The 57,671-nt window shown below is 49.2% G+C and carries 45 protein-coding genes and 1 tRNA gene (1 of these 46 running past the window's edge); 25 read left to right on the top strand and 21 right to left on the bottom strand.

Features of this window, described 5'->3' with window-relative positions; translation table 11 throughout:
* The 3 genes from F1593_RS13155 to murJ all read left to right on the top strand — a co-directional run.
* Positions 1 to 760, top strand: the 3' portion of a protein-coding gene (locus F1593_RS13155; RefSeq protein WP_149402029.1) for a bifunctional heptose 7-phosphate kinase/heptose 1-phosphate adenyltransferase. 269 nt of this gene lie to the left of the window's left edge; only the last 760 of its 1,029 coding nucleotides appear in the window; its start codon lies beyond the left edge, outside the window; its stop codon occupies positions 758 to 760.
* On the top strand, positions 753 to 1,274 hold the full coding sequence (locus F1593_RS13150; RefSeq protein ID WP_149402028.1) for an adenylyltransferase/cytidyltransferase family protein: 522 nt from the start codon (positions 753 to 755) through the stop codon (positions 1,272 to 1,274). The genes F1593_RS13155 and F1593_RS13150 overlap by 8 nt, the downstream gene beginning before the upstream one ends.
* A 183-nt stretch (positions 1,275 to 1,457) precedes the next feature.
* Entirely contained in the window at positions 1,458 to 3,335 is a 1,878-nt protein-coding gene (murJ, locus tag F1593_RS13145; RefSeq protein WP_149402027.1) for a murein biosynthesis integral membrane protein MurJ, read from the top strand.
* A 397-nt stretch (positions 3,336 to 3,732) separates the two neighbouring features.
* On the opposite strand, the gene F1593_RS13140 is transcribed toward murJ, so the two are convergent.
* Positions 3,733 to 4,578: a PIG-L family deacetylase gene (locus F1593_RS13140; protein ID WP_149402026.1), complete on the bottom strand. Its 846-nt coding sequence runs from the start codon at positions 4,576 to 4,578 to the stop codon at positions 3,733 to 3,735.
* Between the two features lie 467 nt (positions 4,579 to 5,045).
* On the opposite strand from F1593_RS13140, the gene phoU reads away from it, so the two are divergent.
* Positions 5,046 to 5,798 carry a phosphate signaling complex protein PhoU gene (phoU, locus tag F1593_RS13135; protein ID WP_149402025.1) on the top strand — a complete coding sequence of 251 codons (753 nt, stop codon included), beginning with the start codon at positions 5,046 to 5,048 and terminating at the stop codon, positions 5,796 to 5,798.
* Between the two features lie 66 nt (positions 5,799 to 5,864).
* On the opposite strand, the gene F1593_RS13130 is transcribed toward phoU, so the two are convergent.
* The 8 genes from F1593_RS13130 to F1593_RS13095 all read right to left on the bottom strand — a co-directional run bounded on the left by F1593_RS13130 (position 5,865) and on the right by F1593_RS13095 (position 15,094).
* Positions 5,865 to 6,629, bottom strand: coding sequence for an SGNH/GDSL hydrolase family protein (locus F1593_RS13130; protein WP_149402024.1), 765 nt, complete (start codon positions 6,627 to 6,629; stop codon positions 5,865 to 5,867).
* 353 nt (positions 6,630 to 6,982) lie between these two features.
* Positions 6,983 to 8,428 carry an NADP-dependent isocitrate dehydrogenase gene (locus tag F1593_RS13125; protein ID WP_149402023.1) on the bottom strand — a complete coding sequence of 482 codons (1,446 nt, stop codon included), beginning with the start codon at positions 8,426 to 8,428 and terminating at the stop codon, positions 6,983 to 6,985.
* Between the two features lie 187 nt (positions 8,429 to 8,615).
* Positions 8,616 to 9,194 carry a beta-class carbonic anhydrase gene (locus F1593_RS13120; RefSeq protein WP_172632094.1) on the bottom strand — a complete coding sequence of 193 codons (579 nt, stop codon included), beginning with the start codon at positions 9,192 to 9,194 and terminating at the stop codon, positions 8,616 to 8,618.
* A 233-nt stretch (positions 9,195 to 9,427) separates the two neighbouring features.
* The gene (locus F1593_RS13115; RefSeq protein ID WP_149402021.1) at positions 9,428 to 10,876 is read right to left on the bottom strand and encodes a galactokinase; all 1,449 of its coding nucleotides are present in this window, start codon (positions 10,874 to 10,876) and stop codon (positions 9,428 to 9,430) included.
* A 53-nt stretch (positions 10,877 to 10,929) separates the two neighbouring features.
* Entirely contained in the window at positions 10,930 to 11,955 is a 1,026-nt protein-coding gene (locus F1593_RS13110; protein WP_149402020.1) for an inositol monophosphatase family protein, read from the bottom strand.
* Between the two features lie 4 nt (positions 11,956 to 11,959).
* Positions 11,960 to 13,012 (bottom strand): galactose-1-phosphate uridylyltransferase, encoded by a 1,053-nt coding sequence (gene galT, locus F1593_RS13105; RefSeq protein WP_149402019.1) that lies wholly within the window; start codon positions 13,010 to 13,012, stop codon positions 11,960 to 11,962.
* The gene (galE, locus tag F1593_RS13100) at positions 13,012 to 14,001 is read right to left on the bottom strand and encodes a UDP-glucose 4-epimerase GalE (protein WP_149402018.1); all 990 of its coding nucleotides are present in this window, start codon (positions 13,999 to 14,001) and stop codon (positions 13,012 to 13,014) included. Before galE ends, galT begins: the two co-directional genes overlap by 1 nt.
* Before the next feature lie 307 nt (positions 14,002 to 14,308).
* Complete coding sequence (locus F1593_RS13095; RefSeq protein WP_149402017.1) at positions 14,309 to 15,094, bottom strand: DeoR/GlpR family DNA-binding transcription regulator; 786 nt, start codon at positions 15,092 to 15,094, stop codon at positions 14,309 to 14,311.
* 354 nt (positions 15,095 to 15,448) lie between these two features.
* Between F1593_RS13095 and F1593_RS13090 the strand changes: the two genes are divergently transcribed.
* Positions 15,449 to 16,648: a HEAT repeat domain-containing protein gene (locus F1593_RS13090; RefSeq protein ID WP_149402016.1), complete on the top strand. Its 1,200-nt coding sequence runs from the start codon at positions 15,449 to 15,451 to the stop codon at positions 16,646 to 16,648.
* 25 nt (positions 16,649 to 16,673) lie between these two features.
* Here the strand turns inward: F1593_RS13090 and F1593_RS13085 are convergent, their stop codons facing one another.
* Entirely contained in the window at positions 16,674 to 17,384 is a 711-nt protein-coding gene (locus F1593_RS13085; protein ID WP_149402015.1) for an SRPBCC family protein, read from the bottom strand.
* Between the two features lie 302 nt (positions 17,385 to 17,686).
* Here F1593_RS13085 and rplI point away from each other — a divergent pair, with 302 nt between their 5' ends.
* A complete protein-coding gene (gene rplI / locus F1593_RS13080; protein ID WP_149402014.1) occupies positions 17,687 to 18,154 on the top strand; it encodes a 50S ribosomal protein L9 in 468 nt (155 codons plus the stop codon).
* A gap of 222 nt (positions 18,155 to 18,376) precedes the next feature.
* Here rplI and F1593_RS13075 read toward each other — a convergent pair whose 3' ends face one another.
* Positions 18,377 to 19,933 carry an NAD(P)H-hydrate dehydratase gene (locus F1593_RS13075; RefSeq protein ID WP_149402013.1) on the bottom strand — a complete coding sequence of 519 codons (1,557 nt, stop codon included), beginning with the start codon at positions 19,931 to 19,933 and terminating at the stop codon, positions 18,377 to 18,379.
* Positions 19,934 to 20,093: 160 nt separating this feature from the next.
* On the opposite strand from F1593_RS13075, the gene F1593_RS13070 reads away from it, so the two are divergent.
* Together F1593_RS13070 and pgsA are read left to right on the top strand one after the other, a co-directional pair.
* Positions 20,094 to 21,119: a TRM11 family methyltransferase gene (locus F1593_RS13070; protein WP_149402012.1), complete on the top strand. Its 1,026-nt coding sequence runs from the start codon at positions 20,094 to 20,096 to the stop codon at positions 21,117 to 21,119.
* Positions 21,120 to 21,451: 332 nt separating this feature from the next.
* Positions 21,452 to 22,072, top strand: a complete 621-nt coding sequence (gene pgsA, locus F1593_RS13065) for a CDP-diacylglycerol--glycerol-3-phosphate 3-phosphatidyltransferase (protein WP_149402011.1) — start codon at positions 21,452 to 21,454, stop codon at positions 22,070 to 22,072.
* 41 nt (positions 22,073 to 22,113) lie between these two features.
* Here the strand turns inward: pgsA and plsY are convergent, their stop codons facing one another.
* A complete protein-coding gene (gene plsY, locus F1593_RS13060; RefSeq protein ID WP_172632093.1) occupies positions 22,114 to 22,797 on the bottom strand; it encodes a glycerol-3-phosphate 1-O-acyltransferase PlsY in 684 nt (227 codons plus the stop codon).
* Between the two features lie 515 nt (positions 22,798 to 23,312).
* Here plsY and F1593_RS13055 point away from each other — a divergent pair.
* The 4 genes from F1593_RS13055 (at position 23,313) to F1593_RS13040 (ending at position 26,381) form a co-directional block, all read left to right on the top strand.
* Entirely contained in the window at positions 23,313 to 23,765 is a 453-nt protein-coding gene (locus F1593_RS13055) for a DUF5679 domain-containing protein (RefSeq protein WP_149402009.1), read from the top strand.
* A 566-nt stretch (positions 23,766 to 24,331) separates the two neighbouring features.
* Positions 24,332 to 24,844, top strand: a complete 513-nt coding sequence (locus F1593_RS13050; RefSeq protein ID WP_149402008.1) for a GreA/GreB family elongation factor — start codon at positions 24,332 to 24,334, stop codon at positions 24,842 to 24,844.
* A 192-nt stretch (positions 24,845 to 25,036) separates the two neighbouring features.
* Positions 25,037 to 25,768, top strand: a complete 732-nt coding sequence (locus F1593_RS13045) for a hypothetical protein (protein ID WP_149402007.1) — start codon at positions 25,037 to 25,039, stop codon at positions 25,766 to 25,768.
* Between the two features lie 370 nt (positions 25,769 to 26,138).
* Positions 26,139 to 26,381, top strand: a complete 243-nt coding sequence (locus F1593_RS13040) for a hypothetical protein (RefSeq protein WP_149402006.1) — start codon at positions 26,139 to 26,141, stop codon at positions 26,379 to 26,381.
* Positions 26,382 to 26,400: 19 nt separating this feature from the next.
* Here F1593_RS13040 and F1593_RS13035 read toward each other — a convergent pair whose 3' ends face one another.
* From F1593_RS13035 to F1593_RS13025, 3 genes are all read right to left on the bottom strand, one after another.
* The gene (locus tag F1593_RS13035) at positions 26,401 to 27,723 is read right to left on the bottom strand and encodes a magnesium transporter MgtE N-terminal domain-containing protein (protein WP_149402005.1); all 1,323 of its coding nucleotides are present in this window, start codon (positions 27,721 to 27,723) and stop codon (positions 26,401 to 26,403) included.
* A 22-nt stretch (positions 27,724 to 27,745) separates the two neighbouring features.
* Positions 27,746 to 29,416, bottom strand: a complete 1,671-nt coding sequence (gene pyrG / locus F1593_RS13030) for a CTP synthase (RefSeq protein ID WP_149402004.1) — start codon at positions 29,414 to 29,416, stop codon at positions 27,746 to 27,748.
* Between the two features lie 71 nt (positions 29,417 to 29,487).
* On the bottom strand, positions 29,488 to 30,138 hold the full coding sequence (locus F1593_RS13025) for an MBL fold metallo-hydrolase (RefSeq protein WP_149402003.1): 651 nt from the start codon (positions 30,136 to 30,138) through the stop codon (positions 29,488 to 29,490).
* A 447-nt stretch (positions 30,139 to 30,585) separates the two neighbouring features.
* Between F1593_RS13025 and F1593_RS13020 the strand changes: the two genes are divergently transcribed.
* The 5 genes from F1593_RS13020 to F1593_RS13000 all read left to right on the top strand — a co-directional run bounded on the left by F1593_RS13020 (position 30,586) and on the right by F1593_RS13000 (position 40,850).
* Positions 30,586 to 31,347, top strand: coding sequence for a glycosyltransferase family 2 protein (locus F1593_RS13020; RefSeq protein ID WP_149402002.1), 762 nt, complete (start codon positions 30,586 to 30,588; stop codon positions 31,345 to 31,347).
* Positions 31,348 to 31,530: 183 nt separating this feature from the next.
* Positions 31,531 to 31,779 carry a preprotein translocase subunit SecG gene (gene secG, locus F1593_RS13015; RefSeq protein WP_149402001.1) on the top strand — a complete coding sequence of 83 codons (249 nt, stop codon included), beginning with the start codon at positions 31,531 to 31,533 and terminating at the stop codon, positions 31,777 to 31,779.
* A 300-nt stretch (positions 31,780 to 32,079) separates the two neighbouring features.
* Positions 32,080 to 32,736: an SGNH/GDSL hydrolase family protein gene (locus F1593_RS13010; RefSeq protein ID WP_172632092.1), complete on the top strand. Its 657-nt coding sequence runs from the start codon at positions 32,080 to 32,082 to the stop codon at positions 32,734 to 32,736.
* Entirely contained in the window at positions 32,733 to 35,990 is a 3,258-nt protein-coding gene (locus F1593_RS13005; RefSeq protein ID WP_149401999.1) for an ABC transporter permease, read from the top strand. The genes F1593_RS13010 and F1593_RS13005 overlap by 4 nt, the downstream gene beginning before the upstream one ends.
* Positions 35,991 to 36,608: 618 nt before the next feature.
* Positions 36,609 to 40,850 carry an MBL fold metallo-hydrolase gene (locus tag F1593_RS13000; protein ID WP_149401998.1) on the top strand — a complete coding sequence of 1,414 codons (4,242 nt, stop codon included), beginning with the start codon at positions 36,609 to 36,611 and terminating at the stop codon, positions 40,848 to 40,850.
* Positions 40,851 to 40,957: 107 nt separating this feature from the next.
* Here the strand turns inward: F1593_RS13000 and F1593_RS12995 are convergent, their stop codons facing one another.
* Complete coding sequence (locus tag F1593_RS12995; RefSeq protein WP_149401997.1) at positions 40,958 to 42,124, bottom strand: glycosyltransferase family 4 protein; 1,167 nt, start codon at positions 42,122 to 42,124, stop codon at positions 40,958 to 40,960.
* A gap of 347 nt (positions 42,125 to 42,471) precedes the next feature.
* Here F1593_RS12995 and F1593_RS12990 point away from each other — a divergent pair, with 347 nt between their 5' ends.
* From F1593_RS12990 to F1593_RS12955, 8 genes are all read left to right on the top strand, one after another.
* Positions 42,472 to 43,323, top strand: coding sequence for an LLM class flavin-dependent oxidoreductase (locus F1593_RS12990; protein ID WP_149401996.1), 852 nt, complete (start codon positions 42,472 to 42,474; stop codon positions 43,321 to 43,323).
* A gap of 685 nt (positions 43,324 to 44,008) precedes the next feature.
* A tRNA-Gln gene (locus F1593_RS12985) sits at positions 44,009 to 44,082 on the top strand.
* 429 nt (positions 44,083 to 44,511) lie between these two features.
* Positions 44,512 to 44,982 (top strand): hypothetical protein, encoded by a 471-nt coding sequence (locus tag F1593_RS12980; RefSeq protein ID WP_149401995.1) that lies wholly within the window; start codon positions 44,512 to 44,514, stop codon positions 44,980 to 44,982.
* A gap of 716 nt (positions 44,983 to 45,698) precedes the next feature.
* Positions 45,699 to 46,256: an RNA polymerase sigma factor gene (locus tag F1593_RS12975; protein WP_172632091.1), complete on the top strand. Its 558-nt coding sequence runs from the start codon at positions 45,699 to 45,701 to the stop codon at positions 46,254 to 46,256.
* A 4-nt stretch (positions 46,257 to 46,260) separates the two neighbouring features.
* Positions 46,261 to 47,214 (top strand): anti-sigma factor family protein, encoded by a 954-nt coding sequence (locus F1593_RS12970; protein ID WP_149401993.1) that lies wholly within the window; start codon positions 46,261 to 46,263, stop codon positions 47,212 to 47,214.
* Between the two features lie 94 nt (positions 47,215 to 47,308).
* On the top strand, positions 47,309 to 48,190 hold the full coding sequence (locus F1593_RS12965) for an ABC transporter permease (RefSeq protein WP_149401992.1): 882 nt from the start codon (positions 47,309 to 47,311) through the stop codon (positions 48,188 to 48,190).
* Positions 48,191 to 48,503: 313 nt separating this feature from the next.
* Positions 48,504 to 48,962 carry a hypothetical protein gene (locus F1593_RS12960; protein ID WP_172632090.1) on the top strand — a complete coding sequence of 153 codons (459 nt, stop codon included), beginning with the start codon at positions 48,504 to 48,506 and terminating at the stop codon, positions 48,960 to 48,962.
* A gap of 27 nt (positions 48,963 to 48,989) precedes the next feature.
* On the top strand, positions 48,990 to 49,871 hold the full coding sequence (locus tag F1593_RS12955) for an ABC transporter ATP-binding protein (RefSeq protein WP_149401990.1): 882 nt from the start codon (positions 48,990 to 48,992) through the stop codon (positions 49,869 to 49,871).
* A gap of 163 nt (positions 49,872 to 50,034) precedes the next feature.
* Here F1593_RS12955 and F1593_RS12950 read toward each other — a convergent pair whose 3' ends face one another.
* From F1593_RS12950 to F1593_RS12930, 5 genes are all read right to left on the bottom strand, one after another.
* Positions 50,035 to 51,099, bottom strand: coding sequence for a M42 family metallopeptidase (locus F1593_RS12950; protein ID WP_172632089.1), 1,065 nt, complete (start codon positions 51,097 to 51,099; stop codon positions 50,035 to 50,037).
* Between the two features lie 302 nt (positions 51,100 to 51,401).
* A complete protein-coding gene (locus F1593_RS12945; protein WP_149401988.1) occupies positions 51,402 to 52,757 on the bottom strand; it encodes an NYN domain-containing protein in 1,356 nt (451 codons plus the stop codon).
* 636 nt (positions 52,758 to 53,393) lie between these two features.
* Positions 53,394 to 53,684, bottom strand: a complete 291-nt coding sequence (locus F1593_RS12940) for a hypothetical protein (RefSeq protein WP_149401987.1) — start codon at positions 53,682 to 53,684, stop codon at positions 53,394 to 53,396.
* Positions 53,685 to 54,049: 365 nt separating this feature from the next.
* Complete coding sequence (locus tag F1593_RS12935; protein WP_149401986.1) at positions 54,050 to 55,486, bottom strand: glycosyltransferase family protein; 1,437 nt, start codon at positions 55,484 to 55,486, stop codon at positions 54,050 to 54,052.
* A 38-nt stretch (positions 55,487 to 55,524) separates the two neighbouring features.
* The gene (locus F1593_RS12930; protein WP_216368861.1) at positions 55,525 to 56,598 is read right to left on the bottom strand and encodes a mannosyltransferase family protein; all 1,074 of its coding nucleotides are present in this window, start codon (positions 56,596 to 56,598) and stop codon (positions 55,525 to 55,527) included.
* Between the last annotated feature and the right edge of the window lie 1,073 nt (positions 56,599 to 57,671).

Raw genomic sequence — 57,671 nt, 5'->3', positions numbered from 1 at the left:
TATTCCTGGTCATAAATTGCGCCAGGCCATTCAGGCACTGCATATGAACCAGGATGGGGTGATCTCTGATGCGCAACGCTCAACCTCTACCAAGACACGCGTTCTGGCTGGCAGTTCACAGATTGTGCAGCAGCACATTGTGCGCCTGGATCGTGTGAATACTTCGGATATTGAGGAACCCTGCAAGGGTCAGATCATTCGTTATATAGAGCAAGCCTTGCCACAGATTGATGCGGTTGTGCTTTCCGATTATGAAAGTGGTATGATCAGTCCTGAGATTATCGAGATTTGTGTGCCAGCGGCGCGTGCGCTCAATAAAGTGGTTGTCGTGGATGCCCATGGTTCCCTTTTTCGCTTCCAGGGTGTGACGGCCCTGACCCCCAATCAACCCGAGGCTGAGCTAACGCTGGGCATGACAATTGTGACTGAACAGGATTTAAATCAGGCTGGTGAACGTTTGTTAGAGGGAAGCCAGGCGCAGGGCGTGTTGATTACCCGTGGTAGTGAGGGGATGAGCTTATTTGAGGTGAACAAGCCGCCGCTCCATTTGCCGCTGCATCCCTGGCCCTTTACCAGTGAGATTGTTGATACCAATGGGGCGGGTGATACCGTCGCCGCTACCTTTACCCTTGCCTTGACGGCGGGAGCCAGTATGTCTGAAGCGGCATATCTTGCGAACGCGGCGGCGGCCATGGTTGTACGCCGTATGGGCTGCGCGAGCAATACACCGGCAGAATTGATGGGAATTTTACATGAATAATGTGTCACCTGGAACACGCCAGAAAATCTTGCAACGTGCTGAACTGACATCTGAAGTGCGTCGCCGCCAGCAAGCTGGCGAACGCTGTGTTTTTACCAACGGCTGTTTTGACCTGATACATCTTGGCCATGTACGCTATCTCCAGGCCGCCCGAGCATTGGGGAATTTTCTGATACTGGGCCTGAATAATGATGAGAGCGTCACACGCTTAAAAGGTCCAACTCGTCCATTGGTACCTGAGAACGAGCGAGCTGAAATTATGGCTGCCCTGCAATGTATTGATTATGTCACCATCTTCCCGGAGGCAACCGCATCCCCTTTAGTGGATCTGCTCCAGCCAGCGATCTATGTCAAAGGCGCGGATTATATGGGGGCTCACGGCGATCAACCAGATCTGACACGCCTGCCCGAGGCACAACATGTCTTTGCCTATGGCGGCGCTGTCCGTTTAATTGCCTATGAGCCTCATCACTCCACAACCGAATTAATCACAAAGATCAAACATTTACCCTAGGAGCAGGGAGGGCAGGGGACGGCAGTCCCACTGCCGGGGAATGGGGTGTCCCCATCCCATCCCTCTTATTCTCCCGCCGAAGGCGGCAAAAAGAGAACTGGCAACCTCTGAGAAAAAAACCAAATAAAGTGGAGTCAAAAGGCATCTGGTGTATGTCCTGATCCATAGAGGAGCGGATTGTTCATGGCAAAAGATTCTATCGAAGAAGAGGAAGTAAAAGAAACACTATCATCTCAATCTGAGCACAAAGAAACATCAATTGAAGCACTTCCTACCACCCTGGGTGGTCAAAACACAGGTGGAGAAGTTCTTATGGAAGTTATAGAAGTCGAGAGTGATACGCCCGCTACGCCTGACATCCCATCTACATCAGATGAAGCGTCAGCCGAGCTGCCCGCAACTGATGAAGAAATATCCCAGATTGAAGCACCTGCGCAGGCGCAGGCAGTGACAAGTGAACCGAGAGAACTGGTAAAATCGGCACTCCTGGTAGCGATGGGGAATCTAGGCAGTAGCCTGTTAGGTATGGTACGGCAGAGCTTTGTCGCTTCAACCGGTGCCAGTATGGCAGGTTCATTTCAGGCCGCACTCTCGCCAGCACAGAAGTTCAATGATTTTCTGGTCAATGGTTCGGTCCAGGCCGCCTTAATTCCCACCTTCAATGATTATGCTGAACGGCGTGAAGACTTGCGGCGGTTGGTCTTTACCCTGGTCAATCTTATCTTTTTGATTATGATATGTGCTTCTATTGGTTATTTCTTTATTGCTCCCTGGTTTACCAATAGTGTGCTAGCGCCAGGTTTTTCTGCCGATGATAAGCTACTCACCCTCAAATATACGCGTATCGTCTTCTTCTCATTGCTGGCGCTTGGACCCTTTGCGGTTCTGCAAGGAGCTTTGTATGCGCAAAAAGAATTTGGTTGGACCACTTTTGCGGCGGCAGCCTATCATGCAGGTATTATTCTAGGAGCGGTTTTTACTGGTTTAGCTGGCAAGCAATTCTTCGGCCTTGGTCAATATGGCCTGGCGCTTGGTGTGGTTGTTGGTACCTTTGGCGAGGTTGCCATGCTCATTCCAGGGATGCGCAACCAGCATTTGCGCTATATGTTTGTCCTTGATTTGAAGCATCCCGCGCTACGCCGTATTTTGAAATTGTATGCACCAGTGGCGTTTAGTTTCTTCCTGACCTCAGTGATTGCTTTTTTGGATCAGAATCTTGCCACACGTACACCCTGTGCAGCGGTCATGCAGCATACTAGCAATTGTGGTGAAGTCAACTTCTCAGCTATGGGTTTTGCGACTTTACTCATTCAATTTCCGGGCGGCCTGGTGGCGTCAGCGTTATCTTTCGCCGTCTTACCCACCCTGACAACCCACATCCGAGAAAACGATCTGGAGCGTTTCAAGGCTACCTTATTATTAGGTTTTCGCCTGGGTTTACTGCTCATGATTCCCGCGGCGGCTGGCTTGATCATCTTAAAGATGCCGATCATTGCACTCGTCTTCCTGCATGGAAAATTTTCGCCTGCTCAGGTCGTAGTGACTGCGAGCGCCCTACAAAATTACAGTTATCAATTGCCCTTTGTTGCCATTGATCAGCTCCTCATCGCAGCCTTTTATGCCCGAAAAAATACTATCATTCCAGTGGCAGTACTGCTCGTAAGTGTGCTGGGCTATCTCGCCGTTGCTCTGCCTTTGTGGCAAACCATGGGCATGCCAGCCCTGCCCCTGGCGAATAGCGTCCAGAATATCTTACATCCGCTGGTGCTCATCCTTATCTTATGGAAGACGATTGGTTCGCTTCATCTGCGTGGAATAGTCCCTGCGCTGCTTAAAATTCTCCTGGCGACTGCTGTTATGGTAGTGATTGCGTGGTTGTTACAGCTCGCCCTGGCACACTTCTCCTTCTTCTCGCTCTCAAGCATTATTGGCAGTGCCGCGACGGTTATCATCGCCGGCGGTATTGCTACCGCCGCCTATTTTGCGCTGGTTATCTTCTTAAAAGTAGAAGAAGTTTCGATGTTGAAAGGGGCTTTTCTCGCCAAATTAGGCAAGCGATAGTAGAATATCATTTCACTACAAATAGAAATGATCGCACATACTTCTTTTTAGTGTTAGTACTCAGAGAGTGTCAGCCTCCCGTGGTCTCCACGGTCTCTGTGCATGAGTTTTCGCACCTGCGGTGCTCAAACATCTTTTTATTGTGTGATGTCAGAAAAGTTCGAAGAACTTTTCTGACATCACACAATAAAAAGGGCGTAGGCGCGCAAGCGCCTGCCAGCAAGTCAAGCAGTAAGATCCTGATGGGGATGGGAGTCTGACATTTTTTCAGCCAAACTTCCTTTGATGATTGCCCGCTATTGGGTGGAGGGAGGAAGTTAGGGTACAGTCCCTAAAACCCCGTCAGGGAATTGCATCCTCCGCACGTTGGCACCACAAAATGAAGGCTAACATAATGCTATGGGACATGGGCAAATAAGTCATTTTCGCCAACTACATCATTGCCTACGCGTGAGGTTGCCAGTTGGAAATATTCGGTGCTACGCCATTTCCGTTGGAGTTCGCGTGGAAGCCGCAGAATAGGGAGGACTGCGTCTACCTTGCTCTGGTGCATTTCCCAGGAGTGCTTTTTCTCATCTTGCCAGTGTTCTACATCCAATAAGACATTAATTTGATTATCATCAAAACCAGTATGTTCTAAGTCCAAATTTTTGAAAACATTATCAAAAGCCTGATCTTGAATCCATTCAGACATCATCATCACCTGGCGACGCGAATAAGAGGCATAATAAAGCTTGGCAGCGGAATATGCCAGACCCATTTCTGGATAAAGGTCTGCATCCGCAGCAGCGTGAAAGGCTCCTATTGTATACTTATAAATAGTGATATGATCGGGATGACCATAGCCACCTGATTCGTCGAAACTGATAATGACCTGTGGCTGGAATGCGCGAATAATACCGACCAATTTACCGATTGCCTCGGCCGCTGAGGCGTTCATAAACGCATCTGTATGTTCATTCGCTGGCGTGCCTGACATACCAGAGTCGCGATATCCGAGGAACCACAGGTGTGGTACATGCAGTACCTCAGCGGCTGCACGCATCTCTTCTTCGCGTATCTCGCCAAGGTTATTTGGCGTCGCCAGCACGGAGTCGGGATCGGATGTTTCACCAACTTCCCCGCGTGTTGCGTAAACCAGGCCTGTTTCGACACCGAGTGCCTGATATTTCAGCAAAGCGCCGCTGATAAGTCCCTCGTCATCGGGATGGGCAAAGATGCCAAGTAGTCTTTTCGTTGACATGGTTCTTGTTCCTTTTTCTTCTGCCTGCCTGCCTGCCTGTTGGATGGAACCTCTATGCTACTGTAGCATGTGCTAAGAATAGCTGTCAATTTTTGCTGTCAGCTGTATTCTTTCGACAAACAAAGGCATCTCTATATTGGTTGCATTTTTGCCGGGCATGCATTGGGATGCCTGGCATCAGATATATAGAGCAAAAGTTAGAGCAGACCGCTTGTAATCTATTTGATCAACCAATCCTTAAGGAATAGAACGTGCAATTAGACTATGACTCTATCTTTCCTGTGTCCAATATGTTACACTTTGTTTGGTGTGGAAAGGCAGGCTTACGTTTTTAAATATTTCTTATACTTGTTTTACTGTATAGCGATGCTTATAGATTCGCGAATAAGAGATAGCCTGAATACACTGTGGAAACGCTGGGCGGAATAGCGACCAACGAAAACTGAAAAGGTGAAGAGGTGTGTTGAATGACAAGGTCAACATTAGATAAAGAATTGCATGAGTTAGACTCTCAGATTCAGCAGCTGGGTTCCCTCGTCGATGAGGCCCTGGAAAAAGCTTTGGAGGCTCTTTCCACTGGGGATTTGGCGCAGGCAGGTGTTGTTATCGAAGCTGACTCAACGATAGATATGTTACGTAAAACAGTTGAAGAACATGCTATCCGTCTGTTGACATTGCAACAGCCGCTGGGTGGCCGTGATCTGCGCTATCTCACTTCTGCCCTGGCGATTGCTGGCGATCTTGAGCGAACTGGTGATGGTGCTGCGGGTATTGCGCAGTTGCTCTTGCGCATGGTTCCTTTACGCAGCAATGCTGGTGATACCAGTTTAACTGCCGGTGCGGGTGATGCACAAATTACTGAAGCCTCGGTCATGCGTGGCTTGCTCGATCTGGGTTATGAAGCTCGTCGCGTCTTAAAGGGCACGATGAAGGCTTTTGCAGAGCGCGATATCAAGGCGGCCCATTATATCTGGGAAGAAGATGATGTCGTGGATGTACGGTATCATCTGGTGCGGCACGATCTGATGGCCATGATGGCGGGAGCCCATGCGATTCCCGCCTTACAGAATGATTCTAAAGCATTGCAGCGTGCGACGTATCTATTGTGGATTGCTCATAAGCTGGAGCGTGTGGCGGATCATTGTACCAACGTCTGTGAGCGCCTGGTATTTACTATTGAGGGTGAGAACGATATTCAGGCTTCTATCGACAAGCAATAGCTTTTGATGCCTGGGATGGCTCGCGCAATCGACGTGAGCCATCTTTTTTTGTGTCTTCTGGCAAGCTTAACTTTTTATCGCGGACCAGAAAAAATTCGCCAGTTGAACATAGCCAGCGGCACTGGGATGAAAACCATCCCCACTGATATATTCAGGATGGGCTGTAATCTGGCTGTTGTGCGCGCTGAGATCAACCAGCGTGACATGATATTGGTGGGCCAGAATCGCAATCTGGGCATTCCAACGTTGCACCTCATGCTGGAGCGCGGCCTTTTTCGTGGCGTCCAGATGGGCTAGCAATGGAAGACGTGTAACATCGGGCAAGTTTGCCATCACAATACGCGCCTGCGTACTTGTACGAAGCTGGTTGAGGAGAGTATTGAGATCCTGCATATAGCTGGCATAAGGAACACCGCCGATAAAGTCATTCGTAACCAACCAGATGGTGATTAATTGTGGATTGGTACTGAGTGCCAGCGGAAGCTCCTGTTGTAATGCGGCATGAATTTTAATACCACTGATGCCGAGATTGAGCGTATGTGAGTCGTGGCTGAGGTGGTCGGTGATCAATGGAACATAGCCCTGTGAGCCAGGTTGATTGCTTCCGACGCCCACCGCATCCGAAGCTCCAATTGCCACATAGACAATAGATCGAGACTGAATCTGTGTACTTGAGACCGGTTGCGTACCAATCGGAGTTGTTGTTGATACATGGCTGGAGCTTCCTGTCCCACCACAGGCAGTACAGAGTAGCAGTAATATAGATAAGCACAAGGTAGCCAATCCCCTGTCGTGCTTGCCGCCAGTAGTTGTATGAAAAGAATAGATCATAGTCCCATTTTCTTTAGAACATCATAGAAAACGACGCATTCTCTTATACTACTATTGTAGCATACTATGCTATTCTGTCTCATCAAGAATGCCAGTCTCCCAGGCTTTCCAATTCTCATACGTAGAGGAGGAATTGAAAACCCACGTAGCAGCCACCGTTCTGCGGTGGAGTCAAACGAGCAACATGCACCATAGTGAGATGCAACCCCGTGACCCGTGCCTTCAGCGCTCTCAGGCGCGTCTTCGGGACGAGGTGTGTGTCCGATTCCACTCTCTCTGGAAGGGTGGCTGCTACATGGGTTCTCAGGCTCCAGTGCTTCTTCACTCTGATATGCTCTTGCCAGTTCAGGCGCTTATGAGCCGGAAACGGCTGAATAGCCAGGCTTGCCATCAAAATTGTAGAGATTCTCAATTTTGATGAAGTCAAAGCCATTTTCGCTGAAACGCTGCAATAATGCGGTGATCTGATTATGGGTAATGGGTTCCTCGCTGAGGAAGCGGGAGCGCCAGTGATCCGTCGTAAAGGTCTCAGGCATCCCATTCGGCCATACGCGGGCACCACGGTTACTGATCAGGCGCAAGGTTAAGCCATCGCCATTGAGGCGCTGTAAAGCCTCACCCAGCGCATCAGCTGTGCCAGCCTTCCAATCCAGGAAGACATCGACGCCTACCAGTTCTTTTTTCTCTGTGGCACGCGCTAAATCAGCTTTTTTCTGTTTGGCCTGTTTTGGTGCGGAACTGTAGTGGACTGCTTTAAGCGTCTGTGGCTCCTGTCCCAGGCGAGCGATAACCGCTTCGGCGAACTCTTTTGTGCCCACTTTTTGCTTGCTTACGCCTTCGACATAGATATCATAGGTATGAACCCCATCTTCAATCGTGCGTAGCCAGGCATTGTGGACTTTAGTGGCAACATCAGGCTGATCGATATGTACCAGCATCAGTATAGCACCGAGCAGGAGGCCGGAGGGATTGGCTACATTTTGTCCAGCGCGACGGGGAGCGGAACCATGGATAGCTTCGAACATCGCGAAGTTTTCTCCGATGTTGGCTGAGCCTGCCAGGCCCACAGAGCCAGCGATCTGGGCCGCAACGTCTGAGAGGATATCGCCATAGAGATTGGGCATCACAATGACATCAAAGGCTTCAGGGGTATCAGCCATCTTAGCGGCACCGATATCCACGATCCAGCTTTCATTCTCGATGTCTGGATATTCTTTGGCAACCTCATCAAAGACTTTGTGGAAGAGACCATCGGTAATCTTCATGATATTGTCTTTCATGAAGCAGGTCACTTTTTTGCGATTGTTGGTGCGTGCATATTCAAAGGCGTAACGAATGATTCTTTCGGAGCCTGGATGACTGATCAGTTTCAGGGTCTCCATCATGTCGGTCGTCTGGCGATACTCGATACCGGTATAGGTATCCTCTTCGTTCTCACGAATAATAACGACATCCATATTGGGATGTTTGGTATCGACAAAAGGATAATAGGCGACGGAGGGGCGTACATTGGCATAGAGGCCAAAGGTAACACGTGTGGTAACGTTTAAACTCTTATAGCCACCACCTTGAGGTGTAGTAATGGGGGCCTTGAGGAAAACTCTGGTTCGGCGCAATGATTCCCATGCGCTCGGCTCCATGCCAGCGCTGATGCCACGTAGATATACCTTTTCGCCGACTTCAATCGTCTCGGGCTCAATTTGTGCGCCGGCAGCTTCAATAATATGGAGCGTTGCATCCATAATCTCTGGTCCGATACCATCGCCGTGGGCTACTGTAATTGGTGTTTTAGTCGCCATTCGTAATAGAGGTCCTTTCTCCGCGTGACATGCTCCTGGGACTGGAGCCGATCAGTATGGCATAGACATAACAAAGAGCACGTACGAACACAGATTGCAGCAATCTGGGGTACGGGCTCCTGGAAATAAGCCTGGGTACTCATGACATAGGTGTCAACGATTACCCGCATTGTATCACATCCTAATTTTATTCTGCCCGCCCTGGCTTGCCATCATCAACCACGGTAAGTTTGCCGGTATTGATGTCTATCACCAGGCCATAGACAGGGAGTGTGGGCAGAAATGGACTGGTGCGAATCACATGAACAACCTCCTGTACATTCAAATGCACATCAGAGAAAGCTCCAATCCACTCAACCAATCCCTCGATGCCGGACAAGTGTTCCTGCTCGATCAACTGCTGGGGGTCAACCCCTAATGCCTGCATGGTAGCGGTCAGGGCCGTAGGATTAACCTTGGAGAGGCCGCATTCGGTATGACCTACGACTATGATTTCGCGTACACCAAGCAAATAGACGCCACCGGCCAGCGACCTGATCAGATCATTGGCGGCTCCCGCTCGTTCGGGAGTAGAGATAGTCGCACCGGCGGTCCGTAATTCGAGCACGTCGCCGCGTTCCAGCCCAAGTGCTGGCTCAAACATATTTACCAGCCGACAATCCATACAGGTTACGATGGCTGTTTGTTTACGGGGAGCATGTCCTACATGGGGAAGCGTAGTATTCTGGAGAAACTGTTGGTTATGCGCTAAAATCTCGTTCAGCATCAGGTCACCTTCTATTCTCTGTTTTGAGATGATTGCCGTATAACAGGTAGGCGGGCTCAGTGTACCATGTGAGTAATGAATATTCAAGATCGCAGAGGTACTCATCAAAACTCTGATGGCGCAAACCCCCTCGTCGTAGTAGCTACCCTTCACGGGCAATACCGCTTCAATAAGAGGAATGATAAAGAAAAACGTCGGGCCGCACCTACAAATCCCTTCGTGGTTCTCCGTATTTAGGTGAGTTGGATCGTGCCCCAGGTATAGGCACCGTGTGATGAGCCGCGTAGTAGCGTGGTATGTAAGCCTGTTTCGCGCTCATACTGCTCTGCCAGTGCATGGATACGCTCGTCTGCATGCTTGCGCGCCAGGATCGCAACCGTACCGCCGCTACCTCCTCCTGTGATTTTCGCCCCATAGAGATGCGCGGCTGGATCTGCCTGACGAACCAGTTCAACGAGACGATTTGTACCCGCTGAGCCCAGCCCACAGGCGCTATAGCTGACATGCGATTGATACATCAACTCGCCGAGCAAACGGAGCTGATCGTCACTGGTTGGATTTTGTTGCAGGAGTGCACGGAAGAGTTGCACTCGATGATGCTCATAAATGGGATGAGCCGTTGGTTGGCGCACCGCATAGACGGTATGTGGATGGATGGTCGTGACGGTATCGGTCGTGCCACCGTAGCGCTCTAAGAAGGCTGCTCCATCCAGCGTTAGAGGTATCTGATCACGATAGGTCGTTTCCCAGATAGATGGGGGGATATTTGCCAGATAGCCCTGCCAGTAGGGATCGGAGATGTTGAGATAGGCTTGACTTTGTTCTTGCGTCACCTGTAATTCCAATAGATCGGCGATAATCCGATAGCCCATGAACGCGCCCACGCGGACAGAGCCATAATCCGCCCCGGCTACTGTATGACGTACGCCCGAATCAATACCCCAGATTTCTACGTCATCCGGCAGGGGAACAGTTCCCTGGAGTTCGGCTGGTTGGCACAGCAGGGCCAGTAAACTATCACTTTCACCGCAGGCCGAGGTCATCTGATCCATGACACCGCAGGGCGCGCCGACAATCAAATTTTCTACTTTTTGGCACAGGATGGCGCTCTCTCGTCCGCTTAAATGAAGCTGGTAGAGATCATTAAGTGCCTGCATGACCGCAACTTCGAGGGCTGCTGAAGAACTGACACCTTTACCGATGGGCACTTCGCAATGTACCATGATGCGCAATCCTTGTTGCAGCTTCAACTGGTGCTCGCGTTGTAGGACCACAAGGACACCGATCACATAAGCCGCCCAGGCGTTAGCGGGCTGCTCTGTCAGTAATCTCTGGGCTGCTGGATAGCTCAGCGCAGTTCCATTTGGAGCAAGTGCGGATAGAGGCACGCTCACAGTCGCATTGCCAACAATCTCGCTGGCAGCGGTGCTACAGACTGTAATTGTGGGATCGCTAACGAACTGTACCGCGGCAATTGTCGCGACCGCAAGAGGCATTTCCAGGACCAGTGATCCAGAGTAATCGGCAATCCCTCCCATGAGATCCAGGCGTCCTGGTGCGCGCGCGACCAGTAGGGGGGTATCCGCGTGAAAGAAGGTAGTGTTTTGCGTATTGAGATGCGTTAGAAAACGCTCGATATCTGCTTCGGTCTGGCCCTGCGTCGGGTGATGATAGTGCCACATTGGGAGCTGACTCCTTTTCCTGTCCACCTGGGGATATTGGATGATTGAGATAGTTAGAGTGCCGGTTTGAGTAAGCCATGTTGTTCCAATAATGCTGTCAGGGTGGGCGCTATTTGTTCTTGAATAGCATGATTTGCATAACCAATCCAGGAGATACCGGTCGTGACATCTAACGGTGCCGCCAGTTGTTGACCATATTCGTCTGTCACAATGATACCCAGTTGGCGTGCAATCAGCTCGGTACAGAGATCATAGGGATGGCAGTAGAGGCCCGATGCACGTCCACGTTTATTCAAGTATGTTTCCATCAACGGACGGATATCGGCGATCCAGCGATCATGTCCCATCATCAATTCATAGAGTTGACCGCCGCTACAGATATATTGGTCCTCGAAAGCTTGCGTCTGCCCTTCCTTGATCGGTCCCAGGGTGCGCTCAATCAATTCATCATCAATCGTCGCCAGCTCGGCTCGTGTGCCAGGGAAGAAGCGGGAAATATTGCCGTAGCCCTGCGCGATGGTATGTGCCTGCGATGGCTGAGGGACAAGGACTGTACGCTCGCCTGTAATGCGATTATAGCGTTCTCCCTGCGCATCCTGACCGGCAATCGCCCACAGGCTATCGCATAAATGTTGCTTGACCAATGGAATCTCAGTCTGGACTGCCAGTTCGATATGCGAGAGATTGGTGGCATCTCCATGATTGACCGCCACGCCGGTAAGAATCCATGCTGCCCGTTTCTGATACATCAGACCACGAGTCCCATCAATGGGATCAATGATAATAATCAGTTCAGCCTGTGTGGGATCGATGGTAGGTGGAAAGACCTGTATTCCATCTTCTCCTACTCCCTCAGCCACCAGGATAAATGACCAGCGCTTGCTTAATTGCGCAAAATGCTGCAGCAGAACCTCTTCCGAAACGCGATCGATCGCAAAGATTGTATCGCCTGCCTGTTCCGCGACGACTTCACTTAACGAACTGAGCGAGTTCTGTTCAGTCGTGGCGACAACTTCTGTACGGATCGCTTCGTGAATCTGACGAATAGCCAGTAAAAGATCATTGACAGCGCGAATCATAATCTCACCTTTGTTCTCGATAATGGATGGTCGATTGTTGAAGTAGTTCGGCAGCCTTTTCTTCAGGTAATGTATCGCTAATAAAGTTGCCACCACCAATTTCTGGTCCTGCCAGATATTTCAATCTGCTGGGCTGGCGTAATGGGGGATGGAACGCAATATAGAAGTGATAGGGATGATATTCTCCATCGATTGGAGCTTGATGAAGTACCATAACATAGGGGAAAGACATTTTCCAGAGATTGTCGAAGCGTACAGTCACATTTTTGAGGGCTTGAGCCAGCGAGGCGACTTCATGGGCCTCTAAATCCGACACATGGGCAACGCGACGTTTCGGGGCTATATAGACCTCATAGGCATAGCGTGCGAAGTAGGGAACAAAGGCAATACTATAGTCATCCTCATAGAGAATGCGTTGTTCCGCCTCCTGCTCGGCGACGATAATCGAATAGAAGAGCGGGCGTCCTGTCTCATTGAGGTAGCGCTGGCTGGCCGCTAATTCAACCTCAATAGTCTTAAAGACAAAGTTAGTAGCATAGATTTGCCCATGCGGATGGGGATTGGATACGCCGACTACTTCACCTTTATTCTCAAAGAAGAGCAGGTGTTTGACACCGTCTACCTGGCTCAAGTCTTTGGTCTGAGCTTGCCAGACACCAATTACCTCTTCAATGTTGCGCGTTGGCATTTCCGCCAGCGTCAAATTATGATAGGGACTGTAGCAGATCACGCGGGCGATACCCTGGGCCGATCGTGTGCGATAGGGAGAATCGGGCACTGGTGGATGGGCTGGCGCGTCCGGGCCAACACAGGGGTGATCATTATCAAAGACATAAATACTTTTATAGTTGGGATTATGCGTTCCAGAGACGCGATCATTGCCGGGACAGAGGTAACAATCAGCCTGATAAGCAGGAATCTTGTCTTCCTTAAATGATACAGTCTCACCAATCCAGGGACGATTTTGCCGATGGGCTGCGATGACCACCCACTCCTCGCGGAGTGGGTGCCAGCGCTCTTCCCATTTTGTGTTTTGGGGAAGAGATGTTTCGCTCATTATTGCTCCTCTGTATAACTATTGGGATGTGTGCTATGCCATTGCCAGGCGGTGCGGACAATATCTTCGAGCTGATATTGTGGCTTCCAGTCCAATTCCTTTTGTGCTTTGCTGCTATCTGCCCAGATCGCAACTGGATCTCCAGCACGTCGTGGCTCAAGATCGACCCGGAAATCTACGCCGCTGATGCGTTTGGCGGTATCAACTACCTCTTTCACGCTACTACCAACGCCCGTACCCAGATTGTAGGCCGTGCTGACATTGGTGCGCGCCAGGGATTCCAGGGCTTTAACATGGGCAATAGCCAGATCTACGACATGGATATAATCCCGGATCGCAGTGCCATCGGGTGTCGGGTAATCAGTACCGAAGACTTTGACGGCTGCGGTTTTGCCTAAAGCTGCTTTCATCACCAATGGGATCAGATTAGCGGTGATCTTCCAATCTTCGCCAATCTGATTGTCCAGCGAAGCGCCGGAAGCATTGAAATAACGCAGGCTGGTTGAGCGCAGATTGGTAGTTTTATCAAACCAGCGCAAGATGGTCTCTACCATCAGCTTTGTCTCTCCATAGACGCTTTCAGGTCCAAAGAGAGCATCTTCTGTTACTGGCAGTGATTTGGGGGTGCCAAAGACCGAACAGCTTGAGGAGAAAATGATGTAGCGGCAATCGTGACGTTGCATGGCTTCTAATAAAGTCAGCGTACCAGCTACATTGTTATGGAAATATTTTGCTGGCTGGCTCATTGACTCCCCAGGAGCCTTATAGGCAGCAAAATGGATGACCGCGTCAGGTTTCTCTGTGCTAAAAATTTGATCCAGCAATGCGGCATCATTAATATTGCCTTGAATCAGTGGCACACCAAGCAAGGAAGCCTGATTGCCATTTTCGAGTGAGTCCAGCACTACGACTTCGTGTTTACGAGCAATGAGTTCACGAACTGTATGTGAACCAATATAACCAGCCCCACCGGGCACCAGTACTTTCACGTTCCTAATCCTCCAGCGATTTTTTTCATCTTTAATGATCGCCTGATACAAGTATACTGCGCAAAACGTGTAAAGTCAATGCGCATTCGTGCAAAAATTTACGCTAAAAAATGCGCAAAAGAGTAGATATGCGGCGTTGTATCTGCTCCAGCCTGATTTGAAACACTTTCAGATCAGTTTAGATTATCTGGATAATATCACAAATTTGTAAACAAAATTGGCGCAGGTAACGAGAGATGAGGAGGGGTCCGGGCTGACTGGATAGCGTTTTTTCTCTGCTTATGGTGAGCAAAAGGTAGCGGAAGAATCAGACTTTTGTGACACGAACTGAGGCTTCTTCAAACGCTGCCAGTATCTCAGGAGAGGCGTCACTATCGGTAATCAAGCTATAGATAGCTGTGATCGGTGCGATGGTATGCAGTGCTACATTGCCCAATTTTGTATGATCAGCCAGCACGATAGTCTGTTGCGACCGTTGGATTGTGACACGGTGAGTTAACGCTTCAAGCTGATTAGGGCCTGTCAGACCATATTTAGGACTGATTCCCGTGACACCGATAAATGCTTTGGCGACAAACATCTGGCTTAAGCTTTGTTCCGCCATCGGGCCAACCAGCGCGAAAAAGTCGGGGAGCAGGAAGCCACCGGTCAGCGTGAGCGTCAGACCTGGAACCTGGGCCAGTTCCATGGCGATATTGACCGCATTGGTCACCACTGTTAGATTAGGAATCTGGGCGCGGCGAATATGACGTGCCAGATGCGTTGTGGTCGTACCTGGGGATAGCGCAAGCGTATCGCCGGGCTGAATCAGGCGCAACGCTTCTTGCGCTATCCGATTCTTCTCATCGGTCAGCTTACTCATATTCTTTTGAAAGGTTAAATCTTCTGCATAGGTACTGTATGACAAACTATCCATGGGTATAGCGCCTCCATGGACACGGCGGAGCAAGTTCTGTCGCTCTAGTTTTTCCAGGTCGCGTCGTATCGTGGAGGAATTAACCTGCAGGCTTTGACTTAAGTCTTCGGCCAGGACTCTCCCATTGGTCATAAGTTCTTGCAGGATAAAGTCGGTTCTTTTTGTCGCGTCTGACATATTTCTTTCCAAATGTGGCAATGTGCCGCAATTATATATGTTTGTCCTTACGCGTGTCAAGCCACCCGCCGATATATTTTAGTGTTTCGCAAAAATCCTTGCCAATCAGGCGGTTTGCTGACGAGTTTTGAGGATCAGAAGGAAATTTCGTCATACTATTTGGGAAGAGATTTCAGCTCTTCTGGCTCGGATAAGTCTATACTAGCTATAGTATCATTTTTGCGTCATTTGTACATATTTTGTATTATATCTGCTTTGTTATGGTGTTGTAACTGGACTAACAGTGCAAATTATGGTATAGTGTAGAGTACACACCATGTCTAAGATGGTTTTAAAAGTCAGAATGGCAATTCATTGAGTGATAATGCACCATTAACAGATTTAGAGAACCTGGAAAATGTACGTGATTACCTGGGCCCTACACCTCCATTAGGCAAGCTTCCTCTACGGGGGGAGCGTTTTTGGGTTGATCGTCCGGCACAGCTTTTGAATGCTGTCAATTTGCTCAAGCAGTCTGGGGTTGTTGCCGTTGATGCAGAGTTTACCCAGGTGCGCGCCCGTACACAGAACGATAGCGTTTCTAATATTCCTCGTCTCGCTCTCTTACAAATCGCAATTGAAAATCATTGTTTTATTGTGGATGCCTTACGTTTGCAGGATCTCTCACCTTTGATGGAGGTTTTTGGCAATCCAGATATCGCTGTGTTACTGCATGGGGCGGGAGCGGATATGCGTGTGATGGCAGAACGCGGTTTACAGGTAGCGCACTACTATGATTTAGAGGCTACCTGCCGTTCGATTTTTGGTCAGCATGAGTCGTCGTTGGCGGCTATGTTACAAAGAGCGTTTGGTTACCATCTGGATAAAAGTTTGCAGCGTACAGATTGGACACGCCGTCCTTTGCCGCCTGCCATGATAGCGTACGCGGCACGTGATGCTGAAGTTACCCTGGAACTCTACTATTGGTTGGACACCCACTACCATATAATCCTACAATTGCATGAGGCAAATGGGCAGACTGATGCGGTTGCGCGTTGGATCGAACCCTTCTTGCGTGGCAATTCAACCCTCTCACCCGAAATGGCGGTGATAGAGGCCAGGAACCAGGGGCAAATTCATAATCGAGCACAGGTCGCTGCTGATTGTCGGGCTGCGTTAGTCTCTGTGCAGCATCCTATGCGGCGTAATCGATTATTACGTCTGATTGCTGATCTGGCCCTGACACAATTATCCAGTGACTTGCTGTTGCTGCTTCAGGCACCGACCTCTGATGAGCGTGCCGCCGCGGTGCGTGCCCTGGGGCGTCTGGGTATCAAGTCAGCATTGGAACCTATCACTGCACTTCTCAGTGATCCTGTGTTGGATGTACGGAAGGCTGCGCAGACCGCAGTGCATAACTTGACTACAAAAGAACTGCGCCAACCTCGTCCAGCACCGACGCGTGCCGCTGATGGTACTCGTAGCTGGGTGGTCGAGAATGCGCAGTCGCAGTCGTCATCTGATGATGATGATAACGGTTGGAAATCGCGCTTACGCTCAATCATTGATGCATAAGCTGTGGCTACACTCTGGGGGTACTTTATCCGCGCCGTCTGGGCAGCTTTGTGCCGATCCAGACAAGTACCAGCAGGCCTGTGATCGTACTGGTGCGACGTAGCCGACGTTCCCAGCGTACTTGTTCCTCTGTATTCGCAGCCCCGAGGTGGAGCAGGTGTACAACTTTTGCTGAGACTGTATCTGGTAGCAACTCTTCTTCATTATTGTCTGCATGTGCATGTGGGACAATAGTGATCTCCCCTGCTGGTTGCGATACCGTCGAGCTGGTCGTCTGGGTATCAGGGACTGATTGCGCGCCTGGTAGCATCCGTAAATGATCTGCCAGGGCGTGAAAGTACTGCTGAATGAAAAGTTTGGCGGCTCCTTTGACCAAAGCAGGCGACCAGAGTGCGGTTGTTTTAGCGGTCAGTGCTCCTTTATAGGCAATAATTGTTTTACCATCCCGCTCGTGCAGATGGATGCTGCCTACTCCCTGTAAATTCAATGCGCCCTCGCTTGAGAGCGACAGACGATAATGATAAGGATATTGCAACTCTGAAAGCGTTATCTGGCCTTGATGGGAACCTTTAAACGGAGCGTTATCTATAAAAATGGTAATTGTATGTGTATGTTCGTCGACCGATGAAACGCTTGTAATGCCAGGTGCGGTCTGGTTGAGTAACTCTGGGTCTGTCAGATAGCGCCAGACTTCATGCGATCTCGCCTGTACTGTATAGGTGCCTTCGATATTCATGATAATCCCTTTGCAAAAGATACGTTCTCGTGTCAAATAATACCAGTGCTGATACCTGTCATTATAGGTGAGATGCGTAGTGGCTGCAACACATCGCTTATTTTGCGTTATTTTTTCCTAGTACTCTGACTATCTTTATGCGAAGATATTGCAATACCTTTGAGCTAAAAAGGGGGGGATAGGAAATAGCAGGTCTGGTCCTTTAGAGACTTGCGATAGTTTAACTCAAGGTGTATACTTCCATGCGTATAATTGCGTGAGGAGGAAGTCGGGTTTTCGCCCCCCTCTATGAGGAGCTAATAATGAAAGTTATTCTTTTACAAGACGTTGATGGTTTGGGAAAAGCTGGTGATCTTAAAGAGGTTGCCAATGGTTATGCCCGTAACTACCTCTTGCCGCGCCATCTGGCTGCAGGAGCAACCCCAGGCTTGATCGCCAACCGTACACAGCGTATTGCTGCTGAACAGCGTAAATTGGACAAGCAAGCAGAAGTGAACCATCAACTTGCCGAGCGTCTGGCTCAGGTCGCATTAACCTTTAAGGCTAAAGTCGGTACCCAGGGTCGTCTCTATGGTTCAATTACGAGCCAGGATATTGCCTCGGCGCTGCGCGATGCTGAAAATGTTACTGTTGATCGCCGCGTTATTGATCTTCCTGAACCAATCCGTTCATTGGGGACATTTTCTGTTTCCGTAAAGATTGCGTCTCAGTTAGAGCCAAAGATCACTGTCAATGTGGTCGATGTAGCGGCAACCGCTGTCGCTCAATAATCCGCTATAAGGTTCGTATTGGGGATACAGCAGGCTTCTGACGTCTGTATGTGCAGTACGAGCTTCTCCTATCAATCAGGCACATTGACCGTCATTGCTACCTCTTATCCTTATGGTAAGAGGTTCGCAAGTTGTGACGGTCTTTTTTTATGCCCGTTGACCTCGAAGGAGAGTTGGCATGCCAGTAGATTTGAATGCCATGGGCCCCTCCTTCTCTTTCCCTTATAATTCGGCATCTCCGGTATTGACCAGCGCGTTGGGGATGGATGGTAAAAGATCTGAGGCCAGTAGTCCAGCGCGGCCGATATGACGTTCCTCGGTAACAAGGTCGGCGGTTGCGGTATGCAGGTAGATGGCTACACTGGCGGCATCAAAGGGATCCATCTTTTGGGCCAGGAAGCCTGTAATCATGCCTGCCAGTACATCGCCAGTTCCAGCTGTTGCCAGCGCTGGATTGCCCCACCAGTTGATACGGGTACGCCCCTGCGGATCTGCCAGAATCGTGCAGGCGCCCTTTAGAACAAGATTGACTTGCCATTCTTTGGCCTTCTGGCGTGCCAGTTCCAGGCGCTCAAAGTTCCCCCCGGAGACCTTGATGCCTCCACTGAGGCGTCCCATTTCGCCTGGATGGGGGGTAATGATCGTGCCTTTCGGGAGTAAGGTCCACCAGCGTTCGAGGGCGGATAGATTATTGAGTCCATCGGCATCTACCACCAGATGGGGACGTTTCTCTTGCGGCAGGGAGCGTACATATTCAAGCACCTGGAGGATAACTTCGCGGGTGTTGGGCGATTGCCCCAGTCCAGGACCGATCAACAGTGCTTTATAGCCCTCTAATTTCTCGATCAGCGCATTGGAGCGCTCAAAGCTTTCCCTATCATTTTCTGGAAGGATGACAAAGGTGGCTTCGTGGAAGGAACTGGCATAAAACGAGAGCATCTTCTCTGTGACTGCCAGCGTGACTAATCCCCCACCTACCCGTCCCGCGGCACTGCCTGCCAGATAGGCTGAACCTGGATAGGGGAGTGAGCCACATAGGAGCATCGCTTTGCCAAAGGTCCCCTTATTGCTATTGAGAGGGCGTTCAGGGAGTAATGTGTGAACAAGCTTCCCACTGAGCATTTCTGTTCGAAGAGGGCTTTCTAGTTCGGCTGGTAGGCCAATAGAGCCTACTGAGAGCTCACCAATATAATCGCGTCCCGGGAAAAAGAAAAAGCCCTGTTTGGGACAGGCCAATGTAATGGTCCTATTGGCCTCAATACTTCCAGGATCGACCTCGCCGGTATCTGCGTTGAGCCCACTGGGAAGATCAATGGCGATGATACGCAGGTGTGGACGTTGCGTCCGCTCTTGTTTGACGCGGGCCAGTAAGCTACGCATATCGTCAGCCATAGAACGTGAACGACCTGTACCCAGTAAGGCATCAATAATGTAATCGGCGTGTTGGATCTGCGTTTCCAGGATCGAGGCAGTATCTGCCTCAATGCATTCTTTGCCCTGAATGTTCAGTGTATGCTCTTTCCAGTGGTAACAACTGATGATTACTCCCGCTTTTTGGAGATGATCAGCCATCACCAGCCCATCACCACCATTGTTGCCGGGGCCAATCAGGAAGAGTATGCGTAATCCTGTAAGTTTTTGATGGGGAAGGAGTTTGCTTTTAAAAATTTCGGCTGCACTCTGACCGGCATTATTCATAAGGATTGGCGAGGTCAGGCCATATTTTTGGCCTGCCTGGTCTTCAAGTTCTTTCATCTCTGAAACAGTGACGATATGCATACAACATCCTCCAGGCTCTTCATTCTATGTATGGTGTATCTCTCTGGTTGTCTCTCTGTATTGTACTAACTTGTCCCTGAATAGGGAAGGGACAATCCCTCTGTTCAGGTGTACGATTCAGTGCTAGGAACTGCCTCAGGGCTATGTTATACTGCAAGGTATGAAAATAGCGCTCAAGATTACACCACAACGCAGTACACAGTACGCGCATATGACTGCTATCCTGGCGACGCCTGAAGTGTTGGCGAGTCCGCTGGGGGCGATGATACAAACGCTTCAGCCGGTAACACTGGCTGGACAGGCCTATTTGTTGGCAACGGTTGAGGATGCCAACGACGAATGTTTGCCGCTCTTGCAGCATCTGATTCCTCGGCTGGGAGCGATTAGCGAGGCACATGAGTATTTTGAACAGGTTGGTGATATCGCTGGACCACTCTTGCGTCCGCTTGAACCTCAATTTACTCCCTTTGTGCCCTTTGAGATGGCTGAGGCACGGCGTTATAAAGGGAAGACGAATGAAACCTTTACACGTGTCCTCTTGAATGCGGCCCTCTTCGCAGGTCACTATCGGTCACAAGATCCCACACAGACCAGTCAGCGGCTACGTATCTTAGATCCCCTAAGCGGCGGTGGTACGACGCTGTTTCTAGCTCTGGCACTGGGCTACGATGCCTTTGGCATCGATCTGGGACGGCAAGATGTGGATTCAACGGCGGTCTTTATCCGTCAGTATTTAGCCAGCGAGCATATCCATCTCAAAGAGACTGATGAGCGTGGGCGCCATAGTGGACGACGCTATCAATTTGAGATTGGGCGCAAAGGCCAGGCGCATCATCTGGTGCTGGCGCATGGCAACGCGGCAGAATCTGCTTTCCATATGCGTGAAGTCGTCGGTGGACCACATATGCATGCGATTGTAGGGGATTTGCCCTATGGCATCCAGCACCTTGGTGAGGTCTCATCTTTGTTGAGTAAAGCCCTGCCCGTCTGGGAAGAGATGCTGTTTCCTGGTGGGACAGTTGCTCTGGCCTGGAATGCCACGCGAATTGAGCGTGAGGCGCTGGTGGCTTTATTCCAGAAACACACGCAGTTGCAGGTACGTAATGACGCGCCTTACACACAGTTCAGTCATCCTGTAGATCGTGTGATCAAAAAACGGGATATTCTTGTCGCGGTCAAAGCATAACGGGCTTTTGCTTGTCTGTACACCCTGGTTGGCTTCGCATATAATACGCATTATTGCCGTAGCACGAAGAAAAGGTAGGATGAGCTAGCGGGCACTGCTTGTGACTGTTGCTTAATCTACCATACTGCTGTGTCTATGAGAGACGGTAGGGCGTAAGAGAGTAGTGTCTCGTCAAGCATATCATCAGCGCCTGTCTGAAAGATGGGGAGTAAGCGGCAGAGATAGCTATGCGAGGCTTCGCATCAGAAAAGCCAGAGCTGTGATGATATACATACTATCGGAACAAAGAAGTTGCCCGCTACAGGCGGGTGGTTTCACGATGAGGAGTATATATGCGTAATCTCCCGAATATATTGAGTATAAGCCGATTAATTGCCACTGTCGTGGTTTTTATATTGGTATTGGTCAACCAACCATGGGCCTTCCTGCTCGCCACGGTCCTCTTTTTCCTGGCGTCGGTCACTGATTATCTGGATGGCTATCTGGCGCGGCGCTTTAAAGTGGTCTCTTCGCTGGGCGTATTCCTTGACTTGACGGCGGATAAAGTATTTGTATCTGCTGTGATGATTGCGCTGGTGCCGATGGGTCTGGTTCCTCCCTGGATTGTCTTTATTGTTGTGGCACGTGAGTTTATGGTTTCTGGCCTGCGCTCAATCGCGGCAGCGAAAGGGAAGGTCATTCCGGCTGGCATGTGGGGCAAGCAGAAGACCTTTATCACACTGCTAGCTCTGGGTGCCCTGTTGCTAGCTAAAGGTCTGGGCGCACATATGTTGTCCATTTTTCCGTACATGCTTACCTTCAATAGCCACACTGTGAACGCAGCGGAACTCTTGTTACTCCTTGCCGATGTCTTATTGATACTGGCTACGATTTGGACGATCTTTTCGGGCCTTGAATATCTGCGTGGAGGCTGGCCGCTCCTGCGTAGCAGTGATGAGTCAACCGCTCATTAAGCGGATGGTAGCAGGAAAGCGAGAAGAGAAATCTCTTCTCGCTATTTTGTTGCGCTGGCCGGGACATTCTCTGCTTTTTGTCCGAGCTTGCGTTCTTTGCCCGCTAGCAGACGCCCGATGTTATCGCGATGAAAAAGAATAATTAAGGCTGGTCCGATAAGCATATAAAGCATTTGTGGCAGACTCACGGCAGCAAAGAAACCGGGATGAAGCAATCCAACAAGATAGAAGACGATGCCCAGCACAATGCCTGTCACACAACCAACAATCGAGCCAAGAGAGACATATCTCCAAATACTAATAGTGCCGATAGTTGTAATGGCAGTGATCAGGAATGAAAGAGGTGAGCAAACGAGAATGACGCCCGCTCCTGTCAGCACACCGCGTCCCCCCTTAAAGCCGATAAATATTGGGAAGCAATGCCCTAGTAGAGCCGCCAATCCGGCAACGAGAATACCCCAGCCCGAACCATAAAAGAAGGGTACAAACGTCGCCAGCAGAGCAGGACCAATCCCTTTTGAGAGATCAATAAAGAGCACGATGATTGCGGGCCCGGTCCCTAAAGTGCGTTGTACATTGGTTGCCCCAATCTTTTTACTCCCATGATCACGAATATCATAGTCCTTGCCTTTGATGATCTGTCCCATCCAATAGCCAGCAGGGATAGAACCCCATAAATAAGCGATAATTGCCGTAGTGACAAGCGAACCGATGATGTTGAACATCGAATTCTCCTTTGTTTGATAAACATGCGGTGCCAGCCACATTATAATCTTGTTCTTATGAATTGGCTAGAGTATCAGCAAGCAAGCAGGGTCTTCCAAATCTCTTTTGTGTAGCCTTCAGCGACAACCCGAAACCAAAGAGTTGCCACCGTTCGTGATTTTTTACCAATGAAAATGGTAGAAAAATGAAAAGGAAAAAATCGGGTGGCCGCTACGTTGATTTTCCGTTTCTCTCGAATACGTTGGATCTGGCATCCTACTCCCACTCATGAGTATTGGAATGCCCTGTCGAGCAAGCAAGTGTTGAGACAACAATCGGCCTTTCCAGTGTCCTGTTTTTCGTAGCGCTTCCCTGGAATGCTCATTTTGTGGTATGGCAGATGAAATGGCGAGAGTGATAGTTCTATTCTGCTATTCGTGTGAAAAAAAGCCTGGATAATGAGTATTTCAGCTATACTTTCCACTGGCAGTATCATTTTTGCTGTGGTTGGTTGTAGTAGATATGGAGGTAGTATATGGGTAAATCTATAAATTTGAAATTTGGTCGTCCGTTTGTCTGGTTATTTGCACTGATCGCATTAGGTATTTTCTGTCTACAACTGTGGTATACCCGCAAGGCTACGCCATCCCTGGAAAAGACAATTCCGGGAGAGGAAGCTCTGCCACCGGTAGTGAATATCCCGGAGACAGACGCTGTGGTCAATGTTGTTGACGTGGGATTACCGGCAGAAGAGCCAGTTGAAAGGCTTGTAGAGGAAGAGGTAGAGCCAGCTGTTGTGGAACCTGAGTCTCTGGAGCAGGCAACAGAGGAGTCCCTTGTGGCACCTGAAGCCTACTGTGTCAAATGTCGGATCAAACGTGGAATGCAAAATCCTAAACAAATTGTTACAAAGAATGGGCGCAATGCAATGGAAGGTGTTTGTCCAGTGTGTAACACACGACTCTTCCGCTTTGTGGCTGCTAAATAGTGTTATGATAAATTAAGCGCGTAGAGGGTTATCTTGAGCATGGTTCTACTGAGATAGGATGTAGAATAATCGGTAGCGGATGCACCTTGCAGTCGAATTTGTCGCGGGATGCGAGTTGAAACAAGTTCTTTCATACTCGTGAAAAAGCGAGGCAAATCACTTGACGTTCCGTAATTCTCAACGTATAATCTCCCTCATGTGTGTTGAGCATCTGCGTTTCGCGTTGCACCGAGGCGTGGAGTTATGCCGCCTCGATTAACAGGAAAGAGACAGCATCAAGTAGCAAGACGCGTAAGCATTCTCTATGCTGTCGCATATTTCATCCTCTTTTTGTCAAAAGCTTGCAAGCAAAAGCATTGTAGTATGATGTGCTTCTCATTGTCTGAAGGCCTGACAGCCTGAAGTTTGGATGGGATGATCATGAATGGATAGGTCCAAAAGCAGCACAAACAAGCGAAAAAAAGAAGAGTGATGAATCCTGTACGAACATTTATAAGTAATCAGAGGCAGAGATCGGGAATGGACCCGTTTGGGTCGAGAGCCTCACTACCAGGAGGAGTTTTACTATGAGTATTGGTGGACAGAGTGATGCATCTGATCGCAAAATCTATCGTTTAACGCCTGAGGGCTTTGCGAAAATGAAAGAGCGGCTAGATTATCTGCGCAATGTGAAACGCCGCGAGATCGCCGATTATATTCATGAAGCAAAGGAAGCGGGCGATATAAGCGAAAGCAGTGCATATGAAGACGCGAAAAATGACCAGGCTAAATTAGAAGGTGAGATCATTGAGCTTGAGCAGCGCCTTGCCTTGTCTGAAGTTATGACACCGGATATGCACGGGAACAAAGATGGGATTGTAGGTGTAGGTATGCAGGTTGAGGTGGAGACAGATCGTGGCACCAAGCGCATCTTTAATATTGTAGAGACTTTTGAGGCCGATCCTAAAGCAGGTTTGATTTCCGATCAGTCTCCTGTGGGCAAAGCTCTTATGGGACATCGTGAAGGCGATGAGGTAAGTGTTTCAACTCCTGGCGGCGTGACGACCTACTCTATCCTCTCTATTCGTCCAATGCTTTAATCGGTAAGTACAGCAGCGTTGCAGGACATCCTACAACATGGATGTCCTGTTTTTTTGTGGAAGGGTTCTGGTCCCCGGATCAAACTATTTATTGACACGTGCGATTTCCCCCGGTAATATAAATGAACATAGACATTGTTGAGTTGCTATGTGGTCACTACAGTGCCTGCTACAGGCACGAGGGAGCTTAAATTGGTAACATATGAAGAAATGACCGAATTGTTTATCAAAGCGGCTCGTGATCTTGGTCTTGCTACCCACCCGGAATTCTGGTTAAATACGCGTTCAATGGAACGTGAGTTTTCGTGTGTCTGCCATACAGGTTCCTGTGAGGAGGAGGAGACGCGGAGTTCTTGCCTGGCCTCCTTCTCTTGGGGTGTGCTGGATACCGCTCTTTCCAATGACGGCGCCACTGGCACCTGTGAGTTTTTCCATGATGCAGATCAAGATTGTGCGCATTTGCATACGAGTTCGCTTCCTCCTCTGATTGTTGATCTATCGTATTCACTGGCATTGAATGGGACCGCTATACCGGATGATGCGTTAGTATCCCTCTCGCAACTGGTAAAATTGCAGGCGAGTGAGCATAGCCGTCGTACAACCGAGACACGTCCTGCTGTAAGTATGGTCTTGCGCGAGAATCGTTTGTATCCAGAAGTATTAAATTTGCAGCAGCGCGTCGAACTTCCGATCTGGCATCCTGCCGGTATGAGTGGTCTGCACGATAACTCTGATACAGAAGAAGAGAGTATACAGATTCAAATCGGGGATAACGAGCTTGAGCATCTGCTGCTTGTTGATGAGCCACACCCGGAAGATTGGTTGCCCGAAACCATGATCGAGGTATGTGAGGATATCATGCAGGTATTAGCTGCGCTCGAGACTACGGTACCCGCCAACTCTTCCGACTGCCCCCAATCCTGATCCTGAGTTCATTCTAACTATTCTCATGAAATTGCTCCCAATTTCATGGTTCAGGGTGTCTCCCAATACAGTTCAAACACCTGCAATGATGAGGGAGAAGTGTAGGTGCGTGCCGAGGTCGCAACCGAGGTGCGCTTTCCCGTTCACGTACGACCATCTCGCCCGTAGGCCATTCTGGAGCTTTGGGGTGAGAGCGTCGTACGAGCAAGGGTGCATCGACCTACGCTGACGCTTCGTGCGATGCCTACGTTCTTGTTCATACATCCTCTTATTTCTCTGAAATTGGGAGCAATTTCATGGTTCAGGGTGCTCCGTTAGGAGCATGGCTTATTTGATGGAATTATAGAAAAGGCAGGAAGTCTTACAATGCTTGAGTTACGCCCCATATGAACGCACCGGCTTTGTTGAGGAGGATACTGTGGGACACTGGCGTTCTACCAGCCGTCCGAGACTGCAAATCTCCAGCCCTTCATCTTCTCCCAGCCGAGTTGAGTTGCTACGACGCTCTGGATTTGAGTTGGTACGTACCTTGAAGCATATGCGCCATGGCAAGACAATATCTTCTTGCCAGCGTACTAAAATGTATGGACTGGCCAGTTTCTCTTTAGGCTGAGCAATGGTTGCGTTTCTGGCTAATACATGCGTATCGGTTTGCGGCGACGCTCAACTGGCAACAGCACATCCAGGGCATCGTCTACGGTTATAACGCCTTCTATGATGCCTGTTTCACCCACTACAGGAACTGCAAGGAGATTATATTTAGCCAGTGTCTCAGCCACCGTACGTGGATCAGTGTCTGGCTGTACTGAGATCAGATTGGTCTCCATGATCTCTTGTAGTAATTGAGTGGGTTGAGCCACAATCAGATCCCAGATCGAAACAACTCCCAATGGCTGACACTCATCCTGTGTCTCATCCTCAACACAATAGAGATAGGCGATACGGACATCATTTTTGATGATATTTAAGCGTACCGCTTCCAGTGCTTGCTGGATAGTGCGTGTCTGATTGAGAACAATATAATCGGTTGTCATCAAGCCACCAGCCGTATCAGAAGCATATTCCAAAAGATCCTGTACATCTTCCGATTCTTCCGGCTTTAACTGTCGTAACAATTCTTGCTGCCGATCTTCGGGCAATTGTCCTAGCAGATCTGCTAACTCATCGGGACTCATATCGTGCAGAATAGCAACGGCTCGCTCTGGAGCAAGGTTTTCCAGGATTTGTGCCTGGCGTTCGGTGGCAATTTCTTCCATGGTCGCGGCGGCAGTTTCATTATCAAGACGCTCGATCAAGCGCGTCCCCTGCTCAACGGTGATCTGGTGGACAATCGTGGCGATATCTGCGGGATGAAGTTCTGAGAGGTGTCCAGTAAACGAGCCAGGTGCAGGTGGTACTGCCTGTTGTTGGATGATTTGTGACTCGCTTGTAGGATGTTCTGGATCATCTCTATGTCGTGTGGAGGAGTGAATTAACTCGATATCTTCCCAGGGAACCAGGGTTGTCGTGGTGGGCTGGTTAATCGCATGAGATAACCAGGCCGGGGCCAGGCGGCGTACCAGCCCTAAAGGACTTTTATCGACACCCAGAATCTGCCAGCTATCGCTGAAACACAGATCATTCACCCGCACCGTTTTCTTGTGCTCAAGATCAATGATCTGTTTATCCAGCACCTCCTGGGCCAGGCGAATCTCTTCCTCCTGGGAAGGGGGCAATGATTGAGCGAACTGCTTATGGGAAGCGCGCAACTGCCACTGACCATCCTTACGCTCCAGTGCAACAGGCGCTATCCGTTCAGGTTGCTTGTCTTCGACATCCACCAGCAGCGCGCTGGGGTAGACCGCGTCACTCTGGCCTACCTGCGCTGCCAACACGAATATATCAATGATTCTGCCCACACGTACCTGCTGTTGATCGACAACAGGCTCACCGAGCAGTTGGCTCAAGTACATCATAGTTTTTTACAACTCTTCAGTTTTATAGCTCTACCCGTGAGTCGGGTAATACTTTGCTGGGTTCCAACGCCAAAGTATCCTGCTGTCCCTTATGATACTTCACGCTGGCCCCGATAAAATCGCGGAACAGTGGATGTGGATGCGTCGGGCGACTCTTGAATTCTGGATGGAACTGCGAGGCGACAAACCAGGGATGGTCTTTCAGTTCAATAACCTCTACCAGACTATTATCAGCGGAGCGACCACTGACAACCAATCCATGAGTTTCCATGCGTTTCCGATAGTCGTTATTGAATTCATAGCGATGGCGATGTCGCTCAAACACAATCGGCTCGCCATAAGCTTCGTGAGCCTTTGTACCAGCCATCAGACAACAGACCCAGTTACCCAGACGCATCGTGCCACCTTTATCGGACACATTGCGCTGTGTATTCATGAGATCAATGACAGGATTGCTATTCTGGGGATCAAATTCAGAGCTATTGGCATCTTTCATGCCAAGCACATTACGCGCGAATTCGATAACCGCAACCTGCATACCCAGGCAAAGTCCTAAATAAGGAATGTTGTTGCGGCGTGCATAGTTAGCCGCCTTGATTTTACCCTCGATACCGCGATGCCCAAAGCCACCAGGTACGACAATGCCTGAGACATCTTCTAATGCCTCTTCGTAGTTATCACCCATCTGTTCCAGGGCTTCTGAGTTAATCCATTTGATATGGATATCCATATCATGGAACCAGCCAGCATGATGGAGAGATTCGGCGACTGAGAGGTAGGCATCATGTAATTCAACATATTTGCCGACCAGACCGATGGTTACTTCAGGACGTGGGCTCTTGATGCGCGACACCAGATTGCTCCACTCTTCCATATGTGGTTCATGCTTGGGCAGGTTGAGTTCCTGTACCAGATACTCACCCAGACCGGCCTGTTCCAGCAACAGAGGAACCTCATAGATCGTATCGGCATTTGTCATCCCGATGACCGCTTTTTCCTCAATATTACAGAACAGCGCAATCTTCTCGCGTAACTCATCGGGCACAGCATAGTCGGAACGACATAAAATAACATCGGGCTGAATACCAACGCGTAGTAGCTCTTTTACGCTATGTTGTGTTGGCTTGGTTTTCAGTTCTTTGGCTGCGCCCAGATAGGGCAGTAAGGTCACGTGGATATAGAGCACCTCGCGCCGTCCCACGTCTTTACGCATCTGGCGAATGGCCTCTAAGAAGGGCTCACCCTCGATATCGCCAACGGTACCGCCAACCTCAACCACTACCACATCCGCATCTGAATGGCGAGCCACCGCACGTATGCGATCTTTAATCTCATTGGTGATATGTGGAATAACTTGAATCGTACCGCCGAGATATTCTCCGCGTCGTTCCTTCCCAATCACCGAGGCATAGACCTGGCCTGTGGTCACGTTATTGGTTTGATACGATGGCTCATCGGTAAACCGCTCATAGTGACCGAGGTCCAGGTCTGTTTCCGCGCCATCTTCTGTCACGAAAACTTCACCGTGCTGATAGGGGGACATTGTACCGGGATCGACATTGATGTAGGGGTCCAATTTCATGAGCGAGACGGAGACTCCGCGATTTTTGAGGAGACGCCCGAGTGAGGCTACACTGATACCTTTTCCTACTGATGACGCCACACCGCCTGTGACAAAGATGAATTTTGACATAGCTTCGCTTTCTCCTTATATCGGGAGCCTTGCCTTGAGCAATTGAAACAGTGATACTCTCTTCACGGTACTTACCGTGGTGTTAGTAACACAACCTGCATCGTGGCTGGCAGTGAATTCTTGGTAACGGTAAATTTGGGTTGTGGTTCAATTGCTTCAACGCCCATTTCGCGGAAAAACTTATCTAATTGAGCCGGTCGCTGCTCATCGGGTGTTGGATGATAGTGCATTGGAATAACCACATGCGGCTCAACCTGACTGATAATTTCCGCAGCCTGAGTTGCTGTGACCGATTTCCCGCCACTAATGGGTACTAACAACACATCGGCATCTGCAACGGCTTCTAACTGCTCTTCTTTTAATGCGTGACCCAGATCGCCTAAATGACAGATCACAAGATCGTCCATATGTATGACATAAATAGTGTTCCGCCCATGACTTTTCCCATGTTCATCATCATGGTAGGAGGCAACACCAGTGATTAGCACTTCGTTAATTTCATATTCACCCGGTCCACGTACAACGCGTGGATTCCCACCCACACCCTGTACATAGTTATGGCCTGGATGATTGTGACTGATGGTAATAATAGAGGCGTTAATCTTACTCAGCGTTGCGGGTGGTTCCGCGCTTTCTTGCTGAGGAGTGAAAGGATCAGTAATTAAATTGACGTTTTTGCCACGTAACTGAAAGCAAGAGTGGCCAAGCCAGGAAATTTCCATAACTGTAATACTCTCTCACATAAGTTCGGGCGGGGACCAAATGTCCTCGCCCGGATTCTATTGTATCATACGGATAAGTGTTCTACAAGAGACGGCTTTTGTGGGTCAACAGGTTTTTCTCTTGCATGGTGGAGGGGTATTTTTGGTCCTACTTTTTTTCATTACGCTCTATTTAAGATATAATCAGCGATGGACAATAAACGAGCAGGCCGGAAAAATACTTGTCTATAGAGAACTTGTATGAGATTTTATCTGGTTATTTGCTTCATCTGTTTCTTGTCTTGTTGCATGTAAAAGAATAACCTCAAGCGGTCTATAACTATTTTATACTATAGATAGTGAGTGTTGTTTCTATATCCATACTCGTTCGTCTAGTCAATATGGATTTACTTTTTTGTAGTTATTTTTAATGAGAATACTTTATCCTTTGGAAGGTTGGTCTATTAAATGCTTATTTCTGTTGTTGTTCCTGTCTATAATGAAGAAAAGACAGTTGCTCTTATTCTAGAAAAACTTTCTCAAGTACCATTGACGCTTGAAGTAATTGTAGTGGATGACGCTTCAACAGACCGAACCTGGGAGATTTTGCAGGAAATTCGGCAAAAGGCTCCCTTTGATACCTATCGTTATGTACGCCATGAGCATAATCAAGGAAAGGGTGCAGGCTTACGCACCGGTTTCCGTCTGGCAACCGGCGATTTAGTGACTGTGCAAGATGCGGATATGGAATATGATCCATTGGATATTCCTCCTCTGGTGCGTAAATGGGAAGATGCTACCCGCGCGGGACATAAGAAGGTGGCGGTCTATGGTTATCGCAATCTGAGCGAGCAGAAGTTTACCACTCGTTGGGGCAATCGTTTCTTGACTGTACTCACTAACATCTTGTTTGGGAGTCGTATCCATGATATGGAGACCTGCTATAAACTGATGCCAGGAGCCGTCGCTCATGCTTTACCTATGACCGGTCGACGTTTTGAGATTGAGCCAGAAATTACAACGTGCATCCTTAAATCCGGTTATCGTATTTTTGAGGTGCCGATCAGTTATTATCCACGCGAGGATAAAAAGTTGTCTCCCTGGAAAGATGGCTGGCCCGCACTGGCTATGCTGTTAAAGCAACGTGTGGGTAATACCACTCCCTCATCGGCTACTGATGCGCCACAGGTGAGTTTTGTCGAAGCAGAGCATGTGCCAGTTGAAAAATAGGGACAAAAAAATCTCTGGACTCTGGAATGTGCATTCTCTCATGCGCATTCTCTCTCTCTAGTATCAGGGATCTTTTTGGGTTGGTGCAAGTTATCTCGACGGCTGAAAGGGATTATGATATAATCTCTCAGAAATTGTTTCATTTCTGGTTGATATGGGTTAGCACGAAAGAGAGGAACGCTCTTGCTGCAACAGTGGATTCCGGCTATTCGCATTATTCAGATGGTTCTGAGCGTAGCCGTGGTTGTGTTTATTTTGTTACAGGTACGTGGAGCTGGCCTGGGCAGTGCCTTTGGTGGCAGTAGCGCCGGTTCTATTTTTAAGACACGTCGCGGTGTTGAGCGCCTCGTTTTTAACGCGACAATTGTTTTCATTGCCCTTTTTGCGGTGGTCTCTATTGTGAGTGCTATGATTACCGCTCGCGGCTGGTAAATCCTTTTGGCCCGATCTTGAAAAAGATCCACTGACAAGTTGTGGATCTTTGCTTCTTTAACCCGGTAGAATGCCTGAATACGTTACTGTACGAAACTTAAAGACATCTGGCGTGTGGTGATTTGTAGAGCGTACATTTTATATGGATGGCTTCATACTGAATGGGTTATGCAGAAGGTATAGAGCATGCATATAGCGGGTCCAATATTGTACCAGAGACTGTTGAATAGGTTACGTTCATCCTTTGCGATGAAGTGCTCTTTATTCAACAGTTTTTTTTGTTTATGTAGCGCTATTCTCTTGCTAACGGCTTGCGCCCCCATCACTGCTCCTTTGCTGTCAATCCCTCTGCAAACTGCTCCTCATACACATATCACGTATGTAGCCATTGGTGCCTCGGATACCTTTGGGACCGGGGCCGATGATCCCGCGACACAGTGCTGGCCTGCGGATCTGCTCCATAAATTGGGGTCAGACGCACGTTTGATTAATCTGGGGGTCCCCGGTATCACCACCCATGATGTGCTGACTATCGAGTTACCTGTGGCATTGGATACCCATGCGAATCTGATTACGGTCTGGTTAGCCGTTAATGATCTGGTCGATCAGGTGCCCGTGACGAGTTATCGTCAGGATTTGACATCGTTGCTGCAACGTTTGCGTGTGGCTGATCCACAGGCGCAGATCGCCGTAGCGAATGTACCAGATCTTACCTTGTTGCCACGCTATCAACAGAGTGATGTGCAGGCGCTACGCTCTACAATTCTAGCTTATAATGCGGCTATCGCCAGCGCAGTCCAGCAGAAGCATATCAGACTGGTGGATCTCTATCAGCAATGGCAGAGCCTGGCGGGTCATCCAGAGTATATTAGCGATGATGGTTTTCATCCCAATGAGCGTGGATATGCCCAGGTAGCTGCTATCTTTTATCATAGCTTGCAGATAGATAAAGCATGACACAATTTTTTGGTATTCCAATTGAACTTCTGACTTCTGTGCTCCTGGTGATGACAGGTGTCATCGTCGTCAGTATGTTCTTGCTAATAGCAGGCAATCTCATCTTTTTTCGTATTGGCGTGCGCAATGTGACACGCCGGCGAGCACAGATGAGTTTGATTGTGTTCGCATTGATGCTTTCCACGACGCTCTTATCCAGCGTGTCTGCGGCGGGCGATGTCATGACATCCACTGTCCAGAGCGTCGCAGTCTATAATTGGGGAAATATTGATGAACTGATCGAGGGAGGACATGGAGCGCTGGGCACCTATCCAGAAGCTGTTTATCATGATGTGCAGCAGCGCGCTCAACATGTCACAGCAATCGCGGCGGTTGGAGCGGATCTGAAAGAGAGCAATTTGTTGATTGCTGATCAGACATCGCGTCAGGTGCGCTCAAATGTTGGGGTGCTGGCTGTCTTACCTGGCAGTGAAAGAGGTTTTGGTGGCCTGACTGATCTCTCTACTCAGCGGCAACGTCCCATTTCTGCCCTGGCGGATAATAGCGTCTATCTCAATCAAACCTGTGCCACCTTATTAAATGCTCACGTTAGAGATCGTTTATATCTCTATGCGGCAAGTTGGCCGGGACGGCGCTACACGATGACGGTGCGGGCCATTGTTAGCAATACCAATATTGTGGGTGATCAGCCCACCTTGATCAGTAATCTGCATTCTTTTCAGACGATTGAGCATGACGCCGGGCGTATCAATCAAATTATGATTGCTAATCGTGGCGGTGGTGGCGTGAATGGTATATCTCTGTCCCGTCAGGTAGAGGATCAATTGAATGCCTGGCTTCCTGCTGATGTTCATGTTATTCAGGTAAAGCAGCAGGGCGTGCAAAATTCCCAGCAAGCGCAAGAGATTTTTTCGAGGATCTTCTCGCTCTTTGCCTTGTTTGCATTGGCAATTGGTTTGTTGTTGATCTTTTTGATCTTTGTCCTGTTAGCGGCGGAACGGCGCACTGAGATGGGCATTGCGCGTGCTATCGGGGTACAGCGGCACCATTTGATAATAACGTATCTTTTTGAAGGTTGTGTTTATGATCTGCTTGCATCCTTCATCGGGTTATTGACAGGATTTGGCCTGGGGGCTGTCTTAATCTATTTCCTTGGTCCTGTACTCGCTCGTTTTAATTTTCCACTCAAGTTTAACTGGCAAATCCATAGCCTCGCACTGGCCGACTGCCTGGGATTGATTTTTACTTTTGGATCAATTGCGCTTTCAGCCTGGTTGGTGAGTCGCATGACGGTAATTGAGGCGATCAGGGATTTGCCAGAGCCGACCCCGGTTCGGTTTTCGTTGCGTGAACAGGGCCAGCGTATCAGTCAATTGCTGCAACAATTATGGCTGTGTTTGCGTCCTGGACGACCAAACTGGCGGTGTGGACGCAGAATCCTTTTTGAGCATTTGCCAGCCGTGCTATTCAGTATTCTGGTTACTTTGATGACCGCAGGTATTATCCCCTGTCTGATCGGTATGCTTCTGCTCCGTCTGGGTTTGCTCACTTTTCAGATCATCCCCTTTTCATTGGGATTGTCCCTCTGTGTATTCGGTGGAGCATTACTGCTAAAAGCGATCTTGTTGCGGGGCCTGACATTACGGTGGCTCCATACTCATGCCGAACCGCAAGCTGATAACTTCTATCGCTGGTCGAGCCTTATTGATGGTCTTTTTGCTGCTGTGGTTGGTCTGGCGTTGATGGCGTACTGGGCTTTACCATTTGATATTCTGAGATCGTTGGGTTTACCTCGTTTTCAGAGTGGCATTGAAGTCTTTTTTGTCGCTGGATTTATGATGATCCTGGGAACTGTCTGGGCGTGTATGGCTAATGCTCGTGTATTGATGGCCCCATTGCTGTCCCTTTGTGCACGCATGGCTGGTATCTATGTCGTGTTGCATCTGGCTCTGGCCTATCCCTTACAACGCCGCTTTCGTACTGGATTAAGCGTGGTGATGTTTGGACTGGTGGTATTTGCCATGACGACCATGGCAATTATCACAAACGCGATGCAAAATTCTTATGTCAATATTGCTACCCAGACGGGAGGCTATGACATTCAGGCCACCGCTTATTTTAAAACTGTGCCTGATTTACAGAATTCCTTGTCTGAGCATGGGATTAATCCTCATGACTTTACTGCAATTGGTGTACGTCAGACCACCGCAGTCGGGGTCCTACAACCGGAAGCTCCCTCCCCGCGCTGGTCAGTGTATCCGGCTCAGATTGTCAGCGGTGGTTTCCTTGAGGGATATGGCACACATCTTACGGCACGTGCAGATGGCTTTGCCAGCGATGCGGATGTCTATCGTGCCCTGCAAAAGCATCCCAACTATGCTTTGATTGATAGCAGTGCCTTGCCATCTGATGCCAATAGTTCAGCAGTCTATGATCCCACCACTTCAACAACCCGGGCACCCGCGCTGCCTCCCAATATTGATCCACAGTATCTCTTTTCGATGGACGGCATTACGCAGCACAACACATCATTTCCCGCTGTTCCCCTGTGGGTGATCGGTATTCAGGGACGTTCCGCTACGAAATTAACCGTAATAGGGGTTGTTGATAACAGTGATGCAGCCCACTTTGGTTTGTATATTTCACGGGCCGCCTATAGCGCCTCAAGCGTGGGGGTACTTCCGAGTAATCCTCCATCCACTCAGTCGGAGAGTTATTATTTTAAAGTCGCTCGTGGTCAGGATGCACGGCAACTCTCACTGGCATTGGGTTCAGCCTATTTGGACAATGGACTGGAGACGACGGTACTGGAAGATGTGATCTGGCAGGTTCGTGGACCCCGTATTCTCCTCAGTGATGTCCTGTTAGCCGTGGTTGGTTTAACATTACTCCTGGGTGTGGCTGCCTTAACGCTGACGGGCACGCGAGCGGTGATTGAGCGCCGACAGCAGATAGGAATGCTCAGGGCTATGGGCAGTTCGCGCACATTGATTCAATTATCATTTCTGCTTGAATCATTTCTCGTCGGGGCTTCAGGGAGCATCCTGGGAGTGCTGCTGGGCATGATTCTGGCGCGGAATATTTTCGCGGCTAACTTTTTTGAGCAATACCAGACTGGACTCGCCTTTAGCATTCCCTGGTCACAATTGGCATTAATTGTCGCCATCTCTTTGCTCGCCTCCTTTCTTGGAGCCCTCCTTCCGGCATGGCAAGCAGGTCGCGTCGCCCCGGCCGAAGCACTCCGCTATAGTTAAACTCAAGTAGCCGTAGCCGCCACCCCTTTATGGGTGGAGACGAGCGAAAACCGTGCCTCGTGGCGAGATCGCGCCCGTCACGCTTTGTAGCCATATCATAACAGCGGTAGAGCGAGGTGTGCATAGGGATTCACTCGTAAAGGGTGGCTGCTACGTATCCTTCGAGTATTTATGTGTCGGGTATGGGGTGGATTGCAAATATTAGCAGTATGAGGTTTATAGTAACTTCCTATGATTAAAAAGATTGTAAAAGTATCAATCTATGAGTTAGAATAATAACAGAGAAATTGTTTTCTGTCCCATTTTATTTCACCCCAATTCTAGTGAATAAGAGGTTGTCTATTGTAGAGAAATCGATTTTGCAAAGTTGCTTCGCCATTCTTTCCTGTGACAGTGCCGCGAGAAAGTCGCCACAGCGGTGTAGAGACCTTAGTTTTACTGGTGCATTGTCTTTATCTACAGAGAATGAAGGGTGTTATATCCATGAAATACTCGCATATGTGTTTGCAAGAGTGCCTCTCTAGCAAGCAGTGTATGTAAAAGTTGTACATAGAAAGATTGCTTAGGTTGGTGGTGTACTTATCTGTTACATCATCATTGTATGACGAAGGACTGTCTATGCACGTATTATTTGTTGGTGGCACCAGTGAAGTTGGCGCCAGTTGTCTTGCAGTTCAAATCGCCAATCAATGGATCGTGATTGATGCTGGTGTGCGTGTTGATCGGAGTGCCGATCCTTTGCCTGATTTTGCCTTGCTTGAGGGTAAAGATGTGCGCGCGATTTTTGTAACACATGCACATGCCGATCATATCGGTTCTCTTCCCCTGTTGCATCAGGCGTATCCCACGGCACCGATCTTTGCCTCTCGTGCTACGGGATTATTGATGGAAGTGATGCTGGCTGATGCCCAGCGCATCATGCAGCGTCGTGCTGTGGAAGAGATGGAACTTCCCCTTTATCCAAATGATCTGGTTGAGCGAATGTTAAACCAGGTGCGCCCTTTGCCCATTGGCGAAGCAGTCCTCATTCCTGAGTTACCAGATCTCACGGTAATTGCCAGTCTGGCAGGACATATCGCTGGTGCAGTCAGTTTTGGCTTTGTCGCGCCTGATGGCTCACTGGTCGTGTCCGGGGATATCAGTGTGACGGATCAGCGTACCGTGGCCGGTGCACAACCACCACCGCTCGAGAAGCCCGATTTATTAGTATTAGAGGCGACCTATGGTTCGCGTTTGCATGCCAATCGACAGGCGGAAGAGCAACGTCTGGCGCAGGCGGTAGCTGAAGGAATTGAGCGTGGTGGGCCAGTCTTAATTCCTTGTTTTGGCCTGGGCCGTGGACAAGAAGTCTTACTGCTACTGGTTGATGCCCAGCAGCGCGGCTTAATTCCAGAGTTCCCTATCTATGTTGATGGTCTGGTGCGCCGTGTTTGTTCCACGTATCATCTCTTGCCAGAGGCCCTGACACCTCGTTTGATGCGCCAGATTCGCAAGGGCTATTATCCTTTTGCTGGTCGACGCATTACCTATGTTAAGGATGAGCATGACCGTGAGCGTATTCTGGCAGGCGAGCCAGCATGTATCATTTCTAGTTCCGGTATGCTGACGGGTGGTCCGAGTGTCTGGTATGCAGCGCGTCTGGTCGCGAATCCACTGGCCTCAATCCTGATTACCAGCTATCAAGATGAAGAGTCACCGGGTAAGCGCTTACTCGATATAGCTGAACATCGTCAGGAGAGCCTTGAATTGGATGGTGTGACCGTCCCTATTCATTGTCAGGTAGGAAAATATAGCCTGTCCGCTCACGCGGATGCTGGAGAATTGGCAAGTTATGCTGCCGCGCTTCAGCCCCAGCACGTTGCCCTGGTGCATGGGGATGATGAGTCTCGTGGAGCTTTGCGTGCTCGCCTGACAGATACACAGGTATTGTTGCCGGATAATGCCTCTGCGTTTACAATTACTGGCGGCCACGTGATCCATTCTGCGGTAACACAACAGAAGGTCATTCCTCTCTCTGAATTGACGAGTGGCGTGGGAAAGGGCACCATATTTGCACCTGAACATGTCGAAAAACTCTGGCAGGCGGTCTCTCAGGTTCCGACATTGCGCATTGTCACAGCACGTGAACTGGCCTTTATCTGGGAGGGCCATGCTGATGAGGGGACGATTGCTCGTATTCTGGATGTGTTAAAACAAGATCCACGTTCGCGCTATTTCATGCCGCATCGAGCGCTGGAAGAAGCGTTTTATGTACGTGGAAAAAGCATCTCTTCTGAGCTCTTCAGTGATCTTATTGGACAGGTGCTCTTTGTACAGGTCGCTTTTGGTGGGAGCCCGATGCCCGCATTATGCCGTGGATTATTGCCAACAGCCTCTGTGCGTGTGCAATTTGCACCCGGTGTTTCGGATCGTATTCGTTATGCCTATTCAGCAATCCTGGATGTGTTGGGACCACTCCCTGAGCATTTAGAGGAACGCCAGGTCTCTTCTTATCTTCTGGAACTCAATCGTCAGGCGAGGATATTGCGCCGTTCGTTGTCTGTGCATAAACTCGCCAACCTTTGCCAGGAGAATGCGACCTATAGCTTAAGTGATCTCTGTGAACTGGCAGGTGTCTCTGCGAACGCGTTGGCTGATCGTTTAGCTGTAGCGGATCTGGTACAACGTTCTTCCTCCCTCTTTTATGTTCAGCAAATGCCATTATATGAAGAGGGACAGACGTTGTATACGCTGGCCCCGAACTGGCAAGAGGTAGTAAAACGCAACGAGAATGAGTCATCAGGCGTGCAGATTGATCGTCGAGCCATTTTACAGATCATTGAGCAGCATATTGGTAATCCTCCAGATCTCTATCGGCGGCGTTTTGATGCGGAGAGTGGAGATGTTATTCTCTCGTTCCATTTCCCTGATATCGCCAGAAAAAAATATCAGCAGGCTTTAAGCGAGGCGGCTGAGGAGGCCGACGTCACCATTGCTATCTCTCCATACGCACATCAGGATGCGCTTGCGGAGGTGGCGTGTCAGGTTTTACCTGAGGGTTCAACCATCCAGAGCCATCCTTCGGTCTACCAGGAAACGAAATATATTCATTTTGAGGCGACCGGACAAACAACTCCTCAGGCGCTGAAAGAAGCACAGGCTCGTTTCCGCGAATTAACCGGCTGGCATTTAACCTTTACTGGTATCACTATCGGGGCCATGGCTGTTCCACAGGCACAGCCCGAAACGGTTGCGGAACCTGTACTCCCTAAACTGTCCGGTGTTGAGGATGCGGTAAGTGTAGCTGAGCAGCGCTTGAATAATTTGCCTGGCTTTATGCAGGTCGAGTCCAATGAAGATGAGCATAGCTTGATCCTCTCATTTCTCTTTCCAGATATTGCGCGTGGGCGGTATGCAGCGCTCTGGCAGGAAATTGCAGATACCACAGGTTGGTCTGTCAAACTGGTGCCAGTGGCTTCACGTGATGCCTTGATCGAGGTTGCCAAAAGATCTTTGCCTGATGGTTTGGTCTGTGTGGGTATTCCAGAGGTACTTTCTCAGCAAAAGGTGGTCCGCCTCATTTATGATGGTCATGATTCGCAAGAGGATATCAATGATGCTCGTACTGAGTTCCAGGTTACAACTGGTTGGATGCTCTCTTTGATTTATGGCTCGACGACAGTGTCGATCCCGGCCAATAATTATCCCGGCAATTATCAATATCCTCGTGCAGGCGGCGCTCACACGTCCGAGAAACCCTATCGGATGGAAGATGCATTACATTATGCACAAGATCTCTTGAAGCTATTGCCTGGCTATCTACGGGTGAAGGTGGAGGCTGATACACGAACGCTGGTGCCCCGTTTTACTTTTCCCGATATTGCTAAAGAGCGCTACGCAGCCCAGCTGGCATCGATTACTGAGGTCACTGGTTGGAATGTCCGTTTGCATTTAATCATTTATCCACCTGCGCTGAAGGAGGTTTTGGAGTATATCTTGCCTGAAGGGATATCTTGTATTGACACTCCTTCTATCTATCAAGATAAACGCAAGGTTGGGATTGTATGTGTCGGGAGCATATCCCCGGATGCTGTTGTGGAGGTACAGCAGAAATTCCTGGAGGAAACGGGTTGGAGTTTGGAATTGCGTGGATCTTCCGTTGAGCCAACGCTAGAAGAAGTTCTACAGGTGAAAGCTCCGGCAGTATCTAGGATGCAGGCCATGCTTCGTGTTGTAGAAGCGTTTGGATCAGCTCCTGATTTCTATCAGATTGGAGTCGATGATCGGCGTCTGGTCCTCTGGTTGCATTTCTATTTTCCTGAACTGGCACGCATCCGCTATGGTGCGGAAATTGAGCACCTGTCTCAGGAGATAGGTTGGAATATTGATATCGATAAAGATGTGCATCAAAAGGCATTGGTTGAAGCGGTATTGCATTTACTCCCCCCGCATGTCACCATTATCGGGAAAAAGGCCGTCTTACATGAGCAGCTTACTTTGCGGCTAACTTGTACTGGTAGCCTGGATGCAGATGAGCTCCAAACAATCCAGCGGTGTTTTACCAGAGAGACTGGTTGGAACTTGTTGCTGGATTTTTCCGGCCAACATGCCTTTTATATCGCATCGCAGGCTCAGGAAGGTGTACAAGAAAGGCATAATGAAAACGTGCGCGCAGAGCGAGAGCCTATGCTGGAGCATGATGCGCAGGCGTTTGTCCAGGCCCGACTGGCTCAGCATGGTGTGGTGCAACGCCAATTGGTCGATGTGATGCGCCATATTTTATTGGTGCATTTCAAGCAGTCCAATGGGCAAAATAATATTGATATGCATCTATTGACTGAGTTGGAAAAGGAGACAGGGTGGCAAATCAAACTGGCCTGATAGTGTGTGCCATGCGGTAGCAGGTTTGTCTATCTGGAACAGCCTCACTGAATACTCTTTGGTGAAGCTGTTCCGGGTCGCTATAATGTTGACCGCCAGTGCCATTGTTAAACAGAGAGCATATTGTGAGTATTGATGGGATGCAATGGTTGGGTTGAGATATGTGAAGCTTCACGTGCAGAAAAATTCCGTGCTGCAATCTCATTGGTATAGATGTGCAGATACTTTTCTGCCATGATGCGGGATGAAAAATACTGTTCAGCATGGTCTCGTACATCTTCACGTTGGATTTCATCGATGTGTTTGATATACGCGATCATTTCATGGAGATTGTGCGCGAGGAATCCACTATGTCCATGATCAATCAGCTCTGGCGCAGCTCCACGTGCCAGGGAGATGACTGGACAACCAGTTGCCATCGCTTCAATCAAAGCCATTCCAAATGGCTCATCCCACTGTATGGGATGCAATAATCCGCGTGCCTGACGGAGCAGGTTGATCCTATCCCGCGTCGAAGCTAGTCTTACCGTGCGAATTTGCACACCGTCAATAGATGGTTTAACGAGATGGCGATAATATTCCATTGCGTCTCGGTTATATTGCTCTTTCACGCCCGCGAGGAGGAGTGGTACCCCGGCACACTTCGCTGCCTCAATCGCCAGATGAGCCCCGTTTTCATACGTAAAATGTCCCAACCAGACAAAGTAATCCCCTGCGGAAGGAGCCGTTGGCGTGTACTGATCGAGGCGTAGACCATTGTGCACAGTACCGACAAAACCTGTTGTATGAGAGACGCGTCGACGAGCATTTTCACTGATTGCAACCAATGAGACATGGTTCGCCCATTCCATGAAATAGTGATCCGCATCGCCAATCCAGTTATCCGTCGTACGATCAAATGGGAAATAGGCATGCAGCGTTGTCACATGGGGCGTCGTCAACATGGTTGCCAGTGGGAAGATGTACATATCGCTACTCGAAGAGAGATGAGTATGAACGACATCAAAATCATGTTCAGCAACATATTCTAATGACTTATGTAAATGGTAATAGGCTTTTAAATTCGCCTGCCAGGGAACGCCCTCAGTGAGCAATGATTTTGGAATAAAGGAGACCTGTTTCGCCGCAGTATGGGCATCGGCGGGGGCAAATACTGTTACCTCATGTCCAAGCTCGACTAACTCTTCAACAAGTTGATAAATAACATTCTCGGTTCCTCCATGGGCTTGTGGAGGAAGTGAAACCCAGGGGGGAGCGATCTGCGCAATTTTCATACCGTCTTGACTCCTTCACTATCTTCTGGCCGAACATCTATTCTATCGTTACGCGTAGAGCGGAATCTTGACGCTTTATTTCATATTCTCAATGATCGAAGTATCCAGCAAGCTTTCATTCCCGATGCCATAAATACTTACATCATCTGTGTGCATATATATAGACTACACTTTGCTAAAACTATTAAAGTAGTCATGGTTGGCTTCCGTCTTGATGAGATAGTGTTTTCAGAATGGCTATCCGTGTGTTGTGATGAAGCTGTGAATGTGTCGGTGGGTGATCGTGGCTGAAAGTAGCTTAAAACTGTCGTATAATAGAGACCAAAATAGAAGCACGGAGACAATGAATGAAATTTGGTATTGCAATTCCTAATTGCCATGGCGATTATGCTGATATACATCTGGTAACACAGGTTGCGCATGAGGCTGAAGAGGCAGGTTGGGATGGTTTCTTTTTATGGGATCATATTGGCGATAAATGGGGGGATGAAGTAGGCGATCCCTGGGTTATGCTGGCGGCAATGGCGATGCGGACACAGCAGATCAAATTAGGGACGATGGTAACTCCGGTCACCCGTCGGCGGCCCTGGAAACTGGCGCGTGAGGTGGCGACGCTGGATCATCTTTCAAATGGGCGCATTATTCTGGGAGTGGGTTCTGGTGGTGGTATTGAATATGTCAATTATCATGAGGCCGCCGATAGCAAAACCTATGGTGAGCGCCTGGATGAAGCACTGGAGATCCTGACATTGCTTTGGAGCGGTGAGCATATTTCATACGAGGGCCAGTATTATCAATTGGATAATGTGCGCCATTTGCCACGTCCGGTACAACTACCACATGTCCCTATCTGGGTTGGAGGGGTCTGGCCGAATAAGAAGCCGATGCGTCGCGCTGCCCGCTGGGATGGCGTAGTTCCAATTGGCAAAGCTTTGAGCTTTACGCAGCAAATGACTCCCGAGCAAGTTGGAGAATGTTTCCGCTATGTACGCTCCCAGCAAAGTGAGGAGCGTCAGGCACAGCCATATGCGACTGTGCAATGGGGACAACTAGAGGGCAAGGATCGCGGCTATGATGCCGCTCTGGTCTCCGCATATGAAGAGGTTGGAACAAACTGGTGGATTGAAAACATCACCTGGGAGCGCGGTTCCTTGCAAGAAATACGTGCCTTCATTCAGCAAGGCCCTCCCATTCGCTAATATATTTAGTGGGCTGTCATCGACCAGTTAAAAAGCAAGGGGACAGCGTTCTCAAGCAGGAGAAACCGCAATCCTCCTGCCGCCGATGGCGGTTTTAATCTTTTTGCATAAAAGCAGTGTCAGGATTTTTAGCAATCTTACAGGACAATTTTGTGTTACAGACATGATTTCATTTTAAGGTGTTCATAGGAATTCAATGGAATATATGCTTCGGCAATAGATAGCATTCAATTGGATATATTAATGTTGTGTTATAATCGACCACATTAAAAAAAGATAAAGAAATTCTGACAATGACTACAAAACTATATTCTTGTGCACTTGCTTGTGTTATAAATGATAGTAAGAAAAGTAAACGTTGGGGTTTTCCCTGATGTGTAAACCATTAAGCTTAGCTCGCTCATATGGTGTCATCTCTGGTTATTGAGATGATGGGGAGAAAAGGGTCCGCGCCCTATTCTCTCCCTTTTTTATGTTGTTTCCCATGCTTCCCTTTCGCTGCCTGGGGCGGGCAAAAGAAGAGGAAGCTTTTGGGGACACTTCAAACTCCGGCAATAGGCTGGCCTCCCTTTGCAATCCCACTTCCGCTCACCCCATAGGGAATTTTTGAAGCTCGTAAAATTTGCTGAGTAAGTGTATTGACAACCAGCAAAGAAAGAGCTATTATAAGGGAAGTAAAGCATATTGGAGTGTCGTCCAATGGTAGGACATCTGACTTTGAATCAGGTAATCGGGGTTCGAATCCCTGCACTCCAGCCATCACCTGAGAAACCAACAAACCCCTCCAATCAGACTCATTCTTCTTGCAGAGATATAATCCAGCACAAAAACCTTCATTCTTACTCCTTCAAACTCTCTTCGTGATCTTACATACCTGTATTTTATTTAGCGTACTAAAAGGGTCGGTGCGCATTTTATTTTGTTGGCCTTGCTGCGTTTACAAGGGTAGTATTTAAGTTACTATTTATTCAGCGCGATCAGGCGTCGTTGCTATTCTTATTGGCTTTCTTCAGTACTTATAGCGCTTTTTTTTGTTATTGCTTGAATAAATCAAAAAGTCCTCTTAAATAGTTTCTCTTGACATAGAAAATATTAAATGTTATATTGTATATAGTGGATATAGCGATTAGTAATAAGTAGCATAGACATAAGCATTGCGTCGGACAAACTGACACGAGGAGGATTACCATGTTTTGGTTTAATGATCGGCCAAGACATCGTCGATATCATAGAGGATTTTACGGATTTCCGTGGATACTGTTTGCTTTCTTCTGGGTGTTTCCTACCCAATTCTGGGGCCATGTCATTTTTATTGGACTCATTGCATTAGCGGTAATCTGGTTTGCGCGTCGTCTCTACTCGCAGTCCTGGGTTGGTAATCAGCAAGCGCCATTCTCTCCGTACCAGCCTACCGGGCAAGCTTCATATCAGCAGCCTCGTGAAGGACAGAGGGATATGCAGCAGCCGTACTATCAACCCATGCCAACGCCTGAGCGAGCGCCATATCAATCGTACCAGGAAGGATATCAGGTATCATCTTTTGGTGCCGCACCTGAGAATGCCGATCCGTATCGCGTTCCGCAAGAGCAGGAACCGCAAGAGCCATCGCAATATAACCAGCCCAGGGCCGAGTATCCACAACAGATGCCACCTATGTAGGCTTCTGGGTCCGAGTGAACATATCTCATGCGAAACGAGAAATGTCTCTCACAAAGTGTTTGATTCCCACTCTCATCGGGATCTTGCTGCTCACTTGCTGGCAGGCGCCTGCGCGCCTGCGCCCTTTTTAGTGTGTGGTGCAGAAAAGGTGCTATGCACCTTTTCTGCACCACACACTAAAAACAGTTTTGAGCACCGCAGGTGCGAAAACTCATGCACCAGGATGGCGAAGAGCATGGGAATCAAACACTGTCTCAGTAAAAAGAGGCCGCGATCCTGAATTTCAGGGTCGCGAGCCTCTTTTTACTTTGCTCTATCTAGAGCGCTGGTCAGAAAATACAGAACCTGAATTTGTGAGCATGGGAGCAAGCAATCATAGGTGTCACTGCATCCACGCTCTCACTTCTCACAGATAGCTCAAACAGAAGAAAGCCATTCCTCCAGAGATCTCGATCAGGAACCGTTTGCGGCTTCTTCTGTTTCTGGCTCAGTTCTCCGCTTATCCTCTCGTTGAGAACGCTTGCGACGCGGTAGCCGCACACCTCTTCGCGCGCCTCTTCCCAGGCCGTTTCCTATGCTCCCCAGACTTTTGGCCCTCTGATTTCTCTTCAGTTTGAACCATTTCTCTCTTTTCGGGTACATACTGTATGAGGAGGCCAAGTGCGTTGATTCAGAGCGGATTTGCCAAATATATATGTGAGAGGGTCAGCAGAGACGTGTATCAAGAATCCTCCGACTATCTCTTACTGCTGCGAGTAGCAAACAGAGATCGTGAAGCTCTGGCTGAGATGTATGCGCGTTTTCAGCGTCCGCTCTTTCGCTATCTCTTTCACCTGGTCGGACACAAAGAGTTGGCGGAAGATCTCTTGCAAGAGGTGATGGTGATTATCTGGCAGAAAGCCCACACCTTTCGAGGAACTGCCCGGGCTTCGGGCTGGATTTTCGGCATCGCGCATCATCAGGCGTTCAAGGCGCTGCGCCGGGATGGGAGCGCCACCTGTCTTGAACTGGAGGTGGTCATGGATCTGGTGGACGAGCAGGCCACACCTGAAGCCGATCTGTTACGCCGGACAACCCACGAGGAGGTGAGCCTCGCTCTGGCCTGTTTGACCCCCGAACATCGTGAGGTGCTGGAACTGGCCTTCTTCCAGGATTTTGCGTGCAAAGAGATTGCCGCGATTGTTGGTATTCCTGTGGGCACGGTGAAGAGCCGCTTGAGCTACGCCCGGCACGCCCTGAAGGCAGCCTTGTTTCGCAATGGATGGGAGACATAGACGTATGACGCAGCATCATAAACACCTTGTTTCTCGTTCCGATTGTCCTGTGGACCAGTTGGAATGGTTTGTCAACCACACGCTCCCGGTGGAGGAACAAGCAAAGGTCCACGCTCACCTGGTTGGATGCGCCTTCTGCCAGGCAGAGGTCCAGAACTGGATGGAACTCCGTCAGGCTCTGCAAACCGTGAGTGTGCACACGCCTGCGCCGCGAGCCGATCTGTTCTTGCAGATCGAACAGCAACTCGATCTGCCGCACCAGCTTGCGCCCTGGCTCCACTTGCCTCGCCTGTTGCAAGCGTGCGGACTCGCGCTTTTGGTGTGCGCAGAGCATTTCCGGGCGCAAGCACGCCTGATTCGTCGCGAACTTTTCTGGATGCCTCTGGTCATTGTGCCATTGATCAGCCTGACGGTGTATCTGCCCCCGTGGCAGCATTCACCAGGCACAGCGGCTCTCCTGACTGCTCTGTGTACCGCGTTCGGTATGGCCTTTCTCTACGGTCGGGAGGTCGATCCCGCGCGCGAAATGACATTGGTCACGCCCACCTCACCACGCCTGGTGCTGGGCGTGCGTTGTTGTCTGGTCTTCGGGTACAACCTGCTGCTGAACTGCGGCCTGGTGCTGCCGTTCCTGGCTGTGCAGGGCATTGTCACCCCGGCCTGGTTTCTGGCAAACTGGCTGGCACCGCTCTGCTGTCTCAGTGCCATTGCCCTGCTGCTGAGCATTCTGGTCAACACCAGTACTGCTCTTGTGGTCTGCATACTGCTCTGGGGACTACGCCTCTTGCCTGGCGTGCAGACCTTTCTGATGGGAGGACCCCAGCCGTTCTGGCCGACGCCAGGGCTTCAGCAATATGAACACTTCTGGCACCAAGGGCCGCTGCTCTTTGCTCTCGCCATTCTGACTATGGTGTTGGCATTCCTTCTCCTCGAAAGAAAGGAGCGTTTTTCAGGATGAACATGCTGTTTCGGGCGGTGTCTCTGGTGGAGATTACGGCCCTGGCAATTCTTGTAGGGATCATCATTTTTAGCAAAAAGGAGGATGTTGTTCAATGATCGTACTTCCTCGCGTTGAGCCTTCGCGCGGCTCGCTTGCGGCTGGTGGCCAGGTCTGGGCCATCACGCGAGCCGAGCTTGCCATGCAGTGGAGGCGCTGGGGGCTCTGGGTGGCCTTTGGCGTTACGACCGGCCTGCTGCTCTTACTGACCGTGCAGGTCGCGCTGTACTTTCACCATCTGCCTCCCACCTCGCTCTATATACAGCTGCACTTTACCCCCGAGGATTTCAACAATGCCCTCATCTATGGCACCACGAGCTATGGAGTGATGTTCTCTGGCCTGGTGGCGGCCCTGCTGGTCGTTGATCGCCTGGGACGAGATCAGCATCTGGGCATGGTTGAACTCCAGCGCGCCGCGCCGCAGGGGTGTGTGGGTTACGTCCTGGGCAAGTTTCTGGGTAATTATCTGGCAGTGTTCGTGCCGGTGCTGCTGGGCTACCTGCTCTGCGCGCTCATGACCCTTCTCCTGGGCTGGCCTCTGGTGTTGCTCCAGAAGTTTCTCTTGGCGTTTGTGCTCGTCTATGTCCCTACGTCGCTCGCCGCCATTGGTCTGACCTTCTGGCTAGCGAGCTGCCTGCCCCTGCGCGTGGTCCAGGTCGGCTTTTCGCTGCTCTGGTTCTTGTTCAACCTCGCTCCGGGCTGGAACGTGCTCATGTGGAGCATTTTTAATCCGAACGGCATCTATGTCTATCCGGTTTTCTTTCCTCTTGTACCAGCTCTGCCCACAACCAATCCACACTTTACGACCTCTCTGCCGCTAGCTCTGCTCAATATCATGGTCCTGACCCTGACTGGCCTGGTCGCGCTCTGCCTGACGTATGGATGTCTGGCATTTCGGCGTCATCGCGAGGAGGGCGCGTCGTATGCAAACGCGTGAGAGACACCTCTTGGGGAAAAACTCAGCACTGCGCTACGCACCGGTCGCGAGTTCACACCACCTGCCCTTGCGCGAGGCCGCTTTGCTGCTTGGCTATCATCTGCGTCTGCTCAACTGGTGGCTCTCTGTGCTCACGCTGTTCGGTTTCTTGGCTGCAGGACTGCTGACCTGGCTGCAACTGCACCTAGGGGGTGCGCAAGGAGAGAACCTCGCGCTCGACCTGGCTCGCTTTGTGCTGGAGTCCACGACTGGACTCTGCGCGGGAATGCAGGCCAGCTCGCTCGTAGTCGGCGATCCCTCGTTGGAAGTGACTATGGCGACACGTTCGGGGGTGTATCATGTCGTGAGCTGGCGCGCCGCGCTGACCTTTGTGCTCCTGCTGGTCAGTTCCGCCGCCTACCTGGGCTGGTCGCTGGCCAGCGGGATCAACTATGCCAGCCAGCAGAGTCTACTTGCGCTCCTGCTATTCTGGCTGGCGCCAGTGCTGCTCATGGGCGCACTTGGCTTGTTCAGCGCACTCACCACGGGCAACGCCGCCCTTGGCACACTCATTGCTGCCCTACCTTTAGCTGGCGCGCATTTCTTCCACGGCTACCTGCTCCCCATCGCAGGGGTGCATCCCTTTTTTCTTCCGTATACCTCGTGGAATGCTGGGGCGTCAGACTGGTGGACGAACCGTCTGTCCCTGCTCTTGATTGCCCTGGTGCTGGCTATCTGCAGCTGGTGGTGGCTGAGGTGCGAAGAGCGCTTGCTGGACGATGCGCGTTCATGACGATCTACACGAGAAAGCGAAAATGGCATGGAAATTACAATTGAACAGGTCACTAAATGGTATGGTTCTCACGAGGCTTTAAAGGGAATAGATCTCCAGATTGGGCATGGGATGTTCGGCTTGCTGGGTCCCAACGGGGCCGGAAAAACGACCCTGCTGCGCATCCTGGCGACCCTGCTGCGCCCCACTAGCGGGCGTGTGATGATTGGAGCCGCTGATCTGAGCCAGATCCGGCAGCGCAAGGCCGTGCGCGCCCACCTGGGCTACCTGCCCCAGGAGTTGGGCCTCTACCCGGATCTCTCCGGGCGCGAGTTCCTCGACTATATGGGCCTGCTCAAGCGGCTGTACGACCGCGACGCGCGCCGCCAGCAGATCGCCGCGCTGCTCGATGTGGTCAGCCTGAACGGGGTGGCTGGCCGGAAGATCAAAACCTATTCAGGTGGGATGAAACGTCGTCTGGGCATCGCGCAGGCGCTGCTGGGCGATCCCCAGGTGTTAGTTATCGACGAGCCAACAGCCGGACTTGACCCCGAAGAGCGGATTCGCCTGCGCACCCTGTTAGCCCGCCTGGCAGAGGATCGTATCGTTATCCTCTCAACCCACGTGGTGGAGGATATCAGCCAAACCTGCGAGCGCCTGGCGGTGCTCGATCAGGGTCGATTGATCTTCGATGGCCTCACGCGCCAGCTCATCGAGTCCGCTACTGGTCACACCTGGCAATTTCTCGCTCCCTCAGACGACGTTCTACCCGAGGAACTGAGTGTGATCGCCGCGCTGCCACACAAAGACGGGACGCTCTATCACGTGGTCGGAGCAGAACCAGGAGGACACGCACAACAGATTCAATCCTTACCGCCAACGTTGGAAGATGGCTACATCTGGCTCCGAAAGCAATTGGTGAGGAACTGACCACTGATCGGTTCTGGAAACAGCGTGGAGGCGCCGCAACAGGCAGTTTTCTAATACCTTACGCCGCTGTGCCGTCGTCCATAATCTGCATGTTCTGGCTCGTTCTCCGCCGCTTCAAGCCGATCTTCAGAAAGCTGCGTGATTTTCTAACCGGCACTCCAGGTTAAGGAATAACGTTGGTATTCTGATCTAATGCTAGCACAAAGCGGGCTAGTAGCTCGGCAGTTTCATCTATATCTTTCAGGGATGCTACTTCAGAGCCAGTATGCAGATAGCGGCAAGGAATGCTCACCAATGCTGTTGCGACGCCACCGCGTACCACTTGAATAACATCTGTGTCAGTAGATGTGCTGGCCGCTTGAGGATCGATCTGCCAGGCAATGCCCGCTTCCTCAGCTGCCTTGACGAGCAGTTGATACATACGAGGGTTGATATTGCCACCGATAGAGAGTACCGGACCGCCATTTAACTTGATTTCGCCCAGATCCTTTTTCGATGTACCCGGATGGTCAGAGGTGAAGGTAACATCCACCGCGACTGCGATTAAAGGATCGACACTAAAGGCCGCTGTACGAGCACCGCGGGAACCTACCTCTTCCTGTACAGCAGAGACAAAGAACACGCCAGCCTTTACCTGTTCACGTTTCTCATGCAAACGGCGCATCGTCTCCGTAATCGCAAACAGGCTGGCCTTATCATCCAGGGCGCGTGAAACTACAACATCGCCCTGTAAATGTTCTAATTGAGCGGCTCGGGTTGCCACGCTACCCAGGGGAACCAATTTTTTCGCCTCTTCCTGGTCAGCCGCGCCAATATCGATCCACAGATCAGCCAATTTAGGACTCTTCCCACGCTCTTCTGCGCCCAGTGTATGGACAGCTGGTCGGCCAATCACGCCCAGGATAGGGCCATTCGGTGTTTGTATATTGACACGATTGCCCGGAAGTGTCGAAGGATCGAAACCACCGATCGGGGCGAAATAAAGATAGCCTTGCTCATCGATATAGCGGATCAGAAAGCCCAGCTCATCACTATGTGCGGTCAGCATAACGCGAGGGCTACCCTCGGGATGGAGGGCGGCTATGACGTTCCCATGGACATCGGTGCGCACCTCATCCGTATATTTTTTGATCTCTTCGCGCACTACCTGCTGGATAGGTTGCTCGAAACCTGAAGGGCTCGGGCTAGTAATCAGTTGTTCTAAAAATGAAACACGTGATTCATCCATTACGTGATCTCCCATCATAACCACTCTAATTTATCGACCATCCTTGAAGGGCAATACCGAGAATCATGACGAAAAACGTAGGTGCGTGCCCTTCGTTCTCCCTCATTTGTGGTTTTCCCCCACATTCCTCTTTTTTGAGCGATATTGTCACAGGCAGGATGGTCAAGCCATAGTAATAATAGTATACAAACAACAAAGAGCCCGGTGAAAGGTGTCTCCTGAAGAGATTTTCACCGGGACCCACGTTCTCTTATCAATTCATTTGGAACAGAATAGGCATAGTAGAGTAAGCGTAAGTAATTTTAACGTACAAATTGTTTAAGTACTTCATCAACACCAGGATGCGCTCTATTCAAGCGGAGATCTTCGGCACCCGTTGCATCGGTCTGGACGAGAAGAATATTCTGTTGCACACAGTTATTCAGTAACTCACGAGCGGACTCGCGGGTCAAGCGTCCACGGAAGCGATTTTTTGGATTAACCGGATCACCAATGAAATTAGACACCCCAATAATTGTGCGCCAGGACCAGTTACGGTCTATATAATCTAGAAATTGCAAAAACTGCGGATCAAGGACCTCCATCGATGAGTTGCCATAAGGAGACTGCTGATAAGGAGATCCGCTATTTGCAAAGTTTATGGCGGGCATCGAGCCAGTACTTGAGCCAAGTGGGTTACTGGGCGACATCTGGACAATTGGAAGTTGTCCGGTAATACTGCTCACACCACCTGGGACCAGCGGCACAAATTGATTCGCACTACTAATTAAATCTCGGCTGACGGTTCCTGGAATACCAACAACAATAACAGTTTTGTTCAAACGTAACTTTAAACGGGCACTGATACGAGTAAAATCTTTATCGCCGGTCATCAAAACAAATGTAGAGATGGTCGGGCGATCAAAAACGGTTTCGATAATATCCATCAACATATTCAGATCGACTGTACTCTGCACAACCGTGCTTTGGACAATAGTGTTATTGCCAGGGTTAATTGCAGGCATGTGACCAGTATTACCAGTATGCTGAACAGAGTTGGAATATCCTAAGGGACCAGTATGACTTTGCCCAAGAGGGCCAGTCGGACTGGATTGACCAAAGGAATTCGCATAGGGGAGTTGCCGATAGGGCTCGCGCTGTGGATCCTCTGCGAGAGAATACTGCTCATTAGAAGGTTGTTCCTCCTCATTGAGAAGATTCTCATCCAGGTCTGTGTGCAAGGAAAGTGATGATTCCGTTTCAGTTGGCCAACCACCATTCAGAATCCCTGGTTGTATCGCAGGGAGAGAACCGGAATTACTCGAGATGCTCGAGGGCCACTGCCGGGGAAAAGCGCCTGTTCCTTGTTCAGCAGCATAGTTTGAGGAGCCAAGAGAGCCAGTGGGAGTCGTATTCGAAGTATAGTGAACCGTACCCATACGGATGCGATCCCTCTGCTTCGCGGGGCAATCGACACGATCGATCATCGCCGCTGTCAGGCTGCCCTTAAATGGCTCTGGTTGCCTGGACCAATCCGCATAGGCGCGGGCGACCATAACAGTGCCATAGCGACGAGCGACAGCAATAAGCTCCTGTGGATCGGGCTCTCGCCTTTGTATATTCAGCATACTGTAACGTATGTTCTCAAAATCGATGAATAAAGCAATATCTTCGGGCACAACCTTCTCCTCTCATGGGGAGAAACCGCGCAGGCCAAGATTTATGATTGTTCAGGTGCTCGGATTACCAGCAGTGTATCCTTTAGCTATGAGCATATCATACTTTAAGATTAAAGTCGAGAGGTCTGCGCTTTACTTTGCGTACTTACTATGGTATATTCTGTAGTTGGGAAAGAACAAGAGATACAAAAGAGTTACAAGTGATGGAGCTCATACAAGTTAATCAAGTAGAAGAAATCAATTGCCCTGTTGCCGCGCTGTATCTTCATCGAGCGGGGAATGGTGGGCTATACATGGAATTCATGATTTAACCTGCGGTAACAAGCATCTCCACCCGTGGAAAATACTCTTGCCAGGGTATCTTCCCTTGACGCCTGCTTAAAACGACAGCGAATACAAGGGATTGGATAACTGTCGTTCGCTCACCTTCGTTGAACACCTCCTCGTGCCAAATATTTCTTCGTTGAGAATACTATGCGGTCCGCTAGCGGCGGTTTGTATCAATGGGGTTTTGGATATCCAGGAAGAACGCATGTCCTGAATTACAGATTGTGGCCAACTCCCCCTACCCACATATTCAAAGCTAGAAGAACCGGAGGATTCCCCGGTTCTTTCTCTGCATACATCCTAAACGTATTAAAGTGACGCCCCGACTAACTCGCGGTGATGTTCAGACAGGAAGCGGCTCAATACTCCAGTAACCTGTGTCGAAGCAACCTCCGCCGTCTGATTATCTGCCCTATCTACTAATTCGTACAGACTGGCAATATCGTAATGCATCTGTACCTGTAGCTGGCCGTCACTATTAAAACCTTCTACAAAAAGGCCATCCTCTTCTTCATGGATCGCGATGCTCTTTACACCAATCTGATCAAGGACTTGCCCGACGGCGTGTAAGATGTTTGCATAACTGAACGTGGACAGCATTTCTCCCTCCCTAAATAATTGGAAGAAAAATTTTAGATTGTTTACTTAATAGTTCCTCTTCACGACTACTTTGTCACACTGCACACACCACATTTTTATCAGGTGGATTGGCAGGCTCCATACTACACTCCGACAATTTTAGCATAACAATCTTTAAACGTCAAGTTACCGTTTCACTACCGTTGCATTGGTTAAGGCTTCTGTTGTAGCCCAAGAACTACGAACTGGCGCATTTGCTGCTTCTGTCCTTTTATCGCTAGCATTGATTTTTTCAAATACTTCAAATCTACAGAAGCATACTCTGACCCTTCCTCTTCTTTCACCCTCAACCACAAAAAAGCTTATTGGCAAGGTTCTCGTTTTCCCTACCGATGCCTGTTCCAATGATCTGCTCGTTGTTCGCTATTGGATGCAGCAATCGCTGCTGTTGGACGGCGAGCATGGATGTAAAAGAGACTGATGACAAAGAGTGCGAATAAAAGATTGCGCAATGTTGTTGTCGGAAAGAACAGCGCGATTTTAGGAGCATTCACGCTTCCTTTCGCCATGCTATAGATGAATGGATAAATGCAAGTCGTTAACAGACAGATGGCACTCCAAACTATAAACCAGCTACGCCTGCCATTGCCTACGTAGGCAATAAGAGGAAGTATCCATATCAAGTATTGGGGACTGAATATTTTTCCTGTAACCATGACGACTAAAAGCATGAGTAGAGACGCGGTTGCCAGATCCAGTTTGCGACGCCATAAGAGCCAGAGCGTAAAAAGAACGCCGAGCAATTCAAGGACACTGAACATGGAAGAGATGAGGCTGGCTCCTGATCCTAAGATGTTAATTGAGCCATATGTATAGACGTATCGAATAGGTTTGACCAGTACATGATCAGCGATCCATAATATGGACGCTGGTAAAGATTCTACCTGTATCGGACGCGTACCAAAGTAACTGAACGGAGAGATCGTTCCTTCAACATTTAATGCAAGTGAAATGCTCATCACAACCGCACAGACGAATACAAATAGTATCGGAGGAAGCCAACGTTTCCAGGCTCGCCAGGAGAGTTGGGTATCTTGCTGCTGGGCAATCAAAAATGGTAACAACAAAACCACTGGATAAAATTTATAAAGGACTGCCAGGGCCAATAGGACAAAGGCCCATTTCCAACGTTTATGGTCTGCAAAGATGACACTGATCAAGGTTAAACTGGCGGGTATCATATCAAAACGACCAGCCACTGTTCCATAACAGCCCAATACCAGGTAACAGGCAAGGGTAACAGCGGCTGTTCGTGACCTCCAACGCAAAAGAACATAATAGAGACTTGCTACAATAGCGAGCATCAAGCAAGCAAATGCCACCTGGAACCAGGTCTGTGGCACAAGTAATGAAAGCGAAAAAGGCACTAGCGTCAACATTGGATATTCGTAGGGTAACAGATGAAAAGGTTGTGGGGAAGCTTGTCCACGTACAAAATTGATGAGTGCTGAAGGTAAACCTAAGCGTTGCATGGTTTGGAATAGCACAGCAGGTGAAATAGGCATCAACTGAGCACTTGGTTTGGCCAGAAAAGTACATTGTCCTGCTGGTAAGTTTTGAGCTGCGGGCAGTCCTTGCCAGAAGGCCACCGTGTAACATTGGTATCTGGCAGCGTCGGTATTTGGTTGAAATATATGTCCATAAGCGCTCCAGAAGAACAGTCCTAGCATCAGTAAGATGATAACGTAATCGAAAAAATCCATTTTTTGTCTGCGTGTTTGTTTGGTGTCTGCCTGTTTCGTGACCGCCTGAGAGGTAATCATAAGCTACAACTTTCTATCATTAAATAGATAAATTTGAATTAAACCATCCAACGTCTTTCTAAAAACAAGAGACAGAGGATTGATAGCAGAAATGGAAAAAGGAAAATGAGCATTTGGTGTAAACGAGGATATTTTTTACTTATTATACCCAGTACGATGAAGCCTGGAAAGCTCTCAAGTACAATGCGCTGATTCGATTGCAGAATATCGCCAGAAATGGATGCATTACATAGAAGGAGCAATAGAATGCTTGCACTCCAAATGATGTAACTTTTAGGTAGATAACGCCAGCCAAGAATTGTCAGAAGCAGAAAAGCTAGTGTTGCAGAAAGATCCAAAAGCAGATGGACCTGCAAAAACGAGCCGAAATGGACTTGAAAAATGCCATATAGTGTTAACCAGATAGCTTGCCAGGGCCACATTGTTGTGCGACCCCAATGTGCCTGTACGGTCGAAAATGCCAGTGGATCTCCGGTTTTCTGCCAGCAATAGAAGCAGAAAACCAGGAGACCAATGGGGATGAGGCAAATGGGAAGCAAGCGCACAAACCTTTCTTTCGAAAGGACGAAGAGTTTTTGATCAGATGCAGACCAACACTCCCACAGATAAGGAAGAACTAAGAGTATTCCAACTGAACGTGTTCCAGAAGCTAATGCTCCCAGGATACCCGCCAGTAACCACTGTCGATGCTGCATCGCCAGAAACATTCCAGCTGAAAAGAGAATAAAGAAAGCTTCGTTGTAGGCTGCAAATAAGAAAAATGCGGTAGGGAAAAAAGTTAAATAGACGATTGTCCGCTGAGCAACTTTTGTATCGCCTGTGACACCAAGCACTAACTTGTGAATGACTATCAGGGCACCCAAAAAGGCTGCATTGCTTAGCAAAATGCCGCTTACCACATAATTTCTTACAACTATTGCTACTATACGTATTGCAAAAGGATACAAAGGGAAAAAAGCAAAGTCGTTTTTTGTTGGATAGCCCCGCTGCGCAATGTTTACATAATTATTTGCATCCCAGTGATCCCAGGACTCCAGAAGAAAATGGAGGGAGGTGCCAGCTCCGCTGTAATTTGGATGACTCACCAGTACTACGCCAATATAGGTAAGCACAATAAATAAAGCCCGTGAAAATGAAAATAGTAGAACTATTTCCCAGAGAGGCTTCCATCGATCAGGTATTGTGATACCAAAGGTTTTCCGTGTAGGGACTGAAAGTTTGGCTGTAATTTGATCATCTGCCAGATCGGAGGTAAGACCCACAGTTGACTGAGGAGAGATCATCTCTTTCATGAAAAACACCATTTCCAAAAAAATAATATTGTAACTATTCAGGTTCTATCGCGTAGCGACTTATTAAGTGGTCATTTTGAGGTACAGACCGCTTTTCCTTTGTCACAATAGAATGCCCCACTCCTTGGAGCACTTATAAATTAAGCGATACGAAATGTCGTTGAGAAACGACTCCGTTGTTAAATTTATACATTTATACATATGATCATAAATAGACAGTACAATTATACAATCAGAAAATGTAAGATAGTGGTAAAATTCATGATTATACAGTACCTTTTGGCATGCCTTTTTATTTGCAAAACGTAAAGGTTTTTTGATTTCTACAAGTACCTCGATTATTATAGAGCGAATTTGTCTATTTCTTTATGTTTTATAATTCCCTGTCTGTCTCAGGGACAGGCTGTGTTTTTTCCTGTTATGGACTGATAGAGCGTCATATACTCCGTTTTGTCATGACTTGTTTGAGTTTATTGCTCTGACGATTGGCGGAGCTGACTCCCCCAGGCTTTACGCATAGCCTCGCGTATCGTCTGTTTTTTCTTACATATCATTGGGCTTTTGCGATTTGTCAAAAATTGGCAAAAAAGGTGTTGACAAATCTCGTCAGGTGTGGCATATTATGTGAGCGCCGCACGAAAGCGATGCGGAGCGAAAAAGCACACTAACAACTAAAAAATATCATTTCTTCAATTTTGCTGAGCGAATCATTGCCAGCCAGAGTTGAAGCAGAGGATCGATTTTTGATCATCAAATGATCAACCAAGTCAAAGCAAATATCCAATCAGAGACATGATGTAGAGAGAAATGAGAACAAGCTACACAGAGTACGAGGTGGATGCCTTGGCGCTAAAGACCGAAGAAGGACGCGGAGACCGGCGAAACGTTCGGGG

It is taken from the genome of Dictyobacter arantiisoli (assembly GCF_008326305.1).
GTDB classification, from domain to species: domain Bacteria; phylum Chloroflexota; class Ktedonobacteria; order Ktedonobacterales; family Ktedonobacteraceae; genus Dictyobacter; species Dictyobacter arantiisoli.
This window is presented reverse-complemented; position numbering and strand designations above follow the sequence as displayed.

What these genes read in the sequence shown, in the direction of transcription:
- F1593_RS13120 (WP_172632094.1), bottom strand. Translation starts at nt 9,194, where the DNA reads ATGCTGAACGAGATTTTAGCGCATAACCAACAGTTTCTCCAGAATACT.
- F1593_RS12950 (WP_172632089.1), bottom strand. Translation starts at nt 51,099, where the DNA reads ATGGATGAATCACGTGTTTCATTTTTAGAACAACTGATTACTAGCCCG.
- pgsA (WP_149402011.1), top strand. Translation starts at nt 21,452, where the DNA reads ATGCGTAATCTCCCGAATATATTGAGTATAAGCCGATTAATTGCCACT.
- F1593_RS12980 (WP_149401995.1), top strand. Translation starts at nt 44,512, where the DNA reads ATGTTTTGGTTTAATGATCGGCCAAGACATCGTCGATATCATAGAGGA.
- F1593_RS13125 (WP_149402023.1), bottom strand. Translation starts at nt 8,428, where the DNA reads ATGGCGACTAAAACACCAATTACAGTAGCCCACGGCGATGGTATCGGA.
- F1593_RS13035 (WP_149402005.1), bottom strand. Translation starts at nt 27,723, where the DNA reads ATGATGTACTTGAGCCAACTGCTCGGTGAGCCTGTTGTCGATCAACAG.
- F1593_RS12995 (WP_149401997.1), bottom strand. Translation starts at nt 42,124, where the DNA reads ATGAAAATTGCGCAGATCGCTCCCCCCTGGGTTTCACTTCCTCCACAA.
- F1593_RS13140 (WP_149402026.1), bottom strand. Translation starts at nt 4,578, where the DNA reads ATGTCAACGAAAAGACTACTTGGCATCTTTGCCCATCCCGATGACGAG.
- F1593_RS13150 (WP_149402028.1), top strand. Translation starts at nt 753, where the DNA reads ATGAATAATGTGTCACCTGGAACACGCCAGAAAATCTTGCAACGTGCT.
- F1593_RS13020 (WP_149402002.1), top strand. Translation starts at nt 30,586, where the DNA reads ATGCTTATTTCTGTTGTTGTTCCTGTCTATAATGAAGAAAAGACAGTT.
- F1593_RS13130 (WP_149402024.1), bottom strand. Translation starts at nt 6,629, where the DNA reads ATGATCTATTCTTTTCATACAACTACTGGCGGCAAGCACGACAGGGGA.
- F1593_RS12935 (WP_149401986.1), bottom strand. Translation starts at nt 55,486, where the DNA reads ATGATTACCTCTCAGGCGGTCACGAAACAGGCAGACACCAAACAAACA.
- F1593_RS12940 (WP_149401987.1), bottom strand. Translation starts at nt 53,684, where the DNA reads ATGCTGTCCACGTTCAGTTATGCAAACATCTTACACGCCGTCGGGCAA.
- F1593_RS13070 (WP_149402012.1), top strand. Translation starts at nt 20,094, where the DNA reads ATGAAAATAGCGCTCAAGATTACACCACAACGCAGTACACAGTACGCG.
- murJ (WP_149402027.1), top strand. Translation starts at nt 1,458, where the DNA reads ATGGCAAAAGATTCTATCGAAGAAGAGGAAGTAAAAGAAACACTATCA.
- F1593_RS13050 (WP_149402008.1), top strand. Translation starts at nt 24,332, where the DNA reads ATGAGTATTGGTGGACAGAGTGATGCATCTGATCGCAAAATCTATCGT.
- F1593_RS13085 (WP_149402015.1), bottom strand. Translation starts at nt 17,384, where the DNA reads ATGAATATCGAAGGCACCTATACAGTACAGGCGAGATCGCATGAAGTC.
- F1593_RS13115 (WP_149402021.1), bottom strand. Translation starts at nt 10,876, where the DNA reads ATGTGGCACTATCATCACCCGACGCAGGGCCAGACCGAAGCAGATATC.
- F1593_RS13000 (WP_149401998.1), top strand. Translation starts at nt 36,609, where the DNA reads ATGCACGTATTATTTGTTGGTGGCACCAGTGAAGTTGGCGCCAGTTGT.
- F1593_RS12960 (WP_172632090.1), top strand. Translation starts at nt 48,504, where the DNA reads ATGGCGACACGTTCGGGGGTGTATCATGTCGTGAGCTGGCGCGCCGCG.
- F1593_RS12965 (WP_149401992.1), top strand. Translation starts at nt 47,309, where the DNA reads ATGATCGTACTTCCTCGCGTTGAGCCTTCGCGCGGCTCGCTTGCGGCT.
- F1593_RS13005 (WP_149401999.1), top strand. Translation starts at nt 32,733, where the DNA reads ATGACACAATTTTTTGGTATTCCAATTGAACTTCTGACTTCTGTGCTC.
- F1593_RS13075 (WP_149402013.1), bottom strand. Translation starts at nt 19,933, where the DNA reads ATGCATATCGTCACTGTTTCAGAGATGAAAGAACTTGAAGACCAGGCA.
- plsY (WP_172632093.1), bottom strand. Translation starts at nt 22,797, where the DNA reads ATGTTCAACATCATCGGTTCGCTTGTCACTACGGCAATTATCGCTTAT.
- F1593_RS13055 (WP_149402009.1), top strand. Translation starts at nt 23,313, where the DNA reads ATGGGTAAATCTATAAATTTGAAATTTGGTCGTCCGTTTGTCTGGTTA.
- F1593_RS13095 (WP_149402017.1), bottom strand. Translation starts at nt 15,094, where the DNA reads ATGTCAGACGCGACAAAAAGAACCGACTTTATCCTGCAAGAACTTATG.
- phoU (WP_149402025.1), top strand. Translation starts at nt 5,046, where the DNA reads ATGACAAGGTCAACATTAGATAAAGAATTGCATGAGTTAGACTCTCAG.
- F1593_RS13110 (WP_149402020.1), bottom strand. Translation starts at nt 11,955, where the DNA reads ATGATTCGCGCTGTCAATGATCTTTTACTGGCTATTCGTCAGATTCAC.
- F1593_RS12990 (WP_149401996.1), top strand. Translation starts at nt 42,472, where the DNA reads ATGAAATTTGGTATTGCAATTCCTAATTGCCATGGCGATTATGCTGAT.
- rplI (WP_149402014.1), top strand. Translation starts at nt 17,687, where the DNA reads ATGAAAGTTATTCTTTTACAAGACGTTGATGGTTTGGGAAAAGCTGGT.
- F1593_RS13025 (WP_149402003.1), bottom strand. Translation starts at nt 30,138, where the DNA reads ATGGAAATTTCCTGGCTTGGCCACTCTTGCTTTCAGTTACGTGGCAAA.
- F1593_RS12970 (WP_149401993.1), top strand. Translation starts at nt 46,261, where the DNA reads ATGACGCAGCATCATAAACACCTTGTTTCTCGTTCCGATTGTCCTGTG.
- pyrG (WP_149402004.1), bottom strand. Translation starts at nt 29,416, where the DNA reads ATGTCAAAATTCATCTTTGTCACAGGCGGTGTGGCGTCATCAGTAGGA.
- galT (WP_149402019.1), bottom strand. Translation starts at nt 13,012, where the DNA reads ATGAGCGAAACATCTCTTCCCCAAAACACAAAATGGGAAGAGCGCTGG.
- F1593_RS12955 (WP_149401990.1), top strand. Translation starts at nt 48,990, where the DNA reads ATGGAAATTACAATTGAACAGGTCACTAAATGGTATGGTTCTCACGAG.